Source organism: Mycobacterium alsense (assembly GCF_002086635.1).
GTDB lineage: Bacteria > Actinomycetota > Actinomycetes > Mycobacteriales > Mycobacteriaceae > Mycobacterium > Mycobacterium alsense.
In genome coordinates this window covers 1-55883 of sequence record NZ_MVHD01000014.1, presented here as the reverse complement: position 1 = coordinate 55883, position 55883 = coordinate 1, and the positions used below count along the sequence as shown (strand labels likewise).

At 71.2% G+C, this 55883-nt stretch carries 55 protein-coding genes, 1 pseudogene and 2 riboswitches (1 of these 58 running past the window's edge); of the genes and pseudogenes, 28 read left to right on the top strand and 28 right to left on the bottom strand.

Translation table 11 applies throughout. The annotated features are described in order from the left end of the window. The 3 genes in view from BST11_RS10830 to glnX are tightly spaced (each overlapping or abutting the next) and all read right to left on the bottom strand, a layout consistent with a single transcriptional unit that may run on beyond the window. A protein-coding gene (locus tag BST11_RS10830) for a serine/threonine-protein kinase PknG (RefSeq protein ID WP_083137983.1) crosses the window boundary here: on the bottom strand, nt 1-1315 show its 5' portion. 950 nt of this gene lie to the left of the window's left edge; 1315 of the gene's 2265 nt are visible here — the first part of the coding sequence; it begins with the start codon at nt 1313-1315; the stop codon falls past the left edge of the window. Then, nucleotides 1315-2292, bottom strand: a complete 978-nt coding sequence (locus BST11_RS10825; RefSeq protein ID WP_067324756.1) for a glutamate ABC transporter substrate-binding protein — start codon at nt 2290-2292, stop codon at nt 1315-1317. Before BST11_RS10825 ends, BST11_RS10830 begins: the two co-directional genes overlap by 1 nt. Beyond that, nucleotides 2292-3611 carry a protein kinase G-activating protein GlnX gene (gene glnX / locus BST11_RS10820; RefSeq protein WP_067324754.1) on the bottom strand — a complete coding sequence of 440 codons (1320 nt, stop codon included), beginning with the start codon at nt 3609-3611 and terminating at the stop codon, nt 2292-2294. Before glnX ends, BST11_RS10825 begins: the two co-directional genes overlap by 1 nt. 119 nt (nt 3612-3730) lie before the next feature. On the opposite strand from glnX, the gene BST11_RS10815 reads away from it, so the two are divergent. Next, nucleotides 3731-4366 (top strand): NUDIX hydrolase, encoded by a 636-nt coding sequence (locus tag BST11_RS10815; RefSeq protein WP_083137982.1) that lies wholly within the window; start codon nt 3731-3733, stop codon nt 4364-4366. On the opposite strand, the gene thiE is transcribed toward BST11_RS10815, so the two are convergent. Then, complete coding sequence (thiE, locus tag BST11_RS10810) at nt 4338-5018, bottom strand: thiamine phosphate synthase (protein WP_083137981.1); 681 nt, start codon at nt 5016-5018, stop codon at nt 4338-4340. The genes BST11_RS10815 and thiE overlap by 29 nt on opposite strands. A 31-nt stretch (nt 5019-5049) precedes the next feature. Beyond that, nucleotides 5050-5169: riboswitch (TPP riboswitch) on the top strand. On the opposite strand from thiE, the gene thiO reads away from it, so the two are divergent. From thiO to BST11_RS10790, 4 genes are all read left to right on the top strand, one after another. After that, nucleotides 5159-6181 (top strand): glycine oxidase ThiO, encoded by a 1023-nt coding sequence (gene thiO / locus BST11_RS10805; protein WP_067324748.1) that lies wholly within the window; start codon nt 5159-5161, stop codon nt 6179-6181. It overlaps the preceding riboswitch by 11 nt. After that, complete coding sequence (gene thiS / locus BST11_RS10800) at nt 6178-6411, top strand: sulfur carrier protein ThiS (RefSeq protein WP_083137980.1); 234 nt, start codon at nt 6178-6180, stop codon at nt 6409-6411. Before thiO ends, thiS begins: the two co-directional genes overlap by 4 nt. After that, on the top strand, nt 6404-7162 hold the full coding sequence (gene thiG, locus BST11_RS10795) for a thiazole synthase (RefSeq protein ID WP_067324744.1): 759 nt from the start codon (nt 6404-6406) through the stop codon (nt 7160-7162). The genes thiS and thiG overlap by 8 nt, the downstream gene beginning before the upstream one ends. 5 nt (nt 7163-7167) lie before the next feature. Next, the gene (locus BST11_RS10790; protein ID WP_083138035.1) at nt 7168-7935 is read left to right on the top strand and encodes an SGNH/GDSL hydrolase family protein; all 768 of its coding nucleotides are present in this window, start codon (nt 7168-7170) and stop codon (nt 7933-7935) included. A gap of 4 nt (nt 7936-7939) precedes the next feature. On the opposite strand, the gene BST11_RS10785 is transcribed toward BST11_RS10790, so the two are convergent. Then, the gene (locus tag BST11_RS10785) at nt 7940-8464 is read right to left on the bottom strand and encodes a serine/threonine protein kinase (protein WP_083137979.1); all 525 of its coding nucleotides are present in this window, start codon (nt 8462-8464) and stop codon (nt 7940-7942) included. Nucleotides 8465-8511: 47 nt separating this feature from the next. Beyond that, nucleotides 8512-9033: a serine/threonine protein kinase gene (locus BST11_RS10780; protein ID WP_083137978.1), complete on the bottom strand. Its 522-nt coding sequence runs from the start codon at nt 9031-9033 to the stop codon at nt 8512-8514. Nucleotides 9034-9347: 314 nt separating this feature from the next. Between BST11_RS10780 and BST11_RS10775 the strand changes: the two genes are divergently transcribed. The 6 genes from BST11_RS10775 (at nt 9348) to BST11_RS10750 (ending at nt 16241) form a co-directional block, all read left to right on the top strand. Beyond that, nucleotides 9348-9689, top strand: a complete 342-nt coding sequence (locus BST11_RS10775; RefSeq protein ID WP_083137977.1) for a CD225/dispanin family protein — start codon at nt 9348-9350, stop codon at nt 9687-9689. Then, nucleotides 9640-10092, top strand: a complete 453-nt coding sequence (locus BST11_RS10770; RefSeq protein WP_083137976.1) for a DUF2752 domain-containing protein — start codon at nt 9640-9642, stop codon at nt 10090-10092. Before BST11_RS10775 ends, BST11_RS10770 begins: the two co-directional genes overlap by 50 nt. An 11-nt stretch (nt 10093-10103) precedes the next feature. After that, entirely contained in the window at nt 10104-11603 is a 1500-nt protein-coding gene (locus BST11_RS10765) for a M28 family metallopeptidase (RefSeq protein WP_083137975.1), read from the top strand. Next, nucleotides 11600-13069, top strand: a complete 1470-nt coding sequence (locus BST11_RS10760) for a M28 family peptidase (RefSeq protein WP_083137974.1) — start codon at nt 11600-11602, stop codon at nt 13067-13069. Before BST11_RS10765 ends, BST11_RS10760 begins: the two co-directional genes overlap by 4 nt. 43 nt (nt 13070-13112) lie before the next feature. Further along, nucleotides 13113-14630 carry an HNH endonuclease signature motif containing protein gene (locus BST11_RS10755; RefSeq protein ID WP_083137973.1) on the top strand — a complete coding sequence of 506 codons (1518 nt, stop codon included), beginning with the start codon at nt 13113-13115 and terminating at the stop codon, nt 14628-14630. A 168-nt stretch (nt 14631-14798) separates the two neighbouring features. Beyond that, a complete protein-coding gene (locus tag BST11_RS10750; RefSeq protein ID WP_083137972.1) occupies nt 14799-16241 on the top strand; it encodes a neutral zinc metallopeptidase in 1443 nt (480 codons plus the stop codon). A 138-nt stretch (nt 16242-16379) separates the two neighbouring features. Here the strand turns inward: BST11_RS10750 and BST11_RS10745 are convergent, their stop codons facing one another. The 5 genes from BST11_RS10745 to thiC all read right to left on the bottom strand — a co-directional run bounded on the left by BST11_RS10745 (nt 16380) and on the right by thiC (nt 20110). Further along, entirely contained in the window at nt 16380-16673 is a 294-nt protein-coding gene (locus BST11_RS10745; RefSeq protein WP_244897610.1) for a hypothetical protein, read from the bottom strand. A gap of 69 nt (nt 16674-16742) precedes the next feature. Next, nucleotides 16743-16967 (bottom strand): hypothetical protein, encoded by a 225-nt coding sequence (locus BST11_RS10740; RefSeq protein WP_067325760.1) that lies wholly within the window; start codon nt 16965-16967, stop codon nt 16743-16745. Between the two features lie 52 nt (nt 16968-17019). Continuing rightward, on the bottom strand, nt 17020-17646 hold the full coding sequence (locus BST11_RS10735) for an alpha/beta hydrolase family protein (protein WP_083137970.1): 627 nt from the start codon (nt 17644-17646) through the stop codon (nt 17020-17022). Further along, entirely contained in the window at nt 17643-18479 is an 837-nt protein-coding gene (gene thiD / locus BST11_RS10730; protein ID WP_083137969.1) for a bifunctional hydroxymethylpyrimidine kinase/phosphomethylpyrimidine kinase, read from the bottom strand. The genes BST11_RS10735 and thiD overlap by 4 nt, the downstream gene beginning before the upstream one ends. Continuing rightward, nucleotides 18476-20110: a phosphomethylpyrimidine synthase ThiC gene (thiC, locus tag BST11_RS10725; RefSeq protein ID WP_083137968.1), complete on the bottom strand. Its 1635-nt coding sequence runs from the start codon at nt 20108-20110 to the stop codon at nt 18476-18478. Before thiC ends, thiD begins: the two co-directional genes overlap by 4 nt. Further along, nucleotides 20104-20214: riboswitch (TPP riboswitch) on the bottom strand. It overlaps the preceding gene by 7 nt. Before the next feature lie 152 nt (nt 20215-20366). Between thiC and BST11_RS10720 the strand changes: the two genes are divergently transcribed. From BST11_RS10720 to BST11_RS10710, 3 genes are read left to right on the top strand one after another with little or no spacing between them, the layout of a single operon-like run. After that, nucleotides 20367-21032, top strand: a complete 666-nt coding sequence (locus BST11_RS10720) for a PAS and ANTAR domain-containing protein (protein WP_142276299.1) — start codon at nt 20367-20369, stop codon at nt 21030-21032. 45 nt (nt 21033-21077) lie between these two features. Continuing rightward, nucleotides 21078-21440, top strand: coding sequence for an STAS domain-containing protein (locus tag BST11_RS10715; RefSeq protein ID WP_067325789.1), 363 nt, complete (start codon nt 21078-21080; stop codon nt 21438-21440). Continuing rightward, nucleotides 21437-25270 carry a SpoIIE family protein phosphatase gene (locus tag BST11_RS10710; protein ID WP_083137966.1) on the top strand — a complete coding sequence of 1278 codons (3834 nt, stop codon included), beginning with the start codon at nt 21437-21439 and terminating at the stop codon, nt 25268-25270. The genes BST11_RS10715 and BST11_RS10710 overlap by 4 nt, the downstream gene beginning before the upstream one ends. 3 nt (nt 25271-25273) lie before the next feature. Here the strand turns inward: BST11_RS10710 and BST11_RS10705 are convergent, their stop codons facing one another. Next, nucleotides 25274-25549, bottom strand: coding sequence for a hypothetical protein (locus tag BST11_RS10705; protein ID WP_142276296.1), 276 nt, complete (start codon nt 25547-25549; stop codon nt 25274-25276). A gap of 63 nt (nt 25550-25612) precedes the next feature. Here BST11_RS10705 and BST11_RS29265 point away from each other — a divergent pair, with 63 nt between their 5' ends. Then, complete coding sequence (locus BST11_RS29265; RefSeq protein ID WP_425320599.1) at nt 25613-25915, top strand: Rv1535 domain-containing protein; 303 nt, start codon at nt 25613-25615, stop codon at nt 25913-25915. On the opposite strand, the pseudogene BST11_RS29260 reads toward BST11_RS29265, so the two are convergent. From BST11_RS29260 to BST11_RS10680, 5 genes and pseudogenes are all read right to left on the bottom strand, one after another. Then, nucleotides 25884-28106: pseudogene (locus tag BST11_RS29260) on the bottom strand (cation-translocating P-type ATPase); the annotation flags it as partial. The gene BST11_RS29265 and the pseudogene BST11_RS29260 sit on opposite strands and share 32 nt — an antisense overlap. Nucleotides 28107-30143: 2037 nt before the next feature. Then, nucleotides 30144-30599, bottom strand: a complete 456-nt coding sequence (locus BST11_RS10695; protein ID WP_083137963.1) for a hypothetical protein — start codon at nt 30597-30599, stop codon at nt 30144-30146. Nucleotides 30600-30708: 109 nt separating this feature from the next. Further along, the gene (locus BST11_RS10690; RefSeq protein ID WP_211284694.1) at nt 30709-31539 is read right to left on the bottom strand and encodes an exodeoxyribonuclease III; all 831 of its coding nucleotides are present in this window, start codon (nt 31537-31539) and stop codon (nt 30709-30711) included. Nucleotides 31540-31584: 45 nt separating this feature from the next. Further along, nucleotides 31585-32367: a GNAT family N-acetyltransferase, cg3035/Rv0428c family gene (locus BST11_RS10685; protein ID WP_083137961.1), complete on the bottom strand. Its 783-nt coding sequence runs from the start codon at nt 32365-32367 to the stop codon at nt 31585-31587. Then, a complete protein-coding gene (locus tag BST11_RS10680; RefSeq protein WP_067323750.1) occupies nt 32367-32960 on the bottom strand; it encodes a peptide deformylase in 594 nt (197 codons plus the stop codon). The genes BST11_RS10685 and BST11_RS10680 overlap by 1 nt, the downstream gene beginning before the upstream one ends. A 180-nt stretch (nt 32961-33140) precedes the next feature. Between BST11_RS10680 and BST11_RS10675 the strand changes: the two genes are divergently transcribed. From BST11_RS10675 to BST11_RS10650, 6 genes are read left to right on the top strand one after another with little or no spacing between them, the layout of a single operon-like run. Then, on the top strand, nt 33141-33449 hold the full coding sequence (locus tag BST11_RS10675; RefSeq protein WP_066931013.1) for a nucleoid-associated protein NapA: 309 nt from the start codon (nt 33141-33143) through the stop codon (nt 33447-33449). Nucleotides 33450-33501: 52 nt separating this feature from the next. Next, the gene (locus tag BST11_RS10670) at nt 33502-33975 is read left to right on the top strand and encodes a LytR C-terminal domain-containing protein (protein WP_083137960.1); all 474 of its coding nucleotides are present in this window, start codon (nt 33502-33504) and stop codon (nt 33973-33975) included. A 27-nt stretch (nt 33976-34002) separates the two neighbouring features. Beyond that, nucleotides 34003-34704 (top strand): superoxide dismutase[Cu-Zn], encoded by a 702-nt coding sequence (gene sodC / locus BST11_RS10665; RefSeq protein ID WP_083137959.1) that lies wholly within the window; start codon nt 34003-34005, stop codon nt 34702-34704. Continuing rightward, nucleotides 34685-35824, top strand: a complete 1140-nt coding sequence (locus tag BST11_RS10660; RefSeq protein ID WP_211284693.1) for a glutamate--cysteine ligase — start codon at nt 34685-34687, stop codon at nt 35822-35824. The genes sodC and BST11_RS10660 overlap by 20 nt, the downstream gene beginning before the upstream one ends. Next, a complete protein-coding gene (locus BST11_RS10655) occupies nt 35824-36468 on the top strand; it encodes an LON peptidase substrate-binding domain-containing protein (protein ID WP_083137957.1) in 645 nt (214 codons plus the stop codon). The genes BST11_RS10660 and BST11_RS10655 overlap by 1 nt, the downstream gene beginning before the upstream one ends. A gap of 12 nt (nt 36469-36480) precedes the next feature. Continuing rightward, on the top strand, nt 36481-37299 hold the full coding sequence (locus BST11_RS10650; RefSeq protein WP_083137956.1) for an enoyl-CoA hydratase-related protein: 819 nt from the start codon (nt 36481-36483) through the stop codon (nt 37297-37299). A gap of 37 nt (nt 37300-37336) precedes the next feature. On the opposite strand, the gene BST11_RS10645 is transcribed toward BST11_RS10650, so the two are convergent. Beyond that, nucleotides 37337-38158 carry a DUF2867 domain-containing protein gene (locus BST11_RS10645; RefSeq protein WP_083137955.1) on the bottom strand — a complete coding sequence of 274 codons (822 nt, stop codon included), beginning with the start codon at nt 38156-38158 and terminating at the stop codon, nt 37337-37339. Between the two features lie 21 nt (nt 38159-38179). On the opposite strand from BST11_RS10645, the gene BST11_RS10640 reads away from it, so the two are divergent. Then, nucleotides 38180-38776, top strand: coding sequence for a TetR family transcriptional regulator (locus BST11_RS10640; RefSeq protein ID WP_083137954.1), 597 nt, complete (start codon nt 38180-38182; stop codon nt 38774-38776). Here the strand turns inward: BST11_RS10640 and BST11_RS10635 are convergent. From BST11_RS10635 to BST11_RS10615, 5 genes are all read right to left on the bottom strand, one after another. Beyond that, nucleotides 38750-40924 (bottom strand): AAA family ATPase, encoded by a 2175-nt coding sequence (locus tag BST11_RS10635; protein WP_083137953.1) that lies wholly within the window; start codon nt 40922-40924, stop codon nt 38750-38752. The genes BST11_RS10640 and BST11_RS10635 overlap by 27 nt on opposite strands. Next, nucleotides 40924-41787: a CDP-diacylglycerol--serine O-phosphatidyltransferase gene (gene pssA, locus BST11_RS10630; protein ID WP_083137952.1), complete on the bottom strand. Its 864-nt coding sequence runs from the start codon at nt 41785-41787 to the stop codon at nt 40924-40926. The genes BST11_RS10635 and pssA overlap by 1 nt, the downstream gene beginning before the upstream one ends. Then, the gene (locus tag BST11_RS10625; RefSeq protein ID WP_083137951.1) at nt 41784-42506 is read right to left on the bottom strand and encodes a phosphatidylserine decarboxylase; all 723 of its coding nucleotides are present in this window, start codon (nt 42504-42506) and stop codon (nt 41784-41786) included. The genes pssA and BST11_RS10625 overlap by 4 nt, the downstream gene beginning before the upstream one ends. 100 nt (nt 42507-42606) lie before the next feature. Then, the gene (gene moeA / locus BST11_RS10620) at nt 42607-43824 is read right to left on the bottom strand and encodes a molybdopterin molybdotransferase MoeA (RefSeq protein WP_083137950.1); all 1218 of its coding nucleotides are present in this window, start codon (nt 43822-43824) and stop codon (nt 42607-42609) included. A 21-nt stretch (nt 43825-43845) separates the two neighbouring features. Then, nucleotides 43846-44796, bottom strand: a complete 951-nt coding sequence (locus tag BST11_RS10615; protein ID WP_083137949.1) for an SDR family NAD(P)-dependent oxidoreductase — start codon at nt 44794-44796, stop codon at nt 43846-43848. 57 nt (nt 44797-44853) lie between these two features. Here BST11_RS10615 and BST11_RS10610 point away from each other — a divergent pair, with 57 nt between their 5' ends. Together BST11_RS10610 and BST11_RS10605 are read left to right on the top strand one after the other, a co-directional pair. Then, nucleotides 44854-45336, top strand: coding sequence for a VOC family protein (locus BST11_RS10610; RefSeq protein ID WP_083137948.1), 483 nt, complete (start codon nt 44854-44856; stop codon nt 45334-45336). Further along, a complete protein-coding gene (locus BST11_RS10605; protein WP_083137947.1) occupies nt 45327-46760 on the top strand; it encodes a flavin-containing monooxygenase in 1434 nt (477 codons plus the stop codon). The genes BST11_RS10610 and BST11_RS10605 overlap by 10 nt, the downstream gene beginning before the upstream one ends. Here the strand turns inward: BST11_RS10605 and BST11_RS10600 are convergent. Continuing rightward, on the bottom strand, nt 46745-47239 hold the full coding sequence (locus BST11_RS10600) for a cupin domain-containing protein (RefSeq protein WP_083137946.1): 495 nt from the start codon (nt 47237-47239) through the stop codon (nt 46745-46747). The two genes, BST11_RS10605 and BST11_RS10600, sit on opposite strands and share 16 nt — an antisense overlap. 223 nt (nt 47240-47462) lie before the next feature. Here BST11_RS10600 and groL point away from each other — a divergent pair, with 223 nt between their 5' ends. After that, nucleotides 47463-49088, top strand: a complete 1626-nt coding sequence (groL, locus tag BST11_RS10595; protein WP_083137945.1) for a chaperonin GroEL — start codon at nt 47463-47465, stop codon at nt 49086-49088. 85 nt (nt 49089-49173) lie between these two features. Further along, nucleotides 49174-50007, top strand: coding sequence for an SDR family NAD(P)-dependent oxidoreductase (locus BST11_RS10590; RefSeq protein WP_083137944.1), 834 nt, complete (start codon nt 49174-49176; stop codon nt 50005-50007). Here BST11_RS10590 and BST11_RS10585 read toward each other — a convergent pair. From BST11_RS10585 to BST11_RS10570, 4 genes are read right to left on the bottom strand one after another with little or no spacing between them, the layout of a single operon-like run. Beyond that, nucleotides 49996-50556 carry a carboxymuconolactone decarboxylase family protein gene (locus BST11_RS10585; RefSeq protein ID WP_083137943.1) on the bottom strand — a complete coding sequence of 187 codons (561 nt, stop codon included), beginning with the start codon at nt 50554-50556 and terminating at the stop codon, nt 49996-49998. The genes BST11_RS10590 and BST11_RS10585 overlap by 12 nt on opposite strands. Nucleotides 50557-50574: 18 nt before the next feature. Continuing rightward, the gene (locus BST11_RS10580; RefSeq protein ID WP_083137942.1) at nt 50575-50976 is read right to left on the bottom strand and encodes a hypothetical protein; all 402 of its coding nucleotides are present in this window, start codon (nt 50974-50976) and stop codon (nt 50575-50577) included. A 30-nt stretch (nt 50977-51006) separates the two neighbouring features. Beyond that, nucleotides 51007-52434: a PPE family protein gene (locus BST11_RS10575; protein ID WP_083137941.1), complete on the bottom strand. Its 1428-nt coding sequence runs from the start codon at nt 52432-52434 to the stop codon at nt 51007-51009. Between the two features lie 38 nt (nt 52435-52472). Then, nucleotides 52473-54224, bottom strand: a complete 1752-nt coding sequence (locus tag BST11_RS10570; protein ID WP_083137940.1) for an N-acyl-D-amino-acid deacylase family protein — start codon at nt 54222-54224, stop codon at nt 52473-52475. 215 nt (nt 54225-54439) lie between these two features. Here BST11_RS10570 and BST11_RS10565 point away from each other — a divergent pair, with 215 nt between their 5' ends. Next, nucleotides 54440-54958, top strand: coding sequence for a mycothiol transferase (locus tag BST11_RS10565; RefSeq protein WP_083137939.1), 519 nt, complete (start codon nt 54440-54442; stop codon nt 54956-54958). A 2-nt stretch (nt 54959-54960) separates the two neighbouring features. Next, nucleotides 54961-55839 carry a hypothetical protein gene (locus BST11_RS10560; RefSeq protein WP_083137938.1) on the top strand — a complete coding sequence of 293 codons (879 nt, stop codon included), beginning with the start codon at nt 54961-54963 and terminating at the stop codon, nt 55837-55839. Nucleotides 55840-55883: the final 44 nt, after the last annotated feature.

Below are 55883 nucleotides of genomic sequence, written 5' to 3'. Positions count from 1 at the left end.
GGCCGTCCAGGTACACGTCGGTGTGCGCGACGAGCAGGTCCACCCCGAACGTCGAGCGACTCGGCGAAAAGATGGTCGACAGGCCGGGCCGCGGGATCCCGGTGTCGTGGGCGACCACCTCGCGCAGCACCCCCATCAACTGGGCGGACATCTCCTCGGCGGTGGAGAACCGGCGCCGCGGGTCGGGATCGGTGGCACGGCGCAGCAGCCGGCCGAACGAGTCGTAGGTCTTGAGCACGGGATCGTCGTCGGGCAGCCCGTCGACGTAGCGGCCGTTGCGGGTGCGCAGGTTCAGTGTCAACGCGGCCAGGGTGCGCCCCACCGTGTAGATGTCGGTGGCCACCGTCGGGCCGGTCCGCACGATCTCCGGCGCCTGGAACCCCGGTGTGCCATAAAGGTATCCGAACGAGTTGATCCGCGACACCGCACCCAGGTCGATCAGCTTGAGCTGCTCCTCGGTGAGCATGATGTTCTCCGGCTTCAGGTCGTTGTAGACCAGGCCGATGGAATGCAGGTAACTGAGCGCGGGCAAAATCTCCAGCAGGTAGGCGACGGCCTCGGCGACCGGAAGCTTGTCGGTTCTCCCGTCTTTGAGCCTTCGCCGCAGCGACTGACCGCCGATGTACTCCATCACTATGTAGCCGACCGGGTCCCCGTGCCGGTCGGTGTGCTCGACGAAGTTGAAGATCTGCACGATCTGCGGGTGCACCACCTCGGCGAGGAACTGGCGTTCGGCCATCGCGATCGCCTGCGCCTCGGCGTCACCGGAGTGCACCAGGCCCTTGAGCACCACCGGCCGGTCGTTGACGTTGTGGTCGAGCGCCAGGTACACCCAGCCCAACCCGCCGTGGGCGATGCAGCCCTTGACCTCGTATTGGCCGGCGACTATGTCACCTGGATTCAGTTGAGGCAGAAAGGAATAGGGGCTGCCGCAGGACGGGCACCAGCCCTCGGACGCGCCCCGGTTCTCCGAGCCGGACCGCCCGACCGGCTTTCCGCAGTTCCAGCAGAACCGCTTGGACTCGGGCACCACCGGGTTGGTCATCAGCGCCTCGAGCGGATCGATGTCGCGCACGCGGGGGATCTCGACCAGGCCACCGCCGAGCTGCCTGGTCGGGGGCAGCACCCGGGTGGCCGGGGTCATCCGTTCCGGCGCATCGTCGATGCCGCCGATCAGCGGGAAGTCGTCGTCGTCGTCGAAGTCGGGGCGGAACAGCGCCTGGGTGGCCTGGGGCCGCGACTCGGCGCCCGTCTGCGCGTCCGGCGGCTGGCTGCCCGGGTCTTCGGGATCTTTGGCGTCCAGGGGTTCGGCCATCAGTCCACATACCTCGGCGTGGGCGGGCCGGGTGCGGGCCCCAGTACCGTCAACCACTTGCGGTACAACGTGTTCCACGTCCCGTCCCGGCGGATGCGTTCCAGGGTGCCGTTGACGAACCGCACCAGCCCGGTGTTGTTCAGGTTGATGCCGATGCCGTAGGGCTGGGTCGCCATGTTCGGCCCGACGATGTGCAGGTTGGGGTCCTCCTCCACCAGGCCGGCCAGGATCGAGTCGTCGGTGCTGACGGCGTCGATGCTGCGCTGCTGGATGGCCACCAGGCAGTCGGCCCAGTTCACCACCGACACGATGACCGGTGGGGGGTCGATCTGCTGGATCCGGCGCTGCGACGTGGTCCCCCGCGCCACGCACACCCGCTTGCCGGACAGGTCCGCGGGCTTGGTTATCGGTGCGTCGCGCAGGGCGAGGATGCGCTGGTTGGCGTCGAGGTAGACGGTGGAGAAGTTGACCAGCTTGCGCCGCTCGCAGGTGATGGTCATCGTCTTGACGACGACGTCGACCTCCGAGCGCTGCAGCGCGGTGATGCGCTCGTCGGTCGACAGCACGCGGTACTCGACATGCGACGGGGCGCCGAAGATGTCGCGCGCGATCTCGCCGGCGATGTCGACGTCGAAGCCGGTGATCTCGCCGGTGATCGGGTCGCGGAAGCTGAACAGGTTGCTGCCGATGTCGAGGCCCACGATCAGCCTGCCGCGGGCGCGGATGTCGGCGACGGCGGCGTCGGCCTCGGCCTTGGTGGGGAAGGGGCGCAGGCTCGCGGTCGGGTCGCAGTCCTGATTGGCGGTGTCGGGCGGCAGCGGCGGCTGGGGCGGCAACTCCTGCATGCCGACCGGCGTGGGCGGCGGCAGCGTCGGAACGGTCGCGACGGTCAGCGATTCGGTGTGGCCGCAGCCCGCCAGCGTCGCGCCCATCAAGGCAGCGACGAGCGCGCCGCAGACCCGTGCCGGCCGCGCCATTATCGATACTCCTTGAGCCGTGGCCACAACCCCAGCGCCACGGCGATGGCCGCCCCGAGGCTGAGCACCACGCCGCCGACCTGCGCGCCGGACAGCCCGCCGCGCGCGTTGAGCACGTCGTTGCGCAGGTGGGTGCGGCTCTGCTCCATCGCCTTGCCCAGCAAGTCGTCGAGCTTGTCGAACGCCGGGGTGGAGTCGTCCTCGCCGCTGCCCAGCGCCACCCGGGTGGCCTCGCGGTAGTTGCCCACCGAGATGTAGGAGTTGATCCGGTCGTTGGCCTGGCGCCACCGCAGCAGCAGCTGGTCGGCGCCCTGCAGGTCGGGTTTGTCGACGGCGTCGCTGCGCGACAGGTACTGGTCGAGCTGGGCGTGCATGGCATCGATGCGCTGATAGAAGGATTGCTTGCGCACCTCTTCGTCGCCGCGGCGGATCAGCGACAGCGTCTCGTCGGCCCGCGCCTGCTGGGCGGTGATGGCGACGTTGGTGACGGTCCGCAGCGACTCCGCGGCGGTGTTCTTGGCGCTCTGACTGGCGGCCGTGGAGATGGCGAGCGCGGTTCCGACCCATACCACCATGACGAGGATAGCGAGGCCGGCGACGATCAGACCGGGGTTGATTCGGCGCCGGGTGCGCCGGGCCAGCCAGCGGTGGGAGAAGAACCCGAACACCCCGGTGGCGATGACGACGAGGATCACCGGGGCCGGGAAGCGGGTGGACGCGGTGGTTTCGCTGTCCACGCGCGCCGACGTCGCCTGGTAGAGCTGCTGCGCGTCGGGCAGGATGCGCGACTGCATCAGCCCCGAGGCCTCCGACAGGTACGCCGACCCGACCGGGTTGCCTGCCCGGTTGTTGGTGCGCGCGGTCTCGATCAGCCCGGTATAGACGGCCAACTCGGCGTTGATCCGGCCCAGCAACTGCACCAGCGGCTCGTCGGTCAGGCCGCTCGACGCCCTGGTGACCGCGACCGCGGCGTCGGTGATGGCCTGCTCGTAGCGCTGGCGGACCGGCTGCGGCTCGGCCTGGGCGATGAACGCGGTGGCCGCCGCCGCGTCGGCCACCGACAGCGTGGTGTAGAGCCGCCCCGCGGCGAACGACAGCGGCTCGGTGTGGTTGAGGACCGTGGACAGCACCTGCTGGCGGTGGTTGATGGTCGTCGAGGTGGCGATGGCGCTGGAGACGCCGAGGGCGGCCAGCACGATCCCGATGGTCAGGATGCGCCCCGGCGTCGTCGCGATGAACCACCACCGGGGGTGTGCGGGCTCGGCCGGCGACCGAGATCCCTTCGGCTCGGTCGACGGGTGCGCCAGCTCAACCGTCACGTCTGATCAGCCCCTGTAACTTCGCTGCACGAACCCGGATAAGCGAATTCTAAGAGAATGTTCGGGCGGATGTGGGGAGGTGACCCAATTGACGTTGGCCGCCTGCATATCCTGAACCGGTGCAGGGCGACGGCGACGGATGGGTGGTATCCGACAGCGGCGCGCACTATTGGGGACGCTTCGGCGCGGCCGGCCTGCTGTTGCGCGCGCCCCGGCCCGACGGCACGCCCGCGGTTTTGCTGCAGCATCGCGCGGTGTGGAGCCACCAGGGCGGCACCTGGGGGCTGCCGGGCGGCGCCCGGGACAGCCACGAGACCCCGGAACAGACGGCGGTCCGCGAGGCGCACGAAGAGGCCGGCCTGCTGGGCGAGCTGCTGACGGTGCGGGCGACGGTGGTCACCGCCGAGGTCTTCGGGCTCGGCGGCGCGCACTGGACGTACACGACCGTCGTCGCCGACGCGCCCGAGCTGCTGGACACCGTCCCCAACCGGGAGAGCGCCGAGATGCGCTGGGTCGCCGAGACCGAGGTGGCCAATCTGCCGCTGCATCCCGGCTTCGCGGCCAGTTGGCGGGGGCTGCGCACCGCGCCGGAGCTGTTGCCGCTGGCCCACGGCGACGCGAGGCGCCATCACCTGCCGCGCACGGTCGAGGTCGAGGCCGGGGAGTTCGTGTGGTGCATGCCCGGCAACCCACTCGAGGCGGACCAGGTTGCGGTGAGTCCGCGGCTCAGCTCGCTGCTGCAAGCGCTGACTTGAGTCGCTGCGCCGCGGCCCGGGGATCCTCGGCCGCGGTGATCGCCCGCACCACCACGACCCGCCGCGCGCCGGCCCCGAGCACGTCGGGCAGCCGCTCGCGGTCGATGCCGCCGATCGCGAACCAGGGCTTGTCGCGGCCGACCACGGCGGCGGCCCGCACCAGCGGCAGCCCCGCCGCCTCCCGTCCGGGTTTGGTCGGGGTCGGCCAGCAAGGGCCGACGCAGAAATAGTCCGCGCCACCGGCCGCAGCGGCCGCGAGCTGATCGGGGTCGTGGGTGGACAGGCCGACCAGCGTGTCCGGGCCGAGGATGCCGCGCGCCGCCTCCAGCGGCAGGTCGCCCTGGCCCAGGTGCAGCACGTCGGCGCCGGCAACGCGGGCGATGTCGGCGCGGTCGTTGACCGCGAACAGGGCGCCGTGGCGGCGGGCCGCCTCGGCGAGGATCTCGCAGGCGGCCAGCTCGTCGCGCGCCTCGAGCGGCCCGAACCGCCGCTCGCCGGCCGATCCCTTGTCGCGCAGCTGGACGATGTCCACCCCGCCGGCCAGGGCGGCGTCGGCGAACTCGGCCAAATCACCGCGCTCACGACGCGCGTCGGTGCACAGATACAGCCTCGCGGCACCGAGACGGGCGAGCCGGGCGGGACGGTCGTGCACACCGCGACGCTAGCGCGCTAGCGTGGGACGGGTAGAAGAGCACGGGAGTCCCGGGCAACCGAAACGAGCGGGGACTGAGAGTGGGCGCGCGGCCCTTACCGTCGAACCTGATCCGGGTCATGCCGGCGAAGGGAGCAAGGATGTCAACCGGGTCAGCGGCCGGCTCGGTCGCCGTGGTGGGCGGCGGCGTCATCGGGCTGTCGGTGGCGCGCCGGGCCGCCCAGGCCGGCTGGTCGGTGCGGGTGCATCGCACCGGCGAGCCGGGCGCCTCCTGGGTGGCGGGCGGCATGCTCGCCCCGCACAGCGAGGGCTGGCCCGGTGAGGAGCGGTTGCTGCGGCTGGGCCTGGAGTCGCTGCGGCTGTGGCGCGAGGGTGGCTTCACCGACGGGCTGCCGCCGGAGGTGATCACCGCCCGCGAGTCGCTGGTGGTGGCCGTCGACCGGGCCGACGTGGCGGATCTGCGCACGGTCGCGGACTGGCTGTCCCAGCAGGGCCATCCGGTGGTGTGGGAGTCGGCCGCCCGCGACGTGGAACCCCTGTTGGCCCAAGGCATCCGGCATGGCTTTCGGGCACCCACCGAGCTGGCGGTGGACAACCGCGCCGTGCTCGAGGGATTGGCCCTGGCCTGCGAGCGGCTCGGGGTCGAGTGGGCGGCGCCCGTGCACGACCTCGCCCGCGTCGAGGCCGACGCGGTGGTGATCGCCAACGGCATCGACGCGCCCTCGCTGTGGCCCGGGCTGCCGGTGCGCCCGGTGAAGGGCGAGGTGCTGCGCCTGCGCTGGCGAAAGGGGTGTATGCCGTTGCTGGGCAGGGTGATTCGCGCCCGCGTGCACGGACGGCAGGTGTACCTGGTGCCGCGCTCCGACGGCGTCGTCGTCGGCGCCACCCAATACGAGCACGGACGCGACACCGCCCCGGTGGTGGCGGGCGTGCGCGACCTGCTCGACGACGCGTGCGCGGTGGTGCCGGCGCTCGGGGAGTACGAGCTGGCCGAGTGCGCCGCGGGGCTGCGGCCGATGACGCCCGACAACCTGCCGCTGGTGCGGCGCCTGGACGGGCGGACCCTGCTCGCGGCCGGCCATGGCCGGTCCGGCTTCCTGTTGGCGCCGTGGACGGCCGAACAAATTGTGTCCGAACTCCTCCCGGTTGGAGCCCACGCATGATCGTCACGGTCAACGAGCGGCAGGTCGAAGTCGACGAACGGACCACGGTCGCCGCCCTGCTGAAGTCGCTCGGCTTCCCGGACCGCGGCATCGCGGTCGCCCTGGATCAGGCGGTACTGCCGCGATCGAGCTGGGCGACAAGGCTTTCCGAGCTTTCCGGACCTTCCGGACCTTCCGGGCTTTCCGGGCCGATCCGACTCGAGGTGATGACGGCGGTGCAAGGTGGTTGAGACAAAACTGACGATCGCGGACCGCAGCTTCGCCTCGCGGCTCATCATGGGCACCGGCGGGGCGACCAACCTGGCGGTGCTGGAGGAGGCGCTGATCGCCTCGGGCACCGAGCTGACCACCGTGGCGATCCGCCGCGTCGACGCCGAGGGTGGCACCGGACTGCTGGACCTGCTCAACCGGCTGGGCATCACGCCGCTGCCCAACACCGCGGGGTGCCGCGGCGCGGCCGAGGCGGTGCTCACGGCACAGCTGGCCCGCGAGGCGCTCAACACCAACTGGGTCAAGCTCGAGGTGATTGCCGACGAACGCACCCTGTTGCCCGACGCCGTCGAATTGGTCCGCGCGGCAGAGCAATTGGTCGACGACGGGTTCGTCGTCCTGCCCTACACCAACGATGACCCCGCGCTGGCCCGCCGGCTCGAAGACGCCGGTTGCGCGGCGGTGATGCCGCTGGGCGCCCCGATCGGCACCGGCCTGGGCATCACCAACCCGCACAACATCGAGATGATCGTCGCACGGGCCGGCGTCCCGGTGGTGCTCGACGCCGGCATCGGGACGGCCAGCGACGCGGCGCTGGCGATGGAATTGGGTTGCGACGCCGTCCTGTTGGCCACCGCGGTGACCCGCGCCGCCGACCCGCCCGCCATGGCCGCCGCGATGGCCGCCGCCGTCACCGCCGGCCACCTGGCGCGGCAGGCCGGGCGGATCCCCAAGCGATTCTGGGCGCAGGCTTCCAGCCCGGATCCGTAAAATTGATGAAACGCTATGTCGCCCTGGGCAGTTCGATGGCAGCCGGCCCCGGAATCCGGCCACGAGCGGTGGGCGCCCCGCTGTGGTCGGGCCGGTCGGCCCGCAACTACCCCCACCTGGTCGCCGAGCGGCTGAACCTGGGGCTGGTTGACGTCACCTTTTCCGGCGCGACGACCGCTCACGTGCTGGCGGATAGCCAGCGCGGCAAGGCGCCCCAGATCGCCGCGCTGGACGGCTCGGAAAGCGTGGTCACCGTGACCATCGGTGGCAACGACGTCGGCTACGTGCCGCTGTTGATGGTCGCCTCCCTGCCGCACGCCGCGCGGCGGCTGCCGCTGCTGGGGCGACGCATCTCCGAACTGCTGGACCGCGACACCCGCGACCGCGCCCTGGCGGAGGTGTTCGATTCCTTGTGCGCGGTCGGCACCGAGCTGCGCCGGCGCGCCCCGGGGGCCCGGGTTTTCTTCGTCGACTACCTGACGATCCTGCCGCCCGCGGGTGCGGCGGCCGCGCCGCTGCGCGAAGCGGATGCCGAGCTGGGCCGCCATGTGGCCGCGACCCTGGAACGCCTCACGGCCGAGGCCGCGGTGGCAACCGGCTGCGAGGTCGTCGGCGCGGCCGCCGCGAGCCGGGAGCACCACGCCTGGTCGGCCGAACCGTGGACGACCGGCCCCGCGCGCTACGGCGTGCCGCTGCCGGGCGGGCCGGCACCGCTGCACCCCAACGCCGCCGGGATGCGCGCGGTGGCGGACCTGGTTGCCGCGCGGCTCTAGCGGGTCAGCCGTTGGTGCGCCACCACTGGTAGAGCGCGTTGACGTCGGTGTTGGACGCGCGGACGTGGCTCAGCACGTTCTTGGCGTCGGTCGTCCAGGTGATCACCGCGGCGTCCTTGTACGTGCCGCAGGCCACCTGTCCGGCGTTCTGACCGTAGCTGCCCTGGCGCCAGGTCCCCGGTGACTCGCCGTTGTCCCCGCACGGGCTCAGGGATACGCCGTGGATGCCCGAGGTGAACGCCGCGGCCAGGTCGGTGCCGTTGTCGAAGAGCTGGTAGACGCCGGCGGCCGGGCCATTGGGGTCGGGGCTTTGCCCGCAATCGAGCTCGGCCAGCACGGGACCCGACAACGGGGCCGGCTGGCAATTGTCGAGGCTGTAGCCCTTCGACAGCGTGGCGGTCAGCGTGTCGATGTCCGTCGAGTTGCCCGTGTTGGGGTCCGCCGTCGCCGCGGCGGCGCCGGCCAGGGCGGAGCCGCCCAGGAGGGCCACCGCCGTCGCGGCACGCAGCGCGCTTGCGAGAGGGAACATCTTCGAACTCCTTTGCAGCGGAATGCGGTGCGGCCCAGCCGGATACGTCAGCGGTTGACGAGCCACCACTGGTACAGCGCCTGGACGTCGGCGTTCGGCCCGCGGATGAGGCCCAACACATTTTTGGAGTCCGTGGTCCAGATGACCTCGGCGGCATTCTGATACGTGCCACACGCCACCGATCCGGAGCTGGCGCCGTTGGTGCCCTTAGGCCACGTGGTGGGCGATTGGCCGCTGTCCCCGCAGGCGGCCAGGACGTCGTCCTTGATGCTCGTCTTGAACGAGGCGGCCAGGTTGTCGCCGTTGCTGAACAGGATGTACCTGGCCTGGACGGGCCCGGCGGGGTCGGAGCTTTGACCGCAGGTGAGCACGGCCAGCTCACCCGCGTCGAGCTTTCCGGGGTTGCAGTTGTTCAGGTCGTAGCCCTTCGACAACGATCCGGCCAGCGTGTTGACGTCCGCCGGGTTGCCGGTGGGGTCCGCGGTCGCCGCGGCGGCGCCGGCGAGCGCGAAACCACCCGCCAGCGCGGTGGACGCCGCGAAACGCAGCGCCCTGCTGAGAAGAGGCATTGTTGGCTCCTAACGTCGGGCCGTTACAAGGGATCGTAGGGCTATGTCCTGTCCATGCAACACATTCCGCTGGAAATTGTCTATTTGGGCCGCTTTCCGGTTGGGCCGACATAATGTGACCGCGATCCGCGCTGGTGGCCTCGATTCGGCAAAGTGGTTGATAATCAACGGTTTTCAATCTTCACGGCACGCCGACCACGTTGGCGCGGTCACCGGAAATGATGAATATCCGCGCAGATAGCGCGGTTATTGCCTGCCTCGGGTAGGGTAAGCACGGCCTCACACCAGCGACATTCTTTCCCCCTGGAGAATCCATGACTGAGCAGCCACCCCCGCCGCCGCCCGGGTACCCGCCGGCACAGCCCGCCGGCCTTGCCCCGAACAACAACTTGGTGTGGGCGATTCTGGCGACATTGTTCTGCTTCCCGATCACCGGGATCGTCGCAATCGTGAAGGCGGCCTCCGTCAATGGGTTGTGGGCCCAGGGTTTGCATGCCGAGGCGCAGGCGGCCGCCGCCAGCGCCCGGAAGTGGGTGATCTGGTCCGTCGTCATCTGGGCCGTCTGGGTTGCCGTCCTCATCATCGTGTCGGTGGCCGGTGGTCTCGATGCGGGCACGACGAACGCCCTTGCCGCGACGCTTTCCGCTACGTCCTGAGTCCCGGGAGCTGGGCGCGCCGCTTACGGTGGCGGCGGCCGCCGCGTTCGTGTGCGCGGCCACCTGGGTGGGAGATCCGACGACGCCGGGCGGCCCGCTGCCGGTGTGCCCCACCAAGGCCCTGTTGGGCGTCGATTGCCCCGGGTGCGGCAGCGCGCGCATGTTGTATTCGCTGATGCACGGCGACATGGCGGCGGCCGCGAGGTTCAACGCGCTGGGTTTGGTGGCGCTGGCGTTGTTGGTCTGGGCGTACGCGGCGTGGACCTACGGGCGCATGACCGGCCGGCGGATCCGGGGCTGGCAACACCGGCGGTGGTCGGCGATGGTGGCGCTGCTGTTGGTGGCGACGTGGTTTGTGGTGCGCAACATCCCGTTTACGCCATTCAGCGCGCTCTATGTCTAACCTGGGTCGCGATGGTTAAAAAACCGCGGACGATCCCTGCGGCACTCGCCGTGGTCGCTCTCACCGCATTGCTGGCCGGCTGCTCGCATCGCTGCCCTGACCCGCAGCCGGCGACCAGCAACCCCGCCGCGGCCGCGTTCGCCACCGCCCTCCATGACAAGGTCACCGTCGACGCGATGATGGCGCACCTTTCGAAGCTGCAGGACATCGCCGACGCCAACAACGGCAACCGCGCCGTGGGCACCCCGGGCTACGAGGCCAGCGTCGACTATGTGGTGAATAAGTTGCGCGACAGCGGGTTTGACGTCCAGACACCCGAGTTCTCGGCGCGGGTATTCCACAGCGAAAAGCCGGTGGTGACGGTCGGCGGCGCGACCGTGGAGGCGCGAGCGCTGGAGTTCAGCCGCGGCACCCCACCGAACGGTGTGGGCGGGCCCCTGGTGGCGGTTCCGCCCGGGGATAGCCCGGGCTGCAAGCCCTCCGACTTGGACGGGCTTCGGGTGCAGGGCGCGGTGGTACTGGTGGACCGCGGCAGCTGCCCGTTCGCCCAGAAGGAGGATGCCGCGGCGCAGCACGGCGCCGTCGCGATGATCGTCGTCGACAACGTCGACGAGCAACAGATGGGCGGCACCCTCGGGGCCGACACGGACGTCAAGATCCCGGTGGTCAGCGTCACCAAGTCCGTCGGGCTCCAGCTGCGCGGGCAGCCGGGACCGACCACGATCAAGCTCAACGCGAGCGTCCAGACGTTCAAGGCCCGCAACGTCATTGCGCAGACCAAGACCGGGTCGCCCACCGACGTGGTGATGGTGGGCGCGCACTTGGACAGCGTTCCGGAGGGCCCGGGCATCAACGACGACGGGTCGGGCGTGGCCGCGGTCCTGGAAACCGCCTTGCAGCTGGGGAACTCGCCCCAGGTGCACAACGCGGTGCGGTTCGGCTTCTGGGGGGCGGAGGAACTCGGGCTGATCGGATCGCGCAACTACGTGGAGTCGCTGAACCTGGACGGGCTCAAAGACATTGCGCTGTACCTGAACTTCGACATGCTCGCCTCGCCTAACCCGGGTTACTTCACCTACGACGGCGACCAATCGCTGCCGATGGACGCGCGCGGCCAGCCGGTGGTGCCGGAGGGCTCCGCGGGCATCGAACGCGCGCTGGTCGCCTACCTGAAGTCGGTCGGCAAGACCGCGCAGGACACCTCGTTCGACGGCCGCTCGGACTACGACGGGTTCACCCTGGCCGGCATCCCGGCGGGCGGCCTGTTCTCGGGCGCCGAGGTCAAGATGACCCCCGAGCAGGCCAAGCTGTGGGGCGGAGCCGCCGACCAGCCGTTCGATCCCAACTATCACCAAAAGGGCGACGCCCTCGAGCACATCAACCGCGCCGCACTCGGAATCAACGGCGCCGGCGTCGCCTACGCGGTCGGCTTGTACGCGCAGGACGTCGGCGGCCGCAACGGGGTTCCGGTGCTGGCGGATCGCACGCGTCACACCCTCGCCAAGCCATGATCCGCCGGCTGGGCTCGGCGCTGGTGCTGATCGGGCTGGTGGCAGGCTGCGCGTCGAGTACGGGATCGCGCCCGGCCGGGCCGCCGGACCTCGGTCGGGGCTTGGCCGCGAAGGTGACCGGGGACGGGTTGGTTGCCCACCTGCGCGCGCTGCAGGACATCGCCAACGCCCACGGCGGCAACCGCGCGGACGGCACCCCGGGCTACGACGCCAGCGTCGATTACGTGTCGAAGGCGTTGCGGGACAGGGGTTTCAAGGTATCGACGCCGCAGTTCGATCGGCTGCTCACGATTTCGCCGGGCAAGCCGACGCTGACGGTGGCCGGCCGCACCTATCCGGTCGACCAGGCGTCGCTGCTGGTGCGGACCCCGCCCGGCGGACTGACGGGGCGGCCGGTGCGGCCCACGCGACCGTCGGGCTGCGCGCCCGGCGACTACCCGGCCGCGGTGCCCAAGGGCGCGATCGCCGTCGTCGACGACGCGGGCTGTTCGGTGGTCGACAAGCAGGGCAGCGCGGTGGCGCGGGGTGCGGCCGCGCTGATCGTGCTCAGCGCGCCCAGCGGGCGGGGGGCCCCGCCCGGGCTGTTCGGCCCCGGTTACTTCAAGCAGTTGACCGTGCCGGTGGCCGTCGTCGGCGCCGACGGCGCCTCCGCGCTGGCGCGCGACACCGCGCCCGTCCGTTTGGTGCTGGACGCCCAGCACTCCACGATCAGCTCGCGAAACGTGTTGGCGCAGACCGAAACCGGCTCGCCGCACGAGTCGATCATGGTGGGGGCGCATCTGGACGGACCGCGCGGTGGTCCGGGCATCAACGGCAACGGGACCGGCGTGGCCGCGGTCCTGGAAACGGCGCTGCAGCTGGGGCCGCTCGCCCCGGTGAACAACGCGGTGCGGTTCGTGTTCTGGGGAGCCGACGAGGACGGGATCAACGGCGCCATGGATTACGTGTTCGGCTTGGATGGCGACCAGCTCAACGACATCGCGATGTATCTGGACTTCACCACGGTCGGTTCGGCCAACGCGGGCTTCTTCACCCTCGACGGCGACCAGTCCGGTCCGCCCGGCGCTGGAATCGCCTTCGGCGACGTGCCCGAGGGCTCGGCCGGCATCGAACGCACTCTGGGCGGCGATCTGTACCAGGCCGGGAAGCGGCCGGCCGACATGCCGTTGAACACCGTGACCGACTACCACCCGTTCATGGTCGCGGGCGTGCCGGTAGGCGGTCTGACCACCGGCGCCACGCAGACGAAAACCACGGTGCAGGCGCGACTCTGGGGCGGGCAGGCCGGCGCCCCGTTCGACCCCAATTACCAGGGCCCCCGGGACACCGTCGACGCCGTCAACCGGGAGGCGCTGGCCATCATGGGTTCCGTCGCGGCGTTCGCGGTGGGCACCTACGCCGAGTCGATCGGGGGAGCCAACGGCGTCCCGCCGCACGACAAGCGCCACCGCACCCGGGTGCCGTAGCGGTTGCGGCCGGTTGTCGTAGGCGTGTGGCATACTCGAACGTATGTTCGATCCGAGGAATCGGGCGGAGGTGATCGCCCACTTCGATGAGGAGTTCGAGCGGTGTTATCCGTCGGCGACGGCGGCCTCGACGGCGCTGCTGGAGCGCATCGCCGCGGCGGCGCGCGCGGAGAACCGGGCGGCCGCGGCGCAGTTGGCGTTGATCGGGGAGTTGTTCGTGTATCGGTTGTCGCGGTGCGCGGAGTCCGAGGGCTGGGCGATCGACACGATGGAGGCGGTGGCCGCCGAGGTGGGTGCGGCGTTGCGGATCAGCCAGGGCCTGGCGGCCAGCCGGTTGCGGTATGCGCGGGCGATGCGCGAGCGCCTGCCGAAGGTGGCCGAGGTGTTCGCCGCCGGCGACATTGACTTTCGGGTGTTTCAGACCCTGGTGTATCGCACCGATTTGATCGAGGATCCCGACGTGCTGGCCGCGGTGGATGCCACACTGGCCGCCCATGTGGGGCGCTGGCCGTCGATGACCCAGGGCCGGCTGGCCGCTCAGGTGGACAAGATCGTGGCCCGCGCCGATGTGGATGCGGTGCGCCGGCGCACCTGGCATCAACGCGATCGCGAGATCTGGATCGGCGATCTGGTCGAATCTGGGGTCTCCCAGATCAACGGCACCCTGTTGAGCACCGATGCGCACGCGCTGGATCAGCGGCTGGATGCGGTGGCGGGTACCGTGTGCCCGCATGATCCGCGCACCGCCGCCCAGCGGCGCGCGGATGCGTTGGGGGCGCTGGCCGCCGGGGCCGATCGGCTGGGCTGTCGTTGCCGGCGGGCGGATTGTGCGGCCGGGGCCAGGCCGGCGGGGCCGGTGGTGATCCATGTGATCGCCGAGCAGGCCAGCCTCGACGGGCGCGGCGCCCCGGGCTCGCTGTGCGGCGCCGACGGGTTGATCCCGCCGGAGGTGATGGCCGAGCTGGCCCAATCGGCGAAACTGGTGCCGCTGTTTCACCCCGCCGACGCGGCGCCGGAAAAGGGCTACGTGCCCTCGAAGGCGTTGGCCGATTTTGTGCGGTGTCGGGATTTGACGTGTCGCTGGCCCGGCTGTGATCAGCCCGCCGCGCGCTGCGAAATCGACCACACCATCCCCCACGCCGTCGGCGGGCCCACCCATGCGGGCAACCTCAAATGTTTGTGCACCACCCATCACCTGATCAAAACGTTCCTCGGCTGGGCCGAGCAGCAGCTGCCCGACGGCACGCTGATCTTCACCTCCCCGTCCGGGCAGACCTATGTCACCACCCCGGGCAGCGCGTTGCTGTTTCCCAGCCTGTGCCACGCGGTGGGCGGCATGGGCTGCGTGGAGGCCGACCCGCGCCCCGATTACAGCGCCGAGCGCACCGCCATGATGCCGCGGCGCCGGCGCACCCGCGCCCAGGAGCGCGCCTACCGGGTGGCCACCGAACGCCGCCACAACCGCGCCGCCCGCCAAGCCCGCGCGGCCCAACACGCGCAGACCCGCGACTACTTCGCCCTACCCCCACCCAACGACGACGAAGATCCACCGCCATTCTGAAAGGCCGTCAAGGGCTTTGCCGTCACATCGCGGCATCGATATCGGCGAGCGCGCTGGCGTTTCGCAGCGAGAAACCATCGATGTCATTCGGGCTGTCGAAGTTAGCCATGGCATCTAGAATGAGTCCCTTCGATGCTGCCTTGCAGCCCGGTCGGGATGAGGTCTGACATGAGTCGACGCCTGAAGGCGGCAATCGCCGGCGTGGGGGCGGCACTCGTGGTGGCGGGGTGCACCACCTTCGTGGACGGGCGTGCCCTGTCGATGCTCAACGACCCGTTTCGGGTAGGCGGCCTGCCGGCGGCCAACGGCCGCAGCGGCATCCGTCCGAATGCGCCCAGTCCCAAGGGCACGGTCATCAACACCGACAACGGGCCGATCGACAAGCTCTCCCTGCTTTCGATGAACGACATCGAGGAGTATTGGAAGTCGGTGTACAGCCAATCGCTGAAGGGCACCTTCATTCCGGTCGGCAAGATGGTGTCCTACGACTCCGAGGATCCGCGCAGCCCGATCGTTTGCCACAACGACACCTACGACCTCGTCAATGCGTTCTTCAGCTCGCGATGCAACCTGGTCGCCTGGGACCGCGGGGTGTTCATGCCCGTCGCGCAACGTTATTTCGGAGAAATGTCCGTCACGGGCGTGTTGGCGCACGAGTTCGGCCACGCCCTGCAGCAGATGGCGAAACTGGTGACCAGAAGGGACGCGACCATCGTTCGCGAACAGCAGGCCGACTGCTTCGCCGGCGTGTACCTGTTCTGGGTCGCCGACGACAAGTCGCCGCGCTTCACGCTGAGCACCGCCGACGGCCTCGACCACGTGCTGGCCGGCATCATCACCACCCGCGACCCCGTCGAGGACGCCGACGCCCAAAACGACGACGAGCACGGGTCGGCCCTGGATCGAATCAGCGCCTTCCAGATGGGCTTCATCAGCGGCGCCTCGGCGTGCGCGGGGATCGACAGGAAGGAAATCGAGCAGCGCCGCGGCGACCTGCCGACCGCCCTGCGGGTCGACCCAGGCGGCGACCCGGAGACCGGCGAGGTTGCCATCGACGAGGACACGCTGTCCACGCTGATGGAGCTGCTGGGAAAGGTTTTCGCACCGAAGAACCCGCCCAAGCTGTCCTACAAGCCGGCGGCCTGCCCCGATGCCCGGCCCAGCCCGCCCGCGTCCTACTGCCCGGCCACCAACACCATCGCCGTCGACCTCCCCGCGCTGGCGAAAGCGGGCGCGGTCCCCGCGGAGAACGAGCGCACCCTGCCGCGCGGCGACGACACCGCCCTGTCCATGGTGATGTCGCGCTACGCGCTGGCCGTCCAGAACGACCGCGGCCTGCCGATGCAGAGCCCCTGGACCGCGCTGCGGACCGCCTGCCTGACCGGTGTCGTGCACCGCAAGATGGCCGAACCCATCGAGCTGCCATCGCAGAAGCAGCTCGTGCTGACCGCGGGTGATCTCGACGAGGCGGTCTCGGGCCTGCTCACCAACCACTTGGTCGCGAGCGACGCCGACGGCACCAGCGTGCCGGCCGGGTTCACCCGGATCGCCGCCTTCCGCGGCGGGGTGGTCGGCAACATGGACGCCTGTTACTCGCGCTTTCCGGGCTAGTGGCGATCGCAAGCGCGGCGTAGCCGGGCGTGGCGGGTCGCCACCATCGGGCTCGTGGCGATCGCAAGCGCGGCGTAGCCGGGCGTGGCGGGTCGCCACCATCGGGCTCGTGGCGATCGCAAGCGCGGGCCAACTCCTTCAGGAGACATCCGCGCGCGCGGACGGGGCCTCGCGCGCCCAGGCGATGAGGAACGCGCTCACCAGCAGCCAGCCGATGGCGGTTGAGGGAATAGCCCAGGCGCGACGCATGAGCAGCGCGCTCTCACACCTGTCGGCCACCTGGCCGCCGGCGAGCTGCGGCATGTCGGCGGTAAAGCCGTTGCCGCACTCGATCGGGAAGCCGTACGCGTCGTGTTGATCGAGGGCGACCGGGAACCACAACGCTGCCAGCCCGACGAGCGCCAGCACCAGGCCCGCCACCCCGAGAAGCATCCGGCGATTGTGCACGGCAGTTGTAACCCCCCAGTTATGTAAATGGCCGATGTCGATAAGGTGGGGACCTTAGGTCATGCAGACGTTGGCGAACAGCAGCACCGGCCACGACACGATCGACCCGAGGAACGACACCGCAAGATCGACCCCGTGCATCTGGTGCAGGTGCTCGGTGTGCGTCGTCGACCAAATGGTTCCCACCAGCAGGTACGGCGTGCCGAGGATGATTCCGATGGCCATCAGCTGGGCGATGCTGAGCCGGAACTCAAGCACTCGGCGAAGTTTCTCCAACATGTGCGATCCCCCTCGGCCGAGCCGAGGGGCGGCCCGCCAAGTGCGGATTATGTTAATCGAGATTCCACGTCAACCGCAACGCGGCCTCGACCGCGAGCGCGGGCACGTCGAGGGTCTTCGAGCGCAGGTCGTGGCGCGCGCCGGTGACCTCGACGACCTCGGTCGGTGCGTCGATCAGCGCCGCGGCGTCGCGCACCTCGCCCGGCGTGCCGAACGGATCCGACGTTCCGTGCGTGAACACGGTCGGCACCCGGATGTCGGGCAGGTGCTCGGTGCGGGGGCGCTCCGGCTTGCCCGGCGGATGCACCGGGTAGGAGAACAGCGTGAGCACGTCGACCGCGGCGCCGCCCGAAGCGACGACCATGGACGTCTGGCGACCGCCGTAGGAATGTCCGCCGGCGATCAGCGGGCCGCCGGAGAGGCCGCGGCACAACGCGATCGCCTCGACGATCCCGGCGCGGTCGGCCGCGGCCGAGCCGGACGGCGGGCCCTTGGGCCGGCGCCGGCGGTACGGCAGGTTGTAGCGCACCGCGAGCCAGCCGCGCCGCGCCCACTCGTCGCAAACCTGGCCCAGCAGAGCCGAATCCCGGTCGCCCCCGGCGCCATGGGTCAGCACCACGACCCCGGACGGCGTACCGGAAGGTTCGTGGGCCACACCGGCGATCGTGTCCAGGTTCATGTCAGCCGGAACAGCGGCGAGACGGGACCGTGGCCATGGCCCAACGGGTAAGCGGCGCGCAGGGATTCGGTGACCCAGCGCTTCCCGAACCCGACCGCGTCGGGCACGCTGTAGCCGTGCGCCAGCGCGCACGCCACCGCGGACGCGAGCGTGTCGCCGCCGCCGTGGTCGTTGCCGGTGGCGATCCGCGGGGCGTCGAACTCGTGCCATGAGGCACCGTCGTACAGCAGGTCGCAGCTGCGCTCGGACGAGCGCAGGTGCCCTCCCTTGACCATCACCCACTTCGGGCCGAGCGCGTGCAGCGCCTTGGCCGCCGCGCGCTGCGACGCGGCGTCCACGACGTCGATGTTGACCAGCAGGCGCACCTCGTCGAGGTTCGGCGTCACCAGGGTGGCAAGCGGAAACAGTTGGCCCCGAAGCGAATCCAGGGCCGAAGTCGCCAGTAGCGGGTCGCCGTGCATGGACGCGCACACCGGATCGACGACCAACGGGACAGACGAGCCCGTCAGACCCAGCCCGCGCCAGCTGGCGGCGACCGCGCCGATGATCGCGGCCGACGCCAGCATCCCGGTCTTGGCGGCCTGGATGCCGATGTCGGTCACCACGGCCTCGATCTGGCCGGCGACCACGTCGTCGGGCACCTCGTGAAAGCTCTTGACCCCCACCGTGTTCTGCACCGTGACCGCGGTGACCGCCACGCACGCGTGCACGCCCAGCAGTGCCATGGTGCGCATGTCGGCCTGGATGCCCGCGCCGCCCCCCGAGTCGGATCCGGCGATGGTCAGCACGCGGGGCGGCGTGCTGCCCGGCGGGGCCAGCGGCAGGAAGCTCACTGGGTGATGGGCAGGTACACCCGGTTGCCGTGCTCGGCGAACTCGCGTGACTTGTCGGCCATTCCTTCCTGCAGGGCGGCCTCGATCGCCTCCTCGCTGTCGAGGCCGTGTTCCGCCGCGTAGTCGCGGACGTCCTGGGTGATGCGCATCGAGCAGAACTTCGGCCCGCACATCGAGCAGAAGTGCGCGGTCTTGGCGGGCTCGGCCGGCAGCGTCTCGTCGTGGAATTCCCGCGCGGTGTCGGGATCCAGCGACAGGGCGAACTGGTCGTTCCACCGGAACTCGAACCGAGCGGTGCTCAGCGCGTCGTCCCGCTCCTGCGCACGCGGGTGGCCTTTGGCCAGATCGGCCGAGTGCGCGGCGATCTTGTAGGCGATCACCCCGTCCTTGACGTCCTTGCGGTCCGGCAGCCCGAGGTGCTCCTTGGGCGTGACGTAGCACAGCATCGCGGTGCCGGCCTGGGCGATGATGGCCGCGCCGATCGCCGAGGTGATGTGGTCGTAGGCGGGCGCGATGTCGGTGGCCAGCGGCCCCAGCGTGTAGAACGGGGCCTCCTCGCACAGCTCCTCTTCCAGCCGCACGTTCTCCACGATCTTGTGCATCGGGATGTGCCCGGGCCCCTCGATCATCACCTGTGCGCCATGGGCTTTCGCGATCTTGGTCAGCTCGCCCAGGGTCCGCAGCTCTGCGAACTGCGCGGCGTCGTTGGCGTCGGCGATCGACCCCGGCCGCAGCCCGTCGCCGAGGGAGAAGGTGACGTCGTAGCGCGCGAAGATGTCGGCCAGTTCCTCGAAATGCGTGTACAGGAACGACTCCTGGTGGTGCGCCAGGCACCAGGCCGCCATGATCGAGCCGCCGCGGGACACGATTCCGGTGACCCGCTTGGCGGTCAGCGGCACGTACCGCAGCAGCACGCCGGCGTGCACGGTCATGTAGTCCACGCCCTGCTCGCACTGCTCGATCACGGTGTCGCGGTAGATCTCCCAGGTCAGCTGGGTCGGGTCGCCCTTGACTTTCTCGAGGGCCTGGTAGATCGGCACCGTGCCGACGGGAACCGGCGAGTTGCGCAGGATCCACTCGCGGGTTTCGTGGATGTTCTTGCCGGTGGACAGGTCCATGATGGTGTCGGCGCCCCACCGGGTGGCCCACACCATCTTGTCGACCTCCTCGGCGATCGACGACGTCACCGCCGAGTTGCCGATGTTGGCGTTGACCTTGACGGCGAAGGCCTTGCCGATGATCATCGGCTCGCTCTCGGGGTGGTTGTGGTTGGCCGGGATCACCGCCCGGCCGCGGGCGACCTCGTCGCGCACCAGCTCGGCGGGCATGTCCTCGCGGGCGGCGATGTACGCCATCTCGGCGGTGATCTCGCCGGCGCGGGCGCGCTGCAGCTGGGTGCCGCGGTCGCGGACCACGCCGGGCCGCGCCGGCAGCCCCGCCGCCAGGTCGATCACCGCGTCCGAATCGGTGTAGGGCCCGGAGGTGTCGTACAGGTCGAAATGGTCCCCGGTGGACAGGTGCACCCGCCGGAACGGCACCCGCGCACCCGGCACCCCGTCCAGCTCCCGATAGGCCTTGCTGCTGCCGGCGATGGGTCCGGTGGTCACCGACGGCTCGATAGTCACGGTCATGTGTGTCATCTCCCTACGCCGGCATTACCCGGTCAGGTTCGTACGGTCGACGGCCCCGAGCCGTCCTCTCAGCGCACTCGGCGTGCGCTCCCGCGTCTGAACTTTTCTGGTTGGTCGCTCCGCACGCGACGTTACCCCCAGACGACCGGTTTGAAGACGGTAGCCCGGCATACCCACGTAGTGGCAGGATGCAAACGTGCCACAGCCCACGCGCGGGGACGCGGCGAATCCCGCCGGGGACCGCCGGCGGCCGACCATCCCCGGCGGTGTCGCCAGCGAGTACCTGAACGTGGGCACCTTCCGGTTCTGGTTCGTCGGTCAACGCTGGGAATGGTCCGACGAGGTGGCCAGGATGCACGGCTACGACCCCGAGACCGTGGAGCCGACGACCAAACTGTTGATGTCCCACAAGCATCCCGACGACCGCGCCCACGTCCAGGACCTGCTCGACTACGCCCTGCGGTCGGAGGAGTCGTTCTCGAGCCGGCACCGGTTCCTCGACACCAAGGGCGACGTGCACGACGCGATCGTGGTGGCCGACCGCATGCTGGACGATTCCGGCGCCGTCGTGGGCACGGCCGGTTACTACATCGACCTCACCCACACATTCGACGAGGCGCGGGACGAGACTCGGCAGGAAGTGCTCGACGAGGCCCTGCCGGAGCTGTTCGAGAATCGGGCGGCGATCGAGCAGGCCAAGGGCGTGTTGATGTACGTCTACCGGATCAGCGCGGAGCAGGCGTTCCGGCTTCTGCAGTGGCGCTCGCAGGAGACCAACGTGAAGCTGCGCGCGCTGGCAAAGCGATTGCTGGATGAAGTCTCCACGCTGACATCCCCGGCGGCCACGGCCCAGAGTCAGTTCGACCATGTGCTGCTGACCGTGCACGAACGGATTCCGCCCGATCATTCCGCCCAGCGATAGGCTTCGAAAGCACTATTTTCGGGCATCCTGCCGATCGTGAAAGGCATCGAATTGTTGGCGGTTGACCACGAGGCCCAAGGTGACGCCGTCGTCGTTCGCGTCGAGGGCGACGTCGACTCCAGCACCGTCGACCAACTCACCCCGCACCTCGCCGCCGCGCTTCAGGTCGGCGCCAAGCACCCGGCCCGGCTGGTGGTCGTCGACCTGACGCCGGTGACCTTCTTCGGCAGCGCGGCGCTGAATGCGGTGCTCGACTGTCACGAGTCGGGCAAGGGAACCGGGACGGCGGTTCGCCTGGTGGCCGACCACGACGTCGTGCTTCGACCGATCCAGGTGACGGAGCTGGATCGGATCCTCGAGGTCTACCCGACGGTGTCGGATGCGCTGCAGCGCCAGCGACGCCGATGAACCCCCTGCCCCCTGACCTGGCGGCCGCGGTCGAGTTGGGTGGGGAGATGGGCCGCCGGTTCGCCGAATTCGATTGGTCCGCCCATCCTTTGGGGCCGCCGGCGCGCTGGCCCGTCGAGTTTCGCGCGGCGGTCGTGACGGCGCTGACGTCGCGGTTCCCCATCGTGCTGTGGCTGGACCCGCGGGATCTGTTCCTGGTCTACAACGACGCCTACATTTCCGCGCTGGCCGACAAGCACCCGGCCGCGCTGGGCCGCCCCGGCCGCGAGGTGTGGTGGGACATCTGGGAGCCGATCAGCCCGATGCTGCAGAGCGTGGTCGCCACCGGCGCGGCGACCTGGTCCAACGACCTGCTGCTGTCGATGGTCGTCGAGGGCCGGCGCCGGGACCGCTACTTCACCTTCACCTACGGCCCGCTGATCGGCGGCGGCGGCGACGTCTCGGGGGTCTTTTGCGCGGTCACCGAAACGACGGAGCGGGTGCTGGGGGAGCGGCGCCTGCACCTGCTCAACGCGGTGGCGTCGGCGGTCATGGAGACAACCACGATCGACGACGCGGTGGGCGCGGCCGTGCGGGTGTGCTCGGACGAACGGGCCGACCTGCCGTTCATCGCCGTCTACGTCGCGGACGCGGACGGCGGCGTCGCGCTGCGGGGCGCGACGGCGTCGGTGGAGCCGGTTCTGCCCCGCGTGCTCACGGGGCTGACCGAGTCCGACCCGGCGTCGTGGTCGCGGACCGACCCACACGAGATCGGCGAGGTCGCGGCGGCGGTGCCCGGGATCGACGCGATCCTGGGTGCCGACTGTCCGGAGCGGGCGCTGGCGTTGCCGCTGGGCGAGGGCGCCACCGGCGGGGCGCTGGTCGTCGGCATCAACCCGCGCAGCCCGCTCGACGACCAGTACCGCGGCTTCTGCCAGCTGCTCGCCGACCAGCTCTCGTCCGCGTTCACCCAGATCGACGCCTACGAACAGCAGCGGCGGCGGGCCGACGCGCTCGCCGAGCTGGATCGGGCCAAGACGGCGTTCTTGACCAACGTCAGCCACGAATTCCGCACGCCGCTAACGCTTTTGCTCGGCCCGCTGGACGACGCGTTGTCCGAGACCCCACCGGGGAGCGTGCTGGCGGAGCGGCTCGGTACGGCCGGCCGCAACGCGCGGCGCCTGCAGCGCCTGGTCGACTCGCTGCTCGGCTTTTCCCGCATCGAAGCCGGGCGGGCGAACGCGAACCTGGTGTGCACCGACGTCGGCGCCCTCACCGCGCACATCGCGTCGTCGTTCACCGAACTGTGCCACCGGGCGGGGCTCGAGCTGGTGCTGGACTGCGGCGCCGCGCCGGCCGAGGTCGATCCGGGCATGTGGGAAACGATCGTCCTCAACCTGCTGTCCAACGCCGTCAAATACACGCTGCGGGGCTCGATATCGGTCGAGGTTCGCGCCGAACCCCCGCATTGCCGAATGACGTTGCGGGACACCGGGGTCGGCATCGCCAAGGAGGACCTGGACCGCCTGTTCGAGCGCTTCTACCGGGCCGAGAACCTGGGCGGCCGCAGCGTGGAGGGCACCGGGATCGGGCTGTCGCTGGTGCGCGGGCTGGTCGAGCTGCAGGGCGGAACGGTGGACGTCGACAGCGAACTGGGTCGCGGAACCGCGGTCACCGTCCGGCTGCCGCTGTCGGTTGCGGGTGCGGCGGTCGAGCAATCCCCCGCGGCGACGCCCGACGACACCAACCCCTACGTGGCCGAGGCGCGGCAGTGGGTGACGCCGGTCGCCGAACCGGCCGCCGCGCTCGGCGAACCCGGCGAGCGCCGGCTGGTGCTGATCGCCGACGACAACGCCGACATGCGCGCGCATTTGGAGCGGGTGCTGTCGGCCCACTGGGAAACGGTGGTGGTGGCCGACGGCAGGGCGGCGCTGGCCGCGACCAAACAGCTGCGCCCCGACGCGGTCGTGACCGACGTGATGATGCCCGGCCTCAACGGCTTCGACCTGCTGGCGGCGATCCGCGCGGATCCCGCGCTGGCGGCCACGCCGGTCCTGATGCTTTCGGCCCGCGCCGGCGCGGAGGCCGTCGACGAGGGCTACGCCGGTGGGGCCGACGACTACCTGCCGAAGCCGTTCCGGTCGCAGGAACTCGTCGACCGGGTGGCCTCGCGGTTGTCCGCGGTCGCCCGCGAGCGCGACCGCCAGCGCCGCGAGGCGCAGCTCGACCTGGTGCACCTGGACTCCGCGCTGCAGGCGACCGACTCGGTCGCCGGAATCCTCGACGCCCTCGTCGGTTATCCACACGGCTCGGCCGATGCCGACGCGGTCGCGATCGGGGTGGTGGACACCGAGCAGCACGCCCGCTTCGAGTACGCCGGTGACCTGCCCGCCGAAGTGCGGGACCGCTATCACGTGGTCGCCCTCGACGCGCCGCTGGTCGGGGTCGACGTGATCACCGGCGGCGAGCCGATGGTCGTCCCCGACACGTTCGAGCTGCCCCCGCGTTACCAGCACGCGGTGCGCAACACCGCCGCCGACGTCCGCGCCTGCGTCGCTCATCCGTTGCGGGACAACACGAGTCGCGTCATCGGCGTGCTGTTGTTCCTGTGGCGTGCGCCGCGCCAGTTCGGTGCCGCCGAACTCGACACGTTCGGCCGGATGGCCGAGCTCACCCAGGCGGCCCTGGACCGGGTCCGCGTGATGGCGCGCGAACACCGCATCGCCGTCGACTTCCAGGAGCACCTGCTCGACCTGGACCGCGGCTCGACCGCCGGCGTCGTCGCGGCCGTCTACCAGCCGGCCGGGGAGGCGATGCGCGTCGGCGGGGACTGGTATTCGGTCACCCCGCTGGGCCGCGCCGGCCGGATCGGGATCTCGGTCGGCGACGTCGTCGGACACGGCCTGGCCGCCGCGATCGTGATGAGCAGGCTGCGCGCCGCGGTGGCCGCGTCGGCGCTCACCGCCGCCGAGCCGGCCGCGGTGCTGGCGGCGCTGGACCGCTACGCGGGCAGCGTCACCGGCGCCCGCTGCGCGACCGTGGCCTACGCCCTCGTCGATACCGGGGCCGGCGCGGGCGGCGCCACGGTCAGCTACAGCTGCGCCGGGCACCCCTATCCGCTGCTCGTCCCCCCCGACGGTGAGCCGGTCTTCCTCGACGGGGGCCGGCGCCCACCGGTCGCGGTCCAGGACGACGACCGACGGCACGAGCCGGACCGGGCGACCGCGGCGGCCGAGCTGCCGCCGGGCAGCCTGATCCTGCTCTACACCGACGGGCTCATCGAGCGACCCGGCGAGACGCTCGACGACGGGTTCGCCCGCCTGAAGGCGGCGGCCGCCGCGTGTGCGGACCTGCCGGTCGAGTCCGTCTGCGCCGAACTGCTGGCCCGGATGACGCCGCCTGGCGGCTACCGCGACGACGTGGTGGTCCTGGCGCTGCGTCCGAGCCACGCGGCCGCGCGCAGCTTCACCACCGTGTTGCCCGCGGCACCGGCGCAGATTCCCGTCGCGCGCCGCCAGCTGCGCAGCTGGTTGGGAGGCCTCTCCGTCGATCCGCGCCGCGAGGAGGACATCCTGCTGGCCACCGGGGAGGCCGTGACCAACGCGATCGAACACGGCAGCCACAGCGAGGCGCGCAGGACGGTATCGGTCGAGGCCTTCCTGCACGGCGAGACGGTCGCGGTCACCGTCAGCGACACCGGCCGGTGGGTCGGCGATTCGTCGGCCAGCCTGCGCACCCGGCGCCGCGGGCGCGGGCTCACCCTGATCGGCGGGCTGGCCGACCGTGTCGACACCGTGCGGACCGCCGCGGGCACCCGGGTGACGCTCGAGTTCGAGCGCGCCGTCGGTTAGACGCTAGGCCTCTTCCATCGCCTGGCCGAGCTCTTCGAGGAGCTTGTTGTGGTGGTTGCTCGCCATGAGGTGCCCGGCGGCGATGACCAGGGCGACGGGCCAGTCGATGAGTTCCAGCGCGGCCAGCGCGGCCAGGCCGCCGTAGTAGGCCAGCTGCTCCGGCCGGGGAATCCCCACCTGCCCCAGGACCGGAAGATTTACGGCGAAGGTCTCGCCCTCCCGGATTTTCTGTACCGCCTCGCGCTGGGAAGTCGCCCTGCGTGCCTTCTTTTCCGCCATCATTCGCCTTCCGGTAACGGGGGGTTTGCCGCTGGGCCGGGTCGTGCGGTCACCGTCTGGAGTATGTCGAGGACCGACGCCCTGACCGATCCGATGGTTTCGACGGTAGCCTCCGTGCTGGCCGTGCCCCTGCGGGAGCTTTATGCGCTGCTGTGGCGCGCCGGGCTGGTTGAGGTGCTGGACCCTGCTCAGACCCCTCGCCGGGTTCCGATGACGAAGCCTCCGGCGCGGTACCCGCATCGGGGCGATCCCGCCGTTCGAACCGCGGCCCGACCACGGCCACGGCCGCGGTCGCCGCAGCCGCGGCGCCCAGGCCCTGAGCCCACCCGAGCGGGCCGATCGGCGTACAGCCGAGCAGTTGGCTGACCCCGGGAATGCTGATCAGGGTCCCCACGAACGCGAGCGACCCCAGCGCGGTGACCACCACCATCGGGGCCTGTGACTCCAGCACCGTCTGCCCCAGTTCGGTGCCCACGAGCGCGACCAGCGCCACGGTGGAGGCGCGTTGCGGGCGCCCGGTGACGCCGGCCATGGCCCACGCCGCCGTCGCCGCCGCGGCGGTGGTGACGCCCCGCACGGCCACGGCGTGCCACAGCGCGGGCTGATCCGCGCCGCGCAGGTTGGGGTCCACGGCGCCGCGCGGCTTGCTCACCGCAAGCGCCGCCGCCGGCAGCGCGTCGGTGATGGTGTTGACCAGCAGCAGCTGGCGGGTGTTCAGCGGCGAGGTCCCGGTGATCGCGCTGCCGACGAGCGCGAAGATCACCTCGCCGGCGTTGCCGCCGAGCAGCACCGACACCGCCGCCTGAACCCGCCGCCAGAGCTGGCGTCCTTCCTCGATGGCCTCGAGCAGCGCGTCGATGCGGCCGTCGACCAGCACCACGTCGGCCACCAGGTGCGCCGGGTCGCTGCCGTGCGCGACCACGCCGATGCCGACCGTGGCGGCCCGGATGGCGGCGGCGTCGTTGGCCCCGTCGCCGACCATGGCGGTGCGCACCCCGGCGCTCTCCAGCGTCTGCACCACCTGGACCTTGTTCTCCGGCGTCATCCGGGCGAAGATCACGCGTTCGGTCACGACGCGCTCTTGTTCCTTGCGGGACAAGGAATCCCATTCGGCGCCGCTGATGACCTGCTCGGGGGTGACCGGCAGGCCCAGCTCCTCGGCGATCGCCGTGGCGGTGATCGGGTGGTCGCCGGTGATCAGCTTGATGCCCACGCCCTGGGAGCGCAGGGTGCCGATCAGCCCGGCGGATTCGGGGCGCGGGGTGTCGGACAGCCCGAGGAATCCCGTCAGCGTCAGGCCGTCTTTGCAGTAGCCGGCGAGGCGGTCGGGGTCGTCCCGGATCGCCTTGGCCTGTTGTGGGCTCAGCCGGCGCCGCGCCACGGCGATGACCCGCAGCCCCTTGGCGGCCATCGCCGCCACGGTGTCGTGCACCGAGGCCGCCGCGGAGCGGTCCCCGCACGCGGCCAGGACCACCTCGGGCGCGCCCTTGACGGTCAGCTCGGTTCCCGTCGCCGAGGCCGAGAACGCCCGGCCGGAGCGGAACGGCAGGTGCGCGGTGCGCGGCGCGGCGCCGGCGTCCTGGCCGCCGGCGGCCTCGAGGATGGCGACGTCGGTCGCGTGCGCCTGCGGGCCACCGTTGGCCCACGGGGCGGCATGCGCGGCGCAGCGCAACACCTCCGCCTTCGCGGCCTCCGAGGAGCCCGCCGCGGGGCGGACCTCCGACACCCGCAGGCGGTTCTCGGACAGCGTCCCGGTCTTGTCGAAGCAGACCACCTCGATGCGGCCCAGCGCCTCGACCGATCGCGGAACGCGAACCAACGCACCGAATTTCGTCAGTCGTCGGGCTGAGGCCGCCTGCGCCAGCGTCGCCACCAGTGGCATTCCCTCGGGGACGGCGGCCACGGCGATGGCGATCGCGCTGGACACCGCCTGCTGCAGCCCGAGGCGGCGCACCAGCCCGAGCGCGCCCACCAGCGCGCCGCCGGTGATGCTGACCGGAAGCGCCCGCGTGGTGAGCTGGCCGAGCTGGTGTTGCAGGCCGATGTCGGACGACAGCTCGCCGGAGATGAGTTCGGCGGCGCGGCGCTGCTGGGTGTCGGCGCCCACCGCGGTCACCAGCGCGACCGCGGTGCCCGCGACCACGGTGGTCCCGGCGAACAGCATGCAGCGGCGCTCGGCGAGCGGGGCGCCGGGCGTGGCCTCGACCTGCTTGTCCACCGACAGCGACTCGCCGGTCAGCGCCGACTCGTCGACCTCGACGTCGACCTGTTCGATGATCCGGGCGTCGGCGGGCACCACTTCGTGGGTGCGCACCTCGATGACGTCTCCGGGCCGCAGTTGCGTGGCGTCGACGTCGGCGTAGCACCGTCGGCCGTCCGGGCCGGTGAGCACCCTGCGGGCCGGCGGGATCTGCAGCGCCAGCAAGTGGCTCAACCGCTTTTCGGCGCGCAGCCGCTGGGCCGCGGCCAGGATCGAGTTCCCGGTGAGCACGGTGCCCACCAGCACGGCGTCGACGGGCGAACCGAGTACCGCGCTGGCCGCCGATCCGAGCGCCATCACCGGCGTCAGCGGGTCGGACAGCTCTGCGCGGACGGCCTTGGCCAGCTGCCAGATCGATTGCGCGAGTGACTCCTTCGGCTGCGCGGCCGGATGGTAGGGCCGCCCGACGTCCACAGCGGCCTCGCCGGAATGCCCGTCGGGCAGCGCCTTGCGGACCTGCTCCACCGACATCGCGTGCCACTCGTGCGCGGCCGCCGGCCGCGGGGTGTCCGCGTTGAGGGTCCCGCGCGCGAGCAGGTATCCCGAGAGCAGGCCCGCCGCCGCGCCCACGTTGACGGTCTGCGGCCCGAGATTGCCGCGCACACCCGGGATCATGAACAGCGAGCCCATCGCGGTGGCGCCGGCCGAGATGCCGATGCCGCGCTGCGCGGCGGCGCGGGCCGCGGGCAGCGCGTGCAGCACCCGCCAGGCGGCCTCGAGGTCGGGCAGCAGGAGATCGGCCTGCCAGGGGGGCGGGCCCTGGCGCGGCAGCACCCCCAGCGCGACGTCGGCGGCCGAAAGGGCTTGCGCGCCGGCCGAGGACAGCACCGCCACGCGGCGCCCCGCCTGCTGCAGATCGGCGACCGCCCGCGCGAGCGCGTTGTCCAGCGCCCTGTCGGAGGACCCGTTCGCGGCGCTCCGCAGCGGGCGGATGTCGTCGAACGCGGGCCGCAGCTCGTCCAGCGCGTCGGTGTCGAGCGTGACCAGCTCCGCCCCGGTGCGGTGCGCCTCGGCGACCACGGCCGCGGCCAACGGGTCGTGCGCGGGAACGAAGAGCGCCTCGAGTTTCGCGGCCTGCCGGCCGCCGGAGGCACCCGGCACGGGGCGCCAGCCGGGGCGCAGGCCGTTGGTTTCCAGCATGAGCAGGGCCCGATTCCACGCCGCCGACAGCTCCCCTTCCGCGCCGCGGATGCGCGCCACGCGCAGGGCATCGGTGCACAGGATGCGGGGGTCGATGACGATCGCGTCGACCTTGTCCAGCCGGCGCACGCTTTCCGGGCGCATCGCCAACACCGCGTGCCGCTCGGCCAGCCCCCGGGCCAGGGTGGTGGCGAACGCCTCCGGCGTGGTGCGGCTGGCCTTGGGGGTGGTCACCGCCACGGCGGTGGCGACCATGTTCGGGTTGCGGGTGCCGACGCCGATCGCCCCGGCGCTCAGCGCCTGCAGCAGGGCGAAGCGGCGGACGCTGCGCTCCGCGCCCCGCGACGGCCGCGGCCGCGGCGAGGTCGGGGGCCGCGGTTGGTCGGCGTGGCGGGCCAGCTCGGGCTCGTGGCGCTCCCACAGCTGTGCCCCGGCGCGGACCTCGGCGGCCTGCAGCGACTGCATCGTCAGCCCGATCGACAACGACGTCAGCGACTGGGACAGGGCGTGGCTGGTGGCGTGGGCCAGCGTCAGCACGGTGTCGGTGCCCGGCCGGCCGATGGCGTCCTCGAGCAGGCGGCGCAACCAGGGCTGGTAGTCGAAGAACGTCACGCTCGCGCCGACGACGGCGGGCAGGGGCGGCAGGCGCATCGCGCGGCCGGTGAGCGCGACGCCCAGCCCGGCGGCGTTGGCGGCCATCGTCAACGCCTTCGTCGCCAGCACGATGCCGTCACCGGGGAGGTTTGCCGCCCCCGCCGCCCCCGCCTCGTCTTCGCTTGCGCGGCGGGGCTTTTCACGTCGCTCGGCCGTCTCGACCAGCCGGCACAGGTCCCGCAGTGGGGTGTCCGGATCGCCGATGCCGACGACGACGCGCGACAGCGGGTGGTTGAGGCTGACCGACCTGACGCCGGGGTGGCCGCGGAGCGCGTCGAGCACCGCCCGGCCGAGTTCGCCGTCGGCGGCATCGGCGAGACCGCGGACCTCGATCCAGGCGCGGTTGTTGCCGCGCCAACAGCGCCGGCGCAGCGCGTGGTGGGGCAGGTCGCCGGTGAGCGCCCTGGCGCCCTCGCGCACCGGTATCGCGGCGATCTCGATGCCGGTCCTGGCGGCCTGTAGGCCTGCGGATGCGGCGCGCGCGGGCAGTGACCGTCGTATGAATGTTGTGATGCTCAAGAGTCGATCAGTGGTTCCCGCTCAGTTGGTGCTGCGCAGCGTGGCGGCGCCGGCGCGGCGACCGGTCGTCTTCTTGGCCGCTTTGCCGGGGGCCTTGCGCGCGGGCGCCTTCTGCGCCTTGGCCGGGGCCTCGGGCTCGGTCGGCACGGTCGTCAGCTTCGCCTTCGGCGGCGACGCGGACTGCTGGGACTGGCGGCTCAGCCGCTGCAACACCAAGGCCCCGCCGCCGACGGCGAGCAGCACCGGCCACTCGACGATTCCGGCCACACCAAGCGCGCCGATCGCCAGCGCGGCGGCCGCCGTCGACTTCCTGCCCGAGTCGAGCCCGGTTTGAATGCCCTCGGCGGCCCCCTTGACACCGCCGACGACCCCGTTCACCGCCGCGCCGCCGACGGCGCCCGCGACGCTGGTGGTCGCCGTCGCCGCGCGGTTCACCGTTCGTCCTACGTTGCGGACTGCTCCGCCGACGACACTCATGATGACTCCCTGGGCCCGATGTTCCTCGCTGCAAACAGCGAACAGCCGTCTGGAAAACGCGCTGGTGCCATCACAGTACGCCGGTTGGGGGGTGTCGGCGATCCGTGCGCTACAAATTCATATCCGATGCATAATGTTGCATACTGATATCGATGAACACCGGGGCGTGGTCGCTGGGCGCCTTGCCCTTGCGTTCGTCGCGGACGATCTGCGCGTCGGTGACCCGCGCGGCCAACGCCGGTGAGGCGAGGATGAAGTCGATGCGCATGCCCTGCCGCTTCGGGAATCGCAGCTGGGTGTAGTCCCAGTAGGTGTAGACGCCGGGGCCCGGAGCGAAAGGCCGTACCACATCGGTGAATTGCGCGTCGACGATGGCGTTGAAGGCCCGGCGCTCGGGCTCGGAAACGTGCGTGGCCCCGGCATAGAACTCGGTGCTCCACACGTCCTCGTCGGTCGGGGCGATGTTCCAATCGCCGGCCAGGGCGATCGGCGCCGCGGGATCGTCGCGCAGCCAGCCCGCAGCCGCATCACGAAGCGCGGCAAGCCAATCCAATTTGTAGAAGTAATGCGGGTCGCCCAGCGCGCGCCCATTGGGGACGTAGAGGCTCCACACCCGGATACCGCCGCAGGTGGCGCCCAGCGCCCTCGCCTCGGCCGTGGCGGCGACCTCCGGCTTGCCGGACCAGGTGGGCTGACCCTCGAAACCGACCCGCACGTCATCGAGCCCGACGCGCGAGGCGATGGCGACGCCATTCCATTGGTTGAAACCGACGTGGGCCACCTCGTAGCCGAGTTCGAACAACGGCAGCGTGGGGAATTGGCCGTCGGCGCACTTGGTCTCCTGCATGGCCAGCACGTCGACGTCGGCGCGCGCCAGCCAGTCGGTGACGCGGCCCAGCCGGGTGCGAATGGAGTTGACGTTCCAGGTGGCCAGCCTCAGTCGCGGGGCGCCGCCGTCAACGGGGCCGTCGGGCATGTTTAGACGCTATCGGGCCGGGCCGGTCGGCGAGCCCAGGGGGAAATACCGGGTGTGGTGGTGCAGCCGGAACCCCAAAGCCTCGGCCAGCGCGGCGCCCTCGGCGTCGTGCACCCGCAGGTAGCCGCGGGTGGCGCCGCGGCTTGCGCCCCACGCCAACAAGGCCGCACCGCGCGCGGTGTCCCGCGTGCCCGCGAGCGACAGGCCCACCCAGCGGGTGCCGTCGGGCGCGTCGGACACGTCAGCGTGGCGTTGGGCGTCGACGGCCACGCCGGCGTGACTCCCCGGCGGTGCGCCGGGCTCCACGTCGCGCACCATCACCCGCTCGACGAGTTCGCACACCCAGCCGGGCGGCACCGGCAGCAACCGGTCCGGGATGCCCAGCCGCGGCGTCCGGGCGCGGGCGGCGTACCACGCGACGATGCCTCCGATCGCGCTTGCATCGGCCGAAACATCCAGCGGCATGGCCGAATTGGCGGCGAAGCCACCGCCCTTCCCGGCGCGCAGCAGCCACCCGCCGAGCCAGGCGTGCTCGTCGCCGGGGTGCGCCGCCGCGGCCGCGCGCTCGAGCGCCCGGATCTCGGAGGTGCGCACGGGTGCGTCGGTCAGCTCCCGCAGCGCGACGACGTCGGCGGGCGCGCACTCGACGACCGCGCCCGTCTTGGTGCGCACCCGCACCACCGGGTCGACCGCCAGCAGGTGTCCGACCACATCGGTCAGCGGCGGCACCGAGCCCGTCGGGCGCCGGTAGCGAACCGTCACCCGCGTCCCGAGGACCGGCCACGAGACCATCAGTGACCGAACGGATCCGGCCCCTCGCCCGGTAGCCACGACAGGCCGGGAACGCCCCAGCCATGGGACTTCACCGCGCGTTTCGCGCTGCGCGCGAACCGGCCGATGAGGCGGTCGAGGTACAGGAAGCCGTCCAGGTGCCCGGTCTCGTGCTGCAACATCCGCGCGAACAGGTCGGTGCCCTCGATGGCGATCGGGCTGCCGTCGGCGTCGAGCCCGGTCACCCGCGCCCACTTCGCCCGGCCGGTGGGGAACGATTCGCCGGGAACCGACAGGCAGCCCTCCTCGTCGGTGCCCGGGTCCGGCATGGTTTCGGGAATCTCGGAGGTTTCCAGGACCGGGTTGATGACGACGCCGCGGCGGCGGTCGGTCAGGCCGCGGTCCTCGGCGCAGTCGTAGACGAACAGCCGCAGTGAGTACCCGATCTGGTTGGCGGCCAGGCCGACGCCGTGCGCGGCGTCCATGGTGTCGTACATGGTGGCGATCAGCTCCGGCAGCTCCGGCGGCAGCGAACCGTCGGCGCCGACGGCCACCGGCGTCGTCGGGGTGTGCAGGACCGGGTCTCCGACGATGCGTATGGGTACGACTGCCATGATCGGCTAGCTTAGGCGCGGCGACGCGGCGGGGGGCAATCGCGTCAATAGGGAGACTCGCGGGCCTGGATTACGGCTTGAGGGTTCGCGGCGTGGTTCAATATTCGCCGAAACATGCCCCTATATAAGTCAAGTCATACGAGCACGTTGAGAATCGCCGGAAGGGTCCAGGGGAGCGATATGGACAGCGCCATGGCGCGGGCAAATCGATCGGGGGACGACGCTGAAATCGCCGATGGCCTCACCCGCCGTGAACACGACATCCTGGCGTTCGAGCGCCAGTGGTGGAAGTACGCGGGAGTCAAGGAAGACGCCATCAAAGAGCTGTTCTCGATGTCGGCGACGCGCTACTACCAGGTGCTCAACGCGCTCGTCGATCGGCCCGAGGCGCTGGCCGCCGACCCGATGCTGGTGAAGCGGCTCCGGCGGCTGCGCGCCAGCCGGCAAAAGGCGCGCGCGGCGCGCCGCCTCGGCTTCGAGGTGACCTGACCGGCCCCGTGCCTGTGCCGGCCCGGGCGCATTCCTGGCTACAGTGGGCTCGATGAAAGAACGCGTTCCCGACTCCACCGGGCTACCGCTGCGGGCGATGGTGATGGTGCTGCTGTTCCTCGGCGTCATCTTCCTGCTGCTCGGGTGGCAGGCGCTGGGTTCGTCCGGGAACTCCGACGACGAGTCGGCGTCGCCGGTCTCCACCCAGACCAGCACCACCAGCGCGTCGGCCACCCCGAACAACTCTCCGGCGACCAAGGCCGAGGTGCGCGTGTACAACATCTCCTCCAAGGAGGGCGTCGCCGCGCGCACCAAGGATCAACTGACCGCCGCGGGGTTCAAGGTCACCGACGTCGGCAACCTGGCGGTCCCGGATGTCGCGACCACCACGGTGTATTTCACCGACGCCGACGGGGAGCACGCCACCGCGGACGCGGTGGGCCAGAAGCTGGGTGCGCCGGTGCAGCCGCGGATCCCCCCGCTCGACGGCCAGCCGCCCGGCGTCATCGTTTTGGTGACCGGCTGACGTTAGGCTTCCGCTATGCCCTTCGTTATGCCCAAGCACCGCAACGCCGCTGCCGCCGCCCTGTCCGCCCTCTCCATCGCGGCCTTGGTGGGCGCGTGCTCGTCGCCCCAGCACGCGTCGACGGTCCCGGGCACCACGCCGGCGGTATGGACCGGGTCGAACCCGCCGACGGCCGCGTCGGGCACCGACGGCGCGGAGCAGCAACCCGCGGCGCACAGCATCACCACCCGGCTGAAGGGCCCGGACGGGGTTGAGGTCGCGACCGCCAAGTTCGATTTCTCCAACGGCTACGCCACGATCACGATCGCGACCTCGGGCGCCGGCCGCCTCACGCCCGGCTTCCACGGCGTGCACATCCACAAGGTGGGCAAGTGCGAGGCCAATTCGACGGCCCCGACCGGGGGCGCGCCGGGCGACTTCCTGTCCGCGGGCGGCCACTTCCAGGTGCCCGGGCATTCCGCCCATCCCGCCAGCGGCGATTTGACCTCGATCCAGGTCCGCAAGGACGGCGTCGGGATGCTGGTGACCACCACCGACGCGTTCACCATGGACGACCTGCTGGCCGGCGAGAAGACCGCGATCATGATTCACGCCGGCGCCGACAACTTCGCCAACATCCCGCCGGAGCGCTACAGCCAGGCCAACGGAACACCGGGTCCCGACCAGGAGACGATGGCCACCGGTGACGCCGGCAAGCGGGTGGCGTGCGGTGTCATCGGTGCCGGGTAGCAGGCCCCGAGCCCGTATCGATTTCGCGCCCTCGCCGCGGCCGACCATCGGTGTCGAATGGGAGTTCGCGCTCGTCGACGCGAAGACCCGCGACCTGAGCAACGAGGCCACCGCGGTCATCGCCGAGATCGGCGAAAACCCGCGCGTGCACAAGGAATTGCTGCGCAACACCGTCGAGGTGGTCAGCGGCATCTGTGACTGCACCGCGCAGGCGATGGAGGACCTGCGCGAGACGCTGCGCCCGGCCCGTCAGGTGGTCCGGGACCGCGGCATGGAGCTGTTCTGCGCGGGCACCCATCCGTTCGCGCAGTGGTCCGCGCAGAAGCTGACCGACGCGCCGCGCTACGCCGAGCTCATCAAACGCACCCAGTGGTGGGGCCGCCAGATGCTGATCTGGGGGCTGCACGTGCACGTCGGGATCTCGTCGGCGAACAAGGTGATGCCGATCATGACCTCGCTGTTGAAGTACTACCCCCACCTGTTGGCGCTGTCGGCGTCCTCGCCGTGGTGGGGCGGGGAGGACACCGGATACGCCAGCAACCGCGCGATGATGTTCCAGCAGCTGCCCACCGCCGGGTTGCCGTTTCACTTCCAAAGATGGTGGGAGTTCGAGGGTTTCGTCTACGACCAGAAGAAGACCGGCATCATCGACCACATGGACGAGATCCGTTGGGACATCAGGCCGTCGCCGCACCTGGGCACGCTGGAGGTCCGGGTCTGCGACGGCGTGTCCAACCTGCGCGAGCTCGGCGCGCTGGTCGCGCTGACCCACTGCCTGGTCGTGGACCTGGACCGCAGGCTCGACGCCGGCGAGAGCCTGCCGACGATGCCGCCTTGGCATGTTCAGGAAAACAAGTGGCGCGCTGCCCGTTACGGATTGGACGCGGTGATCATCCTGGACGCCGAGAGCAACGAGCGCCTGGTCACCGAGGACCTCGACGACGTGCTGAATCGGCTCGAGCCGGTGGCCGCGTCGCTGCACTGCAGCGACGAACTGGCCGCCGTGGCCGAGATCCCGCGGCTGGGCGCCTCGTATCAGCGGCAGCGCCGGGTGGCCGAGGAGCACGACGGCGACCTGCGCGCCGTCGTCGACGCGCTGGTGGGTGAGTTGGACATCTGATGGCCGATCCCGTTGAGCTGGCGATGTTTCCGCTCGAGTCGGCGCTGCTGCCCGACCAGGACCTGCCGTTGCGCATCTTCGAGCCCCGCTACGGCGCGCTGGTGCGGCGCTGCCTTCAGCGCGACGAGCCGTTCGGCGTCGTGCTGATCGCGCAGGGCCGCGAGGTCGGCGGCGGCGACTCGCGCTGCGACGTCGGCGTGCTGTCCCGGATCGCCGAACACGCCGACCTCGGCGCGGGCCGGTACGCGCTGCGCTGCCGGACCGGCGAGCGGATCCGGGTGTCGCGGTGGCTGCCCGACGACCCGTACCCGCGCGCGACGGTGACGGTCTGGCCCGACGAGCCCGGGGATGCGGTGAGCGAGGCGGGGCTGCTCGACCTCGAGGACCGCGTGCTCGCCGTGTTCGGGCGGATCGCCGAGGCCCGCGGCGCGCGGCTGCCGGAGCGCGAGGCGGTGCTGGGCTACCGGCACGACGATGCGGCCGACCCCGGGCGGCGGCTGTTCGCGCTGGCCGCGCGCCTCCCGATCGGCGCGGCCGACCGCTACGCGGTGTTGTCGGCGCCGTCGGCCGCGGATCGGCTTGCCGCGCTCGGCGAGGCCGTCGACGCGCTCGCCGACATGGTGGAGTTCCAGCTGTCCGAATAGGGGGGCCAGGCGATGAGTGCCGACCTGACGATCGACATCGACGAGGGCGTGGCGGTGCTGACGCTCAACCGCCCCGACCACCTCAACGCCTACACGGCCGACATGGGCCGGCTGCTGAGCCAGGCCTACCGGGACTGCGACGGTGACGACGACGTCCGCGCCATCGTGGTGACCGGAGCGGGGCGCGCCTTCTGCGTGGGCGCGGACTTCTCGGGCAACATCTCGCCGTTCGACGCCCCGCCGGACGACAGCGCGTTCTCCGCGTCGCCGATCGACCCGCCCGCCTTCGAGCTGCGCAAGCCGGTGATCGCGGCGCTCAACGGCCACGCCATCGGCATCGGGCTGACCATCGCCCTGCAGGCCGACATCCGCATCGTCGCCGAGGACGCCAAATACGGTGTGGTGCAAGTGCGCCGGGGCGTGATCCCGGACTGCATGTCGCACTGGACGCTGGCGCACCTGGCCAGCCTGGGGGTGGCGGCCGAGGTGCTGCTCACCGGGCGCACGTTCACCGGTGCCGAGGCGGTGACGCTCGGCGTCGCCAATCGGGCGCTGCCCGCCGAGCGGGTGCTCGACCACGCGCTGGAGATGGCCCGCGACATCGCGGCCCACGTGGCCCCGATGTCGGCGGCGTTGTGCAAGCGGCTGCTCTGGGACGCCGCCATCAACGACTACACCCCGCGACAGGTCGCGTCGCTGGAAACCCTGCTGCACCTACGGGTTATGGGGACCGCCGACGTCCGCGAGGGGGTCAGCGCGTTTCTGGATCGCCGGGCGCCGCGGTTCAGCTCGCGGCTTTCCGCCGACTGGAGCGCGCTGCCGGAGCCGTGAGGGGTGACGCGGGCGACCCCTTTTTGACCGGCAAAACCTACGGGGCGGGCGATCGGGCCAGGCCACGACGGGCACTGCGTTCCATCAGCCGTGGTGCGATGAACCGGTGCAGGGGGCCGACCATCGCCCAGACTGTCCGGGCAGCGATTCGGTGGCGGTAGTGCAGCCGGGTGGTGAGGACGGCGCGCTGAGTGTCGTGACGCCGCAGCGTCAGCTCCCCGCGCATGAGCGGACCGCCGGTCGCCAGCACCAGCTCGTCGCGGTCCGAACGCACGATCGGCCAGCCGATGATGTGATTGGGCGACGGACCCACTTGCAATCTCAGGACGTGGCGGTGGACCCACAAGACGAGGCCTCCGAGTCGGCTCGGTTTGGCGCCCAGCCCGTCGCGAAAGGTTTCTTCGGCGGTGCGAAAGTCGCCGCCGGCGATCGGCACTTCGAAGACGTCCACATAATCGGCCGCGGTCTCGCCGATGTGCGCCCGGTCGGAGAGCGCCGCCGCCGCAACGCGTTTCAGCGTCCTGCGCACCACCACGCGGTGGCCTCCCGTGCCGATGACCAGCGCCCGGTAGAGAGTGCCGTGGATGCCCGGGAAGGCCGCCCGGGTCGCGGCGCGCAACCGCGTCCCACCCCTTGGCAGCGCGTCCAGCTCGAACACCCACCGGTAGACCGCGAACGGGTGGCGGCCCTTCAGCGCGAATAGCTCGGGCGCCCGCGCCTCGTCGAGGACGAACCCGATCGGCACCGTCGACGGGTCAGCCGGATTCCGGCACATCACCCGCAGCAGCGCCGACCACGTGTCCTCGCGGCTCGCGGGCACGGTTATGGCATGCTCATCGATATAGGGTAATCGTTCCATATAGAAGGAATGTACTAGATCATGGCGCCGCCGCGGAAGCACCCGACCGATGTGATCCTCGACGCAGCGCGGGCGCTGGTGCTCGACGGGGGACCGCGCGCCGCGAGCGTCGCGGCGATCGCCGCCGCCAGCGGCGCGCCCGCGGGCACGCTGTATCACCGGTTCGGCAACCGGGACGGAATCCTCACCGCGGCCTGGCTGCGCGCGCTCGAGCGTTTCCAGGCCGGGGCGTTGGCGGCGACGGCCGACACCGCGCTCGAGTCCGCCGTCGCGATGGCCGTCGCCGCGGTCGGCTTCGCGCGCGAGCGTCCCGAGGACGCCCGGCTGCTGCTGACCATCCGGCCGACGGACCTGCTCGACGGCGAGCCCGACGCGGCCTTCCGCAAGACGCTCGCCGCGATGAACGCGCCGCTGAACGAACGCGTTCGCGCCCTGGCGCGGGAGCTGTACGGCAGCGGCCGGGCGCGCTGCGTCGACGCCGTCGCCCGGGCGGTCGCCGACCTGCCCTACGCCGTCGTCCGCCGCCACGCCCACGACGCGCCGATGCCCGGATGGCTGGAGGAGGACGTGGCGGCGTCGGCGCGCGCCGTGTTAGAAGGATTCCGCGAACGCGCGTAGCGACTCCAGCTGCGCGGGATCCAGCGACGGTCGCACGGCCTTGCGGGCCGCGTCCAGATCGCCGGCCGTCACGTGGGTGGCGTCGATGGAGCGCCGCATGGCGGTCAGCGCGGCCTCCCGCAGCAGCGCCACACAGTCGGCCGCGCTGTAGCCGTCGAGCCCGGCGGCCACCTCGTCGAGGTCGACGTCGTCGCTCAGGGGGATGGATTTCCCCGCGGTGCGCAGGATTTCGCCGCGGGCGGCGGCGTCGGGTGGTTCGACGAACACCAGCCGCTCCAGCCGTCCCGGGCGCAGCAGCGCCGGGTCGATCAGGTCGGGCCGGTTGGTGGCGCCCAGCACCACGACGTCGCGCAGCGGGTCGATCCCGTCCAGCTCGGTCAGCAGCGCGGCCACCACGCGGTCGGTCACACCGGAGTCGAAGCTCTGCCCGCGCCGGGGTGCCAGCGCGTCCACCTCGTCGAGGAACACCAGCGAGGGCGCGGAGTCGCGGGCCCGCCGAAAGAGCTCGCGCACAGCCTTTTCCGAGCTGCCCACCCATTTGTCCATCAGCTCGGAGCCCTTGACGGCGTGCACGCTCAGCTGCCCGGTGCTGGCCAGCGCGCGGACCACGAACGTCTTGCCGCAGCCGGGCGGGCCGTACAGCAGCACCCCGCGCGGGGGTTCGACGCCGAGGCGGGCGAAGGGGTCGGGATGCTGCAGCGGCCACAACACCGCTTCGGTCAGCGCCTGCCGTGCCTCGGCCATGTCGCCGACGTCGTCGAGCGTCACGCTGCCCGGTTGCAGGCCCACGGTCATCGCCTCCCCGGCCGAGCGGGACAGCGGCCGGATGACGCTCAGCGCGCCGACGAGGTCGTCCTGATTCAGCTTCGGTGGTTGGCCGTCGGCGCTGGCGCGAGACGCCGCCCGCAGCGCGGCCTCGCGCACCAGCGCGGCGAGATCGGCGACGACGAATCCCGGTGTGCGCCCCGCGATCTCGTCGAGATCGAGATCGCCGGTCGGCGCCGGCTTGAGCAGCGCCTCCAGCAGCGCCGTGCGGGTGGCGGCGTCGGGCAGCGGCAGGCCGAGTTCGCGGTCGCACAAATCGGGGGCGCGCAGCCGGGCGTCGAGCTGGTCGGGGCGCGCGGCCGTGGCGATCAACGCGACGCCGGGGGTGGCGACAGCGGTGCGCAGCTCGCCCAGGATCAGGGCGGCCACCGGCTCCGCGGTGGCCGGCAGCAGGGCATCGGCATCGGCGATGAGCAGGACGCCGCCGCCGTCCCGCACGCTCTGCACCGCCGCGGCAACGGCTTTCAGCCGGTCGTCGGCGGCCAGCGCGCCCACCTCGGGGCCGTCCAGTTCGATCAATCGGCGGCCATCGCACACCGCACGCACCAGCGTCACCTTGCCCACGCCCGCGGGTCCCGAGACCAGCACGCCGAGGTTGGTGCCGGCGCCCAGGGTCTGCAGCAGGTGCGGTTCGTCGAGCGAGAGCTTGAGCCATTCGGCGAGCTTCGCGGCCTGCGGCTGCGAACCCTTGAGTTCCTCGACCAGGATCGCCGGGGCGCCGGTGTTCAGCTGCGGGCGCGCCCCCGGCGGGGTGCCGGTTCCCCAGGTGACCAACGAGTTCGGCTGCACGCTGACCGGCCCCTCGGGGTCGACCGCGGTGACGGTCAGCAGCTCCGAGGTCCAGCTGATCCCGACCGCGGCGGCGAGCGCGCGGGTGGCCTCGGACGTGGACGTGCCGGGCCCCAGGTCGCGGGGCAGCAGCGACACCGCGTCGCCGACGGTCATCACCTTGCCCAGCAACGCCTGGCGCAGGGTGACCGGGCTGAGCGAGGCCGCGGTCATCGCCGAGCCGGACAGCGTCACCGACCGCGCGCCGTAGACGGTGACCGCGCTGACGATCACCGGGGTGCCCTCGCGCAGCCCGGCGTTGGACAGCGTCACGTCGTCGAGCAGCACGGTGCCGACCGGCGTGTCCGGTTCGGACAGGCCCGCGACCGCGGCCGTGGTCCGCGACCCGGTCAGCGACACCGCGTCCCATTCCCGGATGCCAAGGGCGGCAACGGCGTTCGGATGCAGCCGAACCACGCCGCGGCGCGAGTCGACGGCGGAGGTGTTGAGCCGGGCGGTGAGGGTGAGCTGGCGCGCCCCGCCGGGGCCGGGCATCATCTGGTGCGCCCGCTCGGCTTCCGCAGCCCCAGCCGTGTCATCGACCGGCGGTGGGGCTGCGCCCGGCGGTTCGCGCGCCGGACGGCGCGGCGCTGCTTGGGCTGGTCGTCCCACACCTCGGGGTGCTTGTCGAGCCAGCGCTTGGTGTGGATCGCGAAGGGCACGTGGCACAGGTAGGCGACGATGATGACCCAGATCGTGATGAAGGGCTGCAGCACCGCGGCGGCGGCGAAGAGCACCAGCACCAGCAGCACGGCGGTGGCGTAGTTCGGCGCCACCCGCACGGTGTGCATCTTTCGCATCGGGATCCCGCTGACCATGAGCATCGCCGTCCCCGTCACCCAGATGCACAGGAACCACACCGAGGTCCACCAGCCCTCGCCGAACTGCAGCTTGAGTCCCATCAGGCCGATCATCGAGACGGCACCCGCGGGCGCGGGCATCCCGACGAAGAATTCGTGCGCGTAGGCGGGCTGGGTCCCGTCGTCCTGCAGGGCGTTGTAGCGCGCCAGCCGCAGCACCACGCAGACCGCGTACAGCAGCACCACCGCCCAGCCGACCGGCCACTTGGACAGCATCGACACGTAGAGCACGAGGGCGGGCGTCACCCCGAAGTTCACCGCGTCGGCCAGCGAGTCGATCTCGGCGCCGATGCGCGACTGGGCGTCGAGCATGCGGGCCACCCGGCCGTCGAGCCCGTCCAGGATGGCGGCCGCGACGATCAGCGACATCGCGGGCACCGGCTGGTGTTGCAGGGCGAAGCGGATCGAGGTCAATCCCGCGCAGATGGACAGCACCGTCATCGCGCTGGGCAGGATCTGCAGGTTCATCCCCCGCCTGCCGCGGGGCCTGCCGGTCATGACAGCTCGGCCAGGACGGTCTCGCCGCCGACGGCGCGCTGGCCCACCCGCACCAGCGGTTCCGCCCCGGGCGGGAGGTAGGTGTCCAGCCGGGAACCGAACCGGATCAGACCGTAGGTGTCGCCGACCGACAGCTTGTCCCCGACGCGGGCGTCGCAGACGATGCGGCGCGCCAGCAGCCCCGCGATCTGAACCGCCACCACGTCGGCGCCCGTGTCGGTGCGCAGCCACAGGCTGGTGCGCTCGTTGTCGGCGCTCGCCGCGGGCAGGTCGGCCGAGCCGAAGCGGCCCGGGCGGTGCTGCACGGCGACCACCTCGCCGCTGACCGGGGCGCGCTGCACGTGCGCGTCCAGCAGCGACAGGAAGATGCTGACCCGGGGCCGGGGCGCGTCGCCCATGCCGAGCTCCGCGGGCGGGGCCGCGGCGTCGATGACGCAGACCTCACCGTCGGCGGGGGCCACGACCGCGCCGGGCCGGGTGGGCGGCACCCGCGGGGGGTGACGGAAGAACGCCGCGCAGGCGCCGGCGGCCAGCAGGCCCGCCCGCCGCAGCCACCGGTGGTTGCGTCCCGCCAGGGCCGTGACCAGGCCGGCTACGACGAACGGGCGGCCGGCCGGGTGCACCGGCGGAACCGCGGAGCGCACCAACTCCAACGCGTGCTGCGGGCTGAAGGCCGGGTCCTCGGCGGTCGGGCCGACGGTGGGAGGGCGTCTTGCCACGCGGCCATCTTACGGAGCGCCGGTGGTTGGCGAGGGCGCGCACGGGCAACGAAGCGTGGGACATGGATCGGACGACGGCCCGCGTTGTCGGCCATCGCCGCTAGCTCAGGTCCCAGACCTGCAGCTCGGTCCCTTCGGCCACCTCGACGACGTCTTCGGGGATGTCCAGCAGCGCGTTCGCCGACGCCAGCCACCGCAGGTGGTGCGACGCGGGCGGCCCGTAGCTGGTGACCCTCGCCGCGTCGTGGTCGAGGATGGCGCGCCGGAACTGGCGCTTGCCGCGCGGCGACGTCAGCGACTCGGTGAGCACCGCCGACCGGTGGGGCCGCTCCGGGTCGGGTAGGCACATCGCCCGGCGCAGCGCGGGGCGGAGGAACACCTCGAAGGACACCAGCGCGCTGACCGGGTTGCCCGGCAGGGTGACGATCGTCGCGCCGCCTCCCTCGGTGCGCACGCGGCCCAGCCCCTGCGGCATGCCCGGCTGCATGGCCACCTTCACGAATTCCACTCCCTGGCCGCCCTCGCGGCCGAACGCGTCCTTGACCACCTCGTAGGCCCCGGCGCTGACACCGCCGCTGGTGATGATCAGGTCGCAGTCCGCCGCGTAGCGGTCCAGCAGCGAACCGAACTGTGCGACATCGTCTTCGGCGGTCGCCACGGCGGTCACCTCGGCGCCGGCCTCGCGCACCGCCCCGGCCAGCATGATCGAGTTGGACTCGTAGATCTGGCCCGGCCGCAGCGAGTCGCCCGGCACCACCAGCTCCGACCCGGTCGAGATCACCAGCACCCGCTGACGCGGAATCACCGGCAGCTCCGCCATTCCCAGCGCCGCCGCCAGCCCGAGCACGGCCGGCGTCACCACCTGGCCCTTGCGCAGCACCGTGGTGCCCGGCGCGACGTCCTCGCCGGCCCGGCGGATGTGCTTGCCGGGCCCGCGGGGCGCGCGGATCGCCACCGAGTCCACCCCGCCGTCGGTGTCCTCGACCGGGACGACGGCCGTCGCGCCCGCGGGCAGCGGCGCGCCGGTCATGATGCGGTGCGCCGTTTTCGGTTGCAGCGTCAGCTCATCGGTGCGCCCCGCCGGGATGTCCTCGGCGACCGGCAACACCACCGGCCGTTCAGCCGTGGCGCCGGTGGTGTCCTCGGCGCGCACCGCGTAGCCGTCCATCGCGGAGTTGTCGAAAACCGGAAGCGCCAGCCTCGCGACCACGTCGTCGGCCAACGCCAGCCCCTGGGACTGGGCCAGCGGAACCGCGACCGCCGGGCGGGCGCGGATCATCTCGGCTACGACTCGCTGATGCTCTTCGACTGAACGCACCCGGCCATTATCGGCCTCCCCTCAGACCGGGAAGCGGACGCCGGTGAGTTCTTCGGAAACCGCCCACAGCCGCCGCTGCAGTTTTTCGTCGTGCGACTGTGCGCTGGACCGGACGAGCTTCGGGTGGCCCCGCTGCTCGGCGAACCCGCGCGGGCCGTAGTACTGCCCGCCCTCGACCGTCGGGTCGGTGGCCGCGCGCAGCGTCGGCAGCGCGCCCATCGCCGCGGTCTGGAACAGCACCGGCCCGAGCACCACCGCGGCGGGCCTGACGATAGCGGGCAGGTGGCGGGTCAGCTCGGTGTTGGAGCCGCCGGGGTGCGCGGCCACGGCGATCGTCTTCGCCTCCGGCCGGGCCGCCAGGCGGCGCTGCAGCTCGTAGGTGAACAGCAGGTTGGCCAGCTTGGATTGGCCGTAGGCGCCGACCCGGTCGTAGCGGCGCTCCCACTGCAGGTCGTCGAAGTGGATCGCGGCGCGCAACCGGTGGCCGAGGCTGCTGACCGTCACCACCCGTGAGCCGCCCACCCCCAGCATCCGGTCGAGCAGCAGCCCCGTGAGCGCGAAGTGGCCGAGGTGGTTGGTGCCGAACTGCATTTCGAAGCCGTCGGCGGTGAGCTGCTTGGGCGTCCACATCACGCCGGCGTTGTTGATCAGCAGGTCGATGCGCGGGTAGGCCGCGCGCAGGGCGTCGGCCGCGTAGCGCACCGAGTCCAGCGAGCTCAGGTCGAGCGCCTGCAGCGTGACGTCTACCTTTCGGGCCCCGTGGCCCCCGGCCGCGACGATGCGCGACAGGGCGGCGTTGCCCTTGTCCAGGTTGCGCACGGCCAGCACGACGTGGGCGCCGCGGTACGCCAGCACCGCGGCGGTGTGGTAGCCGATGCCGGTGTTGGCCCCGGTGACGACGGCGACGCGGCCGACCTGGTCCCCCACGTCGCCCTCCGACCAAGGTGTGTTGCGTGCTTCGGTTGCGGCCATGCGCCCAAAACTACTCATGGTCCCCGATCCGGTGCCCGCCGACGTAAAGTCGAGAACGTGATTACCGGGTTGGCCCACTCCGGGGTGTGCGTTCCGGATTGCGAGGCGGCGGTGGCGTTCTACCGCGACGTGTTGGGCCTGCGTGTGCTGTCGCCGCCGTACGTCATGAGCGGTAATGCCATTCGCGACGACATGGGTGAGCTGGTGTCCGACCCGAGCATGAAGGCGGCCATCGTCGGGTTCCCCGGCGACGGGGACCGGGTGCTCGAGGTGATCGAATACCTCAAAGCGGACGGCGCCGAGGGCCCGGGCCGGCGCGGGGCCCTCACCGAGCACGGGCTCTCGCACGTCGGCCTGGTCTGCGAGGACATCGACGCGACCCGGGCGGAGCTGGAGCGCAAGGGCGTCCGATTCCTCGTCAGCGGGATCGCCGACGTCGCGCGGGTCCGCACCACCTGGTTCGCCGACCCGTGGGGCGTCGTGTTCATCCTGGTGGAAAAGACCCGGCCCGAACGACCGTACTTCTCCCAATGGGACTGAAGGTCGGCGTCATCGGTGCCGGTGCCGGCGGCATCGCGATGGGCATCGAACTGGCCGGCGGCGGTTACGATTTCACGATCTTCGACCGCGCCGACGGCTTCGGCGGAACCTGGCGGCACAACACGTTCCCGGGCGCGGCCTGCGACGTCCCCTCGCACCTGTACTCGTACTCGTTCGCGCCCAACCCGCGGTGGAGCAAGACCTACGCCGACCAGCCCGAGATCCTCGCCTACTTCGAGAAGGTCGCCGCCGACCAGGGCCTCGCCGCGCACCTGCGCCCGCACACCACGATCACCACGGCGCGGTGGTCGGACGCCGCGCGCAGGTGGACGCTGACAACCGACGACGGGCGCGAGCACGAATTCGATATCGTGGTGAGCGCGGTCGGGATGCTCGACGTGCCCCACATTCCCGACATCCCCGGGGCGCGGCGGTTTCGCGGCCGCCAATTCCACTCGGCCCGTTGGGATCACAGCAAATCGACGGCCGGGGAGCGGGTGGCGTCCATCGGCACCGGCGCCAGCGCGGTCCAGTACGTGCCCGCGATAGCGCCGAAGACCGCGCACCTCACCGTGTTTCAGCGGACCCCGATCTGGATCGCGCCCCGCTTCGACTTCCCGTTCACCCCGGAGCAGCACGAGGAGTTCGAGCGCAACCCCGCGGCGGCGCGCAAGCTGCGCGACGAGGCCTTCGACGCGTACGAGTCCTCCAGCTTCGACGTCGACGCCGCGCAGACCCTCGAGGCCACCGAACTGGCCCGCAGCTACCTGATGCGCAAGGTGGCCGACCCCGAGCTGCGCGCCAAGCTGACGCCGGACTATCCCGCCGGGTGCAAGCGCCCGCTGATGTCGCGGGACTGGTACCCCACGTTCGCGCTGCCGCACGTCCACCTCGAGACGACCGCCATCGCCGGGCTGACCGAGCGCGGCGTGCGCACCGCCGACGGCGTGGAGCACCGCGTCGACACCATCATCTACGGCACCGGGTTCAAGGCCGCCGACTACCTGGCGAGCATCGACGTGTACGGCACCGGCGGCCGCCGCCTGCGCGACGAATGGAGCGGGGGAGCCGAGGCCTACCTCGGCACGCTGATCGCCGGCTATCCGAACTTCTTCACGCTGTACGGCCCGAACACCAACGGCGTCAACTCGATCCTGTACATCCACGAGGCGCAGACGACGTTCGTCCGCCACATCCTCGACGCGCTGGGGCGCCGCGGGGCCCGCACGGTCGAGGTCACCCCTGCGGCGCAGCGCCGTTACAACGACGAGATCCAGGCGGCCATGGCGGGCAAGGTCTGGCTGGCGTGCACCAACTACTTCCGGCACCCCAGCGGCAAGGTCGTCACCCAACTGCCCTACAGCGGCCGGACGTTCTACGAGCGCACCCGGGCGATGGTCGACGCGGACTACTGGATCCAGTAGTTGTCGTGGTGGACGAACCACTCCCGGCGCTCGTCGTCGGGCATGTCGGCCAGCGCCGCCAGGCCCTCGAAGTAGGCCTCCCGGGGCGCGCCGGGCGCGAACAGCATCAGGATCGACGCCGGCTCGTCGGCCTCGTTGCGGAAGCCGTGGATCCCGCCGGGCGGCACATAGAGGAAGTCACCCGGGTGGCCGTCGGCCCACGCGGTGCCGTCGTAGAGCCTCATCGTCCCGGACAGGACGAAGAAGGCCTCGGACATGGCGCGGTGAAAGTGCGGTCCGGGCCCGCCGCCCGCCGGGGCGATGTCGACCCGGTACAGGCCGTAGTCACCGCCGGTGGCCCGCTGATTGGCCAGGTAGTGGTACCTGGTGGCGGACGTTTCGTAGTCGGGGGGTTGGTCGGCGCGCTTGAGCCAGGCGCTGACTTCCGGCTCGTCCTTGGTGTAGCGGGGCGGCGGGTAGGGCGGAACGGCGAGGGACATGGTTCCAGTGTGGCCCCGCCCCGGGCCGCCGGCCCGTCCTTGCACTCGGCATAGGCGAGTGCTAATAATGACGTTGGCACTCGCGACCGGCGAGTGCTAGGTCGGGACGGTGAGACCAGCCTGGTCGTCCGTCGCGGGCACTGCGCCCGGCCAGCGTAAGTAACGGGGTGACCGCCACCCGGTGACCCTTGTTTCATTCCCGATCCGGAGGAATCACTTCGCAATGGCCAAGACAATTGCGTACGACGAGGAGGCCCGTCGCGGCCTCGAGCGGGGCCTGAACAGCCTCGCCGACGCGGTAAAGGTGACGCTGGGCCCCAAGGGCCGCAACGTCGTCCTGGAGAAGAAATGGGGCGCCCCCACGATCACCAACGATGGCGTGTCCATCGCCAAGGAGATCGAGCTGGAGGACCCGTACGAGAAGATCGGCGCCGAGCTGGTCAAGGAAGTCGCCAAGAAGACCGACGACGTCGCCGGTGACGGCACGACGACGGCCACGGTGCTCGCCCAGGCGCTGGTGCGCGAGGGCCTGCGCAACGTCGCGGCCGGCGCCAACCCGCTGGGCCTCAAGCGCGGCATCGAGAAGGCGGTCGAGAAGATCACCGAGACCCTGCTGAAGACCGCCAAGGAGGTCGAGACCAAGGAGCAGATCGCCGCCACCGCCGCGATTTCCGCGGGCGACCAGTCGATCGGCGACCTGATCGCCGAGGCGATGGACAAGGTCGGCAACGAGGGCGTCATCACCGTCGAGGAGTCCAACACCTTCGGCCTGCAGCTCGAGCTCACCGAGGGCATGCGGTTCGACAAGGGCTACATCTCGGGCTACTTCGTCACCGACGCCGAGCGTCAGGAGGCCGTCCTCGAGGAGCCCTACATCCTGCTCGTCAGCTCGAAGGTGTCCACCGTCAAGGACCTGCTGCCGCTGCTGGAGAAGGTTATCCAGGCCGGCAAGCCGCTGCTGATCATCGCCGAGGACGTCGAGGGCGAGGCGCTTTCCACCCTGGTCGTCAACAAGATCCGCGGCACCTTCAAGTCGGTGGCGGTCAAGGCCCCCGGCTTCGGTGACCGCCGCAAGGCGATGCTGCAGGACATGGCGATCCTCACCGGTGGTCAGGTCATCAGCGAGGAGGTCGGCCTGACGCTGGAGAACGCCGACGTCTCGCTGCTGGGCAAGGCCCGCAAGGTGGTCGTCACCAAGGACGAGACCACCATCGTCGAGGGCGCCGGTGACTCCGACGCCATCGCCGGGCGGGTGGCCCAGATCCGCGCCGAGATCGAGAACAGCGACTCCGACTACGACCGCGAGAAGCTGCAGGAGCGCCTGGCCAAGCTGGCCGGCGGTGTTGCGGTGATCAAGGCCGGTGCCGCCACCGAGGTGGAGCTCAAGGAGCGCAAGCACCGCATCGAGGACGCGGTGCGCAACGCCAAGGCCGCCGTCGAGGAGGGCATCGTCGCCGGTGGTGGCGTGACCCTGCTGCAGGCGGCCCCCGTCCTGGAGGAGCTGAAGCTCTCCGGTGACGAGGCGACCGGTGCGAACATCGTGCGCGTTGCCCTCGAGGCCCCGCTGAAGCAGATCGCCTTCAACTCCGGGCTGGAGCCCGGCGTTGTCGCCGAGAAGGTCCGCAACTCGCCCACCGGCACCGGCCTGAACGCCGCCACCGGCGAGTACGAGGACCTGCTCAAGGCCGGCGTCGCCGACCCGGTGAAGGTGACCCGTTCGGCGCTGCAGAACGCGGCGTCCATCGCGGGCCTGTTCCTGACCACCGAGGCCGTCGTCGCCGACAAGCCGGAGAAGGCCGCCGCTCCCGCGGGCGACCCGACCGGCGGCATGGGCGGCATGGACTTCTGAGTCCAGGAGCCGAAAAGGTCCAAGCACCGAGAAAGCCCGGTCCCGTGCGGGGACCGGGCTTTTTCGCGCCTGTACGTTTAACCGCGTGGCTCTTCCGACTCCCTCACCCACCGGCACCGCCGTCGTCACCGGGGCGTCGTCGGGCATCGGCGCCGACATCGCCCGCGAGCTCGCCGCCCGCGGTCACGGCGTCACGCTCGTCGCGCGCCGCGAGGACCGGCTGCGCGAACTGGCCGACGAACTGGCGGGCCGCGGCTCGAAGGTCCAGGTGATCGCCTGCGACGTCGCGGACGCGGCAGCCCGCGCCGGGCTGCTCGATGAGGTCGAGCGCCGCGGCCTGACCGCCGACATCCTCGTCAACAACGCCGGCCTCGGCACCATCGGATCGGTGACCAAAACACCCGTCGGGGACGAGATCGCCCAGGTCCGGGTCAACGTCGAGGCGGTCATCGACCTGACCACCCGCGCCGTCCAGCGGATGGTCCCGCGCGGCCGCGGCGCGATCCTCAACGTCGGCTCCACCGCGGGCTACCACCCCTTCCCGGGGCAGGCCGGCTACTCCGCCACCAAGGCGTTCGTGAACACCTACACCCAGGGCGTGCGCGCCGAGCTCGCCGGCACCGGGGTGACCGTGGCGCTGCTGTGCCCCGGGCCGGTGCGCACCGAGTTCCTGGTGAAGGCCGGCATGGACGAGCGGGAGTTTGCCGACGCGTTCCCGAAGTTCATGTGGAAGCCCTCGCGCGAGGTCGCGCGCATCGGGGTCGACGCGCTCGAACACGACCGCGGAACGGTGATCGCCGGGCTGCCGAGCCGCCTCAGCACGAGGCTGTTCCAGTTCATGCCGCGACGGCTGCTGCTGCCGCTGCTGAGAAGCCAGCACCCCGGCCTCAAACGGGATCGCTCGGCGTCAGCGACCTGAGGGCCACCGCCGCATCCAGCCCTCCAAGCCGAGCGCGAGCGCGTTGCACAGCGTGGCGATGGTGCGGTACCAGCCGACGGCGGTGAGCAGCTCGATCCGCTGCTCGTCGGAGAGGAAGGCCCCCAGCGACGCCCAGGTCGCCTCCGACCACGAGCCGGCGCGCTCCAGCTCGTCGACCGCGGCGATCAGGGCCCGCTCGTCGGGGCTCCAGCGCGGGTCGTCGGGGCCGCCCAACACCAGCGCGTCGCACTCGTCGTCGCTGACGCCCGCGATCGGACCCCAGAACGCGGCCTGCCCGCCCCACTCGTACTCGCAGCGCAGCAGCGCACAGGTGCGCAGGATCGCGATCGTGCGCGTCCGCGGCGGCAAAAGCGCTGCGACGTAAAGGGATTCACCGAGTTTGCGCAGCCGGCTGGCCAGCGCCGGATGCCGCTGCAGGCAACGGACCAGAAGCAGCGGCTCGTAGGTGCGATCCGGGTGACCCCAGCTGTTGATGGCCGCGGCATCTTCTGAGCTCCACGGCGGAGCGAGCGGTGCGACGCGGCTCACGGATGAGACTGTACGGCCTCACGCGGGCAGCGAGAACACCACGCAGTCGTGCAGGCAACCCTTGGCGGCGCCGGGGGAGTCGGCGTCGGCTTCGCGGTGCAGGAGCGCCCGGGTGGGCAGGACCCCCAGGCGGGCGGTCTCGTCGTCTCCGTTCGTCACCTCGGCACTGCCGTCGACGATCAGCGAGTAGCCGCCGGGCTCGGTCGGCGGCCACAGCAGGGTGACGTCGCGGCGCCGGGCCAGGTTCTGCCGAGTGCGTCCGCCGATGAGCCCGACGTCCAGGGTCGCCTCGCGCAGCGTCGGTTCCACCGTCACGGTGTGCACGCGGTAGCCGTCGTCGACGGTGATCAGGTACGCGAACGGGAAGTCGGCGAGGGCCGCGGCCAGCCGCTCGAAGTCCACCCTCTTCTTCGTGCGCATGATTCGAGAATAGGCCCGACGGGCGGGGAGCTACTCGGGCATGTCCGGCAGCCTGATGCCCGGCTCGGGCGCGTCGGGGGCGCGGTCGGGCTTGTTGAAGAAGCCCGAGTTGGGTATGGCCGGTTCCCGCGTGCTGGCCGCCGCGCCGCGGAAGCCGGGGTCGCCCGCGGCGGCGCCGCCGGCGGTGAAGAAGCCCGACGGGGCCGCCGTCGTGGTCCGCAGCGCGGGCGGGGTCGGGGTCGGCCCGCCCGCCGCGCTGACGCCCGAACCCGCGTGGCCCGATCCGCCGCCGGCCGCGACGGCGCTCGCGTCGGGCGGACCGCTGAAGGCGGCGGCGCCCGGGTTGAGCAGGCCCGAACTCGCCGCGGCCGGGGTCAGGGCGCCGGTCGACGCGTTGACGGAGTTCAGCAGGCTCGAGCTCAGGTTGGCCGCGCCGACCCCGCCGGTGACGTAGTGGCTCGAGTTGACCATGGACTCCGCGCTGCCCGGGCCCGTCAGCGCGTTGTCCTGGAAGAAGCCGGTGTTGCCGGCGCCATTGTTGAAGAATCCCGTGTTTATCGACCCGGAATTCAAGAAGCCGGTGTTGTAATTCCCCGAGTTCCCGATGCCGAAGTTGCCGTTTCCGGAGTTGAAGAAACCGATGTTGTTGTTACCGGAATTGAACAAACCGATGTTGCCGGTGCCCGAATTGAAACCACCGAAGCCGAACTGGTTATTACCGGTCAGGCCGATGCCGAAGTCATTGTTCCCGGTGTTGCCGAAGCCGATGTTTCCGCTGCCCAGGTTGCCCCAGCCGATGTTGTTGCTCCCCGAGTTTCCGGAGCCGAGGTTTTGCCCGCCGCTGTTGCCGTAACCGAGGTTTGAATTCCCCCCGGAGGTCCCGGGGAAGCTGAGGTTGAGTTGGCCGTCCTTGAATGTGATGCCCAATTTCTGCAAAACCTGTTGCCAGGGTGCCAACTGCGCGGCGGCGCTCGACGCGTCGGCGTGGTAGCCGAACATCGCCGCGACGTCCGCGGCCCACATCTGTTCGTAGGCGGCCTCGGTGTCCATGATCGCCGGGACGTTGAAACCGAACCAGTTGGTGGACGCCAACGCCTGCACCAGGGCGCGGTTCGCCGCCACCACCGCGGGCTGCACGGTGGCCGCCACCGCCGTCTCGAACGCCGCCGCGATGGCCGCGGCCTGGCCGGCCGCCGCCTCGGCCTGCGCGGCGGCCGCGCTGAGCCAGCTCACGTACTGGGTCGCGACGCTCATCATCGCCGCCGCCGACGCGCCCTGCCACGACCCGTTTGCCAGATCCGACGTCACCGAGAAGAACGACGACGCCGACGACGCCAGGTCCTCGGCCAGCCCGTCCCATGCTTCGGCCGCAGCAAGTAACGGCGCCGCCCCGGGACCGGCGAAGATTAGTGCCGAGTTGATTTCTGGCGGCAACCACGCAAAATGCGGGCTCGTCACTGACCCAACTTAACCGGGAAAGGGGGCCCTTCGTGGCGTTATCGAGCAGGTACCGGGGCGGGCTTTCGCCCGCGGACCAACTTTCCGGGCCGAGCATCCGTGGGAACGCCATTTTCAGCGATTATTTGGCCCGACACGATCGTCGCGACGTAGCCGTCGGCCGTCTGGTCCAGGCGCCGGCCGCCGGCCGGAAGATCGTAGGTGATCACCGGCTTGTGCAGCCGCAGGCCGGCGTGGTCGATGACGTTGAGGTCGGCCTTGTAGCCGACCGCGACGCGTCCCCGGTCGCCCAGCCCGGCCACCCGGGCCGGCACCGACGTGAGTTCGCGGACGGCCTCCGGCACGGTGAACCGCCCTGATTTGCGGTCGCGCGCCCAATGGGCCAGGAAGTACGTCGAGTAGCTGGCGTCGCAGATCATGCCGTAGTGGGCGCCGCCGTCACCGAGCCCGAGCACCACGTCGTCGCGGTGCAGCAGCTCCCCGACGGTGTCCAGCGAGTTGCCCTGCAGGTTGCTGGTCGCGACCAACAGCATGGCGCGGCCGTCGTCGTCGAGCAGCCGGTCGTAGGCCTCCTCCATCGGGTCCACGCCGCGGGCGCGGGCGCGGGCGCCGATGCTGGTCGACGGGTCGGGCTCGTAGTCGGGGTCGTCGCCGAGCGGGAAGATCCAGTCCCACATCTGCGCCACGTACAGGATCGGGTGCCCGACCCCGGGCTTGTCGGCGAGGATCCGGGCGCGGACCTCCGGTTTGCGCATCTCGGCCACCCGTTCGGCCAGCGGCAACTGGGCGATCTCGCGGTAGCTGGGGTAGAGCACGAACGGGTTGGCGCTCAGCTGCAGGCCGATGATCAGCCCGATCGGGCGGGGCAGCAGCTGCGCCGTGACGCGGACGTCGTCGCCACCGGCGGCACTGTTCGCCTTTTCCACCATGGTGATGGCGTCCGGCCAGGTCGGGTCCCCGGCGTTCGCGACGACCAGGGTGAACGTGACCGGCAGCCCGACCTCCTCGGCGACGTCGAACACCGTCTGCAGCACCGGCTGGTAGCCGCCGGACGGGATGTCGGGCACGAACTGGAGCAGGCCGCCGCCGGCGTCGACGACGCCGCGGGCGATCTGCTCGATCTCCTCGCGCGCGGCGTCGTAGCTGGGGATGGGCGAGCCGCTTTCGGTCTTGTGGATCGTCAGCCGCGACGACGCGAAACCCAGCGCGCCGGCCTCGATCGCCTCCTTGGCCAGCGCCCGCATCTTCGCGAGGTCCTCGGCGGTGGCCGGCTCGCGGTCGGCGCCGCGCTGACCCATCACGTAGACCCGCAGCGGGGAGTGCGGCAGGTAGGCGGCCACGTCGATGTCACGCTTGCCGGCGTCCAGCGCGTCGAGGTATTCGGGGAAGGTTTCCCAGGTCCAGGGCAGCCCGTCGGTCATGACGACGCCGGGGATGTCCTCGACCCCGGCCATCACGTCGACCAGCACGTCGTGGTCGGCCTGGCGGCACGGCGCGAAGCCGACCCCGCAGTTGCCCATCACGACCGTGGTCACCCCGTGCGCCGACGACGGCGTCAGCCGCTCCGACCAGATGGACTGGCCGTCGTAGTGGGTGTGCAGGTCGACGAACCCGGGCGTGACCAGCAGCCCGGTGGCGTCGATCTCGCGTCGCGCGGTGGCGCCGCCGAGCGCACCGTCCGGCCCGACACTTTCGATGACCCCGTCCCGGACCGCCACGTCCCCGACGAACGGCTCGCCCCCCAGCCCGTCGACGATGGTGCCATTGCGGATGATGAGGTCGTAGGTCATCTAAATAATCTACGACCGCGCCGGTGGGTCGTGCCAGGATCTCTTCCGTGATCGGCCGCATCGGAATCGCTGCGCCGACGTGGGGCTGGGCGCCGAATCGTTGCACGCACCGCGGCTGCGGCCCGAGTGCCACCCCGGGTATGTCGGTGCGTTCGTCCGCGATCCCGACGGCAACAACGCCGAAGCCGTCTTTCACGGGGCGGTAGCTTTGCACCATGGCTGAATCTGATGCTGCGGCCCGGGAGCTGCTTCGCGACGCCTTCACCCGGCTGATCGAGCACGTCGACGAGCTCACCGACGGGCTGTCCGACCAGACCGCGAGCTACCGCCCGACCCCCAACACCAACAGCATCGCCTGGCTGATCTGGCACAGCGCGCGGGTGCAGGACATCCAGCTGGCCGACGTGGCCGGGGTCGAGCAGGTGTGGATCCGCGACGGCTGGGTGGACCGGTTCGGGTTGGACCTGCCGCGCAACGACACCGGCTACGGCCACGGCCCCGACGAGGTCGCGAAGGTCAGGGCGCCCGCGGGGCTGCTGTCGGGCTACTACCACGCCGTGCACGAGCTGACCCTCGAGTACGTCGCCGGCGTCACCGCCGCAGAGCTGGCGCGCGTCGTCGACACCAACTGGGACCCGCCCGTGACGGCCAGCGCGCGGCTGGTCAGCATCATCGACGACTGCGCCCAGCACCTCGGCCAGGCCGCCTACGTGCGGGGATTCAGCAGGTTCTAGGCGTGCGATTCGCGGGGACCGCGGCGTTGTGGCTGGCCACCACCATCGCGCTGGGCGTGGCGGTGCCCGCGGTGTGGGGGCAGCTGAACGTGGTCGGCGAGGACGGTTACGCCGCGCTGGCGCAGCGGGCCGCCGCCGACCCCGCCCTGCAGTCGGCCATGGCGTCCGAGCTGAGCACCCGCGCGATGGCGCTCGTCGCCGAGCGCGGCGGCGGCCGCTACCCGGTGGACGGCGCCGAGGTGCACGACGCCGCGAGCGCGTTCACGGCGGGTCCGTCGTTCCCGCCGCTGTTCGCCCGGGTGAACCGGGTCGCGCACGGCTGGCTGTTCACCGATCCGCGCGCCGGCGGCGACCAGTGGGTGGTCGACGTGGCCCCGATGCTCGACGACGACGCGTTTCGGCGGGTGCTGAGCCGCCACCACGTGACGCCGCCCGCCCACCTGACGGTCCCGATCACCGTGTCCATGCCCGCAACGTCCGGGTCGCTGCGGCAGGGACAGCTGAGCCGGCTGGCCGCCTGGAGCCCCTGGGTGAGCATCGGCGCGACCGCCCTCACCGGCCTCTTCGCGCTGCTGACGGTGGCGGCCTCCCGCCACCGGGGCCAGGCCCTGACGGGCCTCGGCGTCTCGGCGCTGCTCGTCGGCGCGGCGGGGTGGGCCGGCATCGAGGCCGGCGGCCCCTACGTCGACGACGCGCTGAACCGAACCACCGGGAACGTCCGCCAGATCGCCGAGGCGATGATCGCCCGCGCCGAGGCCGACCTGCGCCAGTGGCTCACCCTGACGCTGGTCGCCGGGGCCGCGCTGATCGGGTTGGGGGTGCTGGTCGCGGTCCTGGGCGGCCTCCGGAAGCAGGCCCGGCCGGCGCCTCAGTCGCTATAGACCATGGGGCGGTCGGACGGGCCTGCTTCCGGAGGCCGCCCAGG

Coding starts and splice junctions, on each gene's coding strand:
- BST11_RS10825 (WP_067324756.1), bottom strand. CDS start 2,292: ATGGCGCGGCCGGCACGGGTCTGCGGCGCGCTCGTCGCTGCCTTGATG.
- thiO (WP_067324748.1), top strand. CDS start 5,159: ATGTCAACCGGGTCAGCGGCCGGCTCGGTCGCCGTGGTGGGCGGCGGC.
- thiS (WP_083137980.1), top strand. CDS start 6,178: ATGATCGTCACGGTCAACGAGCGGCAGGTCGAAGTCGACGAACGGACC.
- BST11_RS10790 (WP_083138035.1), top strand. CDS start 7,168: ATGAAACGCTATGTCGCCCTGGGCAGTTCGATGGCAGCCGGCCCCGGA.
- BST11_RS10785 (WP_083137979.1), bottom strand. CDS start 8,464: ATGTTCCCTCTCGCAAGCGCGCTGCGTGCCGCGACGGCGGTGGCCCTC.
- BST11_RS10780 (WP_083137978.1), bottom strand. CDS start 9,033: ATGCCTCTTCTCAGCAGGGCGCTGCGTTTCGCGGCGTCCACCGCGCTG.
- BST11_RS10775 (WP_083137977.1), top strand. CDS start 9,348: ATGACTGAGCAGCCACCCCCGCCGCCGCCCGGGTACCCGCCGGCACAG.
- BST11_RS10770 (WP_083137976.1), top strand. CDS start 9,640: ATGCGGGCACGACGAACGCCCTTGCCGCGACGCTTTCCGCTACGTCCT.
- BST11_RS10765 (WP_083137975.1), top strand. CDS start 10,104: ATGGTTAAAAAACCGCGGACGATCCCTGCGGCACTCGCCGTGGTCGCT.
- BST11_RS10760 (WP_083137974.1), top strand. CDS start 11,600: ATGATCCGCCGGCTGGGCTCGGCGCTGGTGCTGATCGGGCTGGTGGCA.
- BST11_RS10755 (WP_083137973.1), top strand. CDS start 13,113: ATGTTCGATCCGAGGAATCGGGCGGAGGTGATCGCCCACTTCGATGAG.
- BST11_RS10750 (WP_083137972.1), top strand. CDS start 14,799: ATGAGTCGACGCCTGAAGGCGGCAATCGCCGGCGTGGGGGCGGCACTC.
- BST11_RS10745 (WP_244897610.1), bottom strand. CDS start 16,673: ATGCTTCTCGGGGTGGCGGGCCTGGTGCTGGCGCTCGTCGGGCTGGCA.
- BST11_RS10740 (WP_067325760.1), bottom strand. CDS start 16,967: ATGTTGGAGAAACTTCGCCGAGTGCTTGAGTTCCGGCTCAGCATCGCC.
- BST11_RS10735 (WP_083137970.1), bottom strand. CDS start 17,646: ATGAACCTGGACACGATCGCCGGTGTGGCCCACGAACCTTCCGGTACG.
- thiC (WP_083137968.1), bottom strand. CDS start 20,110: ATGACCGTGACTATCGAGCCGTCGGTGACCACCGGACCCATCGCCGGC.
- BST11_RS10710 (WP_083137966.1), top strand. CDS start 21,437: ATGAACCCCCTGCCCCCTGACCTGGCGGCCGCGGTCGAGTTGGGTGGG.
- BST11_RS10705 (WP_142276296.1), bottom strand. CDS start 25,549: ATGGCGGAAAAGAAGGCACGCAGGGCGACTTCCCAGCGCGAGGCGGTA.
- BST11_RS29265 (WP_425320599.1), top strand. CDS start 25,613: ATGTCGAGGACCGACGCCCTGACCGATCCGATGGTTTCGACGGTAGCC.
- BST11_RS10695 (WP_083137963.1), bottom strand. CDS start 30,599: ATGAGTGTCGTCGGCGGAGCAGTCCGCAACGTAGGACGAACGGTGAAC.
- BST11_RS10685 (WP_083137961.1), bottom strand. CDS start 32,367: ATGGTCTCGTGGCCGGTCCTCGGGACGCGGGTGACGGTTCGCTACCGG.
- BST11_RS10680 (WP_067323750.1), bottom strand. CDS start 32,960: ATGGCAGTCGTACCCATACGCATCGTCGGAGACCCGGTCCTGCACACC.
- BST11_RS10675 (WP_066931013.1), top strand. CDS start 33,141: ATGGACAGCGCCATGGCGCGGGCAAATCGATCGGGGGACGACGCTGAA.
- BST11_RS10670 (WP_083137960.1), top strand. CDS start 33,502: ATGAAAGAACGCGTTCCCGACTCCACCGGGCTACCGCTGCGGGCGATG.
- sodC (WP_083137959.1), top strand. CDS start 34,003: ATGCCCAAGCACCGCAACGCCGCTGCCGCCGCCCTGTCCGCCCTCTCC.
- BST11_RS10655 (WP_083137957.1), top strand. CDS start 35,824: ATGGCCGATCCCGTTGAGCTGGCGATGTTTCCGCTCGAGTCGGCGCTG.
- BST11_RS10650 (WP_083137956.1), top strand. CDS start 36,481: ATGAGTGCCGACCTGACGATCGACATCGACGAGGGCGTGGCGGTGCTG.
- BST11_RS10645 (WP_083137955.1), bottom strand. CDS start 38,158: ATGGAACGATTACCCTATATCGATGAGCATGCCATAACCGTGCCCGCG.
- BST11_RS10640 (WP_083137954.1), top strand. CDS start 38,180: ATGGCGCCGCCGCGGAAGCACCCGACCGATGTGATCCTCGACGCAGCG.
- BST11_RS10635 (WP_083137953.1), bottom strand. CDS start 40,924: ATGCCCGGCCCCGGCGGGGCGCGCCAGCTCACCCTCACCGCCCGGCTC.
- pssA (WP_083137952.1), bottom strand. CDS start 41,787: ATGACCGGCAGGCCCCGCGGCAGGCGGGGGATGAACCTGCAGATCCTG.
- BST11_RS10615 (WP_083137949.1), bottom strand. CDS start 44,796: ATGGCCGCAACCGAAGCACGCAACACACCTTGGTCGGAGGGCGACGTG.
- BST11_RS10605 (WP_083137947.1), top strand. CDS start 45,327: ATGGGACTGAAGGTCGGCGTCATCGGTGCCGGTGCCGGCGGCATCGCG.
- BST11_RS10600 (WP_083137946.1), bottom strand. CDS start 47,239: ATGTCCCTCGCCGTTCCGCCCTACCCGCCGCCCCGCTACACCAAGGAC.
- groL (WP_083137945.1), top strand. CDS start 47,463: ATGGCCAAGACAATTGCGTACGACGAGGAGGCCCGTCGCGGCCTCGAG.
- BST11_RS10580 (WP_083137942.1), bottom strand. CDS start 50,976: ATGCGCACGAAGAAGAGGGTGGACTTCGAGCGGCTGGCCGCGGCCCTC.
- BST11_RS10570 (WP_083137940.1), bottom strand. CDS start 54,224: ATGACCTACGACCTCATCATCCGCAATGGCACCATCGTCGACGGGCTG.
- BST11_RS10565 (WP_083137939.1), top strand. CDS start 54,440: ATGGCTGAATCTGATGCTGCGGCCCGGGAGCTGCTTCGCGACGCCTTC.